This window comes from Rhodococcus sp. AD45-ID (genome assembly GCF_003023755.1).
Lineage (GTDB): Bacteria > Actinomycetota > Actinomycetes > Mycobacteriales > Mycobacteriaceae > Rhodococcus_F > Rhodococcus_F globerula.
This window is the reverse complement of record NZ_PYHL01000002.1, coordinates 417,135-470,851: the sequence shown is the minus strand read 5'-3', so window position 1 is coordinate 470,851 and position 53,717 is coordinate 417,135. Positions and strand designations below refer to the sequence as shown.

66 protein-coding genes and 3 tRNA genes (2 of these 69 cut by a window edge) are annotated in these 53,717 nt (G+C 61.8%); 20 read left to right on the top strand and 49 right to left on the bottom strand.

Features of this window, described 5'->3' with window-relative positions; translation table 11 throughout:
* The 26 genes from C7T36_RS18400 to C7T36_RS18275 form a co-directional block, all read right to left on the bottom strand.
* Window positions 1-1,219 carry the 5' portion of a hypothetical protein gene (locus C7T36_RS18400; RefSeq protein WP_045067078.1) on the bottom strand. The gene continues 8 nt to the left of window position 1, outside the view, so 1,219 of the gene's 1,227 nt are visible here — the first part of the coding sequence; its start codon is at window positions 1,217-1,219; its stop codon lies beyond the left edge, outside the window.
* Window positions 1,220-1,269: 50 nt separating this feature from the next.
* Entirely contained in the window at window positions 1,270-2,865 is a 1,596-nt protein-coding gene (locus tag C7T36_RS18395; protein WP_052683493.1) for a terminase large subunit domain-containing protein, read from the bottom strand.
* A 2-nt stretch (window positions 2,866-2,867) separates the two neighbouring features.
* A complete protein-coding gene (locus tag C7T36_RS18390) occupies window positions 2,868-3,338 on the bottom strand; it encodes a hypothetical protein (protein WP_045067077.1) in 471 nt (156 codons plus the stop codon).
* A 2-nt stretch (window positions 3,339-3,340) separates the two neighbouring features.
* Window positions 3,341-4,546 carry a DNA methyltransferase gene (locus C7T36_RS18385; RefSeq protein ID WP_045067076.1) on the bottom strand — a complete coding sequence of 402 codons (1,206 nt, stop codon included), beginning with the start codon at window positions 4,544-4,546 and terminating at the stop codon, window positions 3,341-3,343.
* 86 nt (window positions 4,547-4,632) lie between these two features.
* Entirely contained in the window at window positions 4,633-4,893 is a 261-nt protein-coding gene (locus C7T36_RS18380) for a glutaredoxin family protein (protein ID WP_045067075.1), read from the bottom strand.
* A complete protein-coding gene (locus tag C7T36_RS30385) occupies window positions 4,890-5,339 on the bottom strand; it encodes a hypothetical protein (protein WP_204368985.1) in 450 nt (149 codons plus the stop codon). The genes C7T36_RS18380 and C7T36_RS30385 overlap by 4 nt, the downstream gene beginning before the upstream one ends.
* Window positions 5,336-5,689 carry a RyR domain-containing protein gene (locus C7T36_RS18370; RefSeq protein ID WP_045067072.1) on the bottom strand — a complete coding sequence of 118 codons (354 nt, stop codon included), beginning with the start codon at window positions 5,687-5,689 and terminating at the stop codon, window positions 5,336-5,338. The genes C7T36_RS30385 and C7T36_RS18370 overlap by 4 nt, the downstream gene beginning before the upstream one ends.
* Complete coding sequence (locus C7T36_RS18365) at window positions 5,689-6,153, bottom strand: hypothetical protein (protein WP_045067070.1); 465 nt, start codon at window positions 6,151-6,153, stop codon at window positions 5,689-5,691. Before C7T36_RS18365 ends, C7T36_RS18370 begins: the two co-directional genes overlap by 1 nt.
* A 67-nt stretch (window positions 6,154-6,220) precedes the next feature.
* Window positions 6,221-7,042 (bottom strand): hypothetical protein, encoded by an 822-nt coding sequence (locus C7T36_RS18360; protein ID WP_052683492.1) that lies wholly within the window; start codon window positions 7,040-7,042, stop codon window positions 6,221-6,223.
* A complete protein-coding gene (locus C7T36_RS18355; RefSeq protein WP_045067067.1) occupies window positions 7,029-7,544 on the bottom strand; it encodes a hypothetical protein in 516 nt (171 codons plus the stop codon). The genes C7T36_RS18360 and C7T36_RS18355 overlap by 14 nt, the downstream gene beginning before the upstream one ends.
* Entirely contained in the window at window positions 7,541-8,503 is a 963-nt protein-coding gene (locus tag C7T36_RS18350; protein WP_052683491.1) for a hypothetical protein, read from the bottom strand. Before C7T36_RS18350 ends, C7T36_RS18355 begins: the two co-directional genes overlap by 4 nt.
* A 126-nt stretch (window positions 8,504-8,629) precedes the next feature.
* A complete protein-coding gene (locus C7T36_RS18345) occupies window positions 8,630-9,049 on the bottom strand; it encodes a hypothetical protein (protein WP_045067065.1) in 420 nt (139 codons plus the stop codon).
* Window positions 9,050-9,118: 69 nt separating this feature from the next.
* Complete coding sequence (locus C7T36_RS18340) at window positions 9,119-9,904, bottom strand: hypothetical protein (RefSeq protein ID WP_181317490.1); 786 nt, start codon at window positions 9,902-9,904, stop codon at window positions 9,119-9,121.
* Window positions 9,905-9,912: 8 nt separating this feature from the next.
* The gene (locus C7T36_RS18335) at window positions 9,913-10,782 is read right to left on the bottom strand and encodes a PD-(D/E)XK nuclease-like domain-containing protein (RefSeq protein ID WP_045067063.1); all 870 of its coding nucleotides are present in this window, start codon (window positions 10,780-10,782) and stop codon (window positions 9,913-9,915) included.
* Entirely contained in the window at window positions 10,779-11,468 is a 690-nt protein-coding gene (locus C7T36_RS18330) for a 3'-5' exonuclease (RefSeq protein WP_045067061.1), read from the bottom strand. Before C7T36_RS18330 ends, C7T36_RS18335 begins: the two co-directional genes overlap by 4 nt.
* A 97-nt stretch (window positions 11,469-11,565) precedes the next feature.
* Complete coding sequence (locus C7T36_RS18325; RefSeq protein WP_146153451.1) at window positions 11,566-11,898, bottom strand: hypothetical protein; 333 nt, start codon at window positions 11,896-11,898, stop codon at window positions 11,566-11,568.
* Window positions 11,895-12,176 (bottom strand): hypothetical protein, encoded by a 282-nt coding sequence (locus tag C7T36_RS18320; RefSeq protein ID WP_045067056.1) that lies wholly within the window; start codon window positions 12,174-12,176, stop codon window positions 11,895-11,897. The genes C7T36_RS18325 and C7T36_RS18320 overlap by 4 nt, the downstream gene beginning before the upstream one ends.
* Window positions 12,176-12,364 carry a hypothetical protein gene (locus tag C7T36_RS18315; RefSeq protein WP_045067054.1) on the bottom strand — a complete coding sequence of 63 codons (189 nt, stop codon included), beginning with the start codon at window positions 12,362-12,364 and terminating at the stop codon, window positions 12,176-12,178. Before C7T36_RS18315 ends, C7T36_RS18320 begins: the two co-directional genes overlap by 1 nt.
* Window positions 12,361-12,630: a hypothetical protein gene (locus C7T36_RS18310; protein ID WP_045067051.1), complete on the bottom strand. Its 270-nt coding sequence runs from the start codon at window positions 12,628-12,630 to the stop codon at window positions 12,361-12,363. Before C7T36_RS18310 ends, C7T36_RS18315 begins: the two co-directional genes overlap by 4 nt.
* Window positions 12,620-12,814, bottom strand: coding sequence for a hypothetical protein (locus C7T36_RS18305; RefSeq protein ID WP_045067050.1), 195 nt, complete (start codon window positions 12,812-12,814; stop codon window positions 12,620-12,622). The genes C7T36_RS18310 and C7T36_RS18305 overlap by 11 nt, the downstream gene beginning before the upstream one ends.
* Before the next feature lie 102 nt (window positions 12,815-12,916).
* Complete coding sequence (locus C7T36_RS18300; RefSeq protein WP_045067048.1) at window positions 12,917-13,111, bottom strand: hypothetical protein; 195 nt, start codon at window positions 13,109-13,111, stop codon at window positions 12,917-12,919.
* Complete coding sequence (locus C7T36_RS18295; protein ID WP_045067046.1) at window positions 13,108-13,515, bottom strand: hypothetical protein; 408 nt, start codon at window positions 13,513-13,515, stop codon at window positions 13,108-13,110. The genes C7T36_RS18300 and C7T36_RS18295 overlap by 4 nt, the downstream gene beginning before the upstream one ends.
* Window positions 13,512-13,910 carry a hypothetical protein gene (locus C7T36_RS18290; RefSeq protein ID WP_146153450.1) on the bottom strand — a complete coding sequence of 133 codons (399 nt, stop codon included), beginning with the start codon at window positions 13,908-13,910 and terminating at the stop codon, window positions 13,512-13,514. Before C7T36_RS18290 ends, C7T36_RS18295 begins: the two co-directional genes overlap by 4 nt.
* A gap of 58 nt (window positions 13,911-13,968) precedes the next feature.
* Window positions 13,969-14,148: a hypothetical protein gene (locus C7T36_RS18285; RefSeq protein ID WP_045067042.1), complete on the bottom strand. Its 180-nt coding sequence runs from the start codon at window positions 14,146-14,148 to the stop codon at window positions 13,969-13,971.
* Entirely contained in the window at window positions 14,145-14,375 is a 231-nt protein-coding gene (locus C7T36_RS18280) for a helix-turn-helix domain-containing protein (protein ID WP_045067040.1), read from the bottom strand. Before C7T36_RS18280 ends, C7T36_RS18285 begins: the two co-directional genes overlap by 4 nt.
* Window positions 14,372-14,659 (bottom strand): hypothetical protein, encoded by a 288-nt coding sequence (locus C7T36_RS18275; RefSeq protein WP_045067039.1) that lies wholly within the window; start codon window positions 14,657-14,659, stop codon window positions 14,372-14,374. The genes C7T36_RS18280 and C7T36_RS18275 overlap by 4 nt, the downstream gene beginning before the upstream one ends.
* Window positions 14,660-14,798: 139 nt before the next feature.
* Between C7T36_RS18275 and C7T36_RS18270 the strand changes: the two genes are divergently transcribed.
* Genes C7T36_RS18270 through C7T36_RS18260 form a run of 3 tightly spaced genes read left to right on the top strand, consistent with a single transcriptional unit; the run spans window position 14,799 to window position 16,921 of the window.
* Complete coding sequence (locus C7T36_RS18270; protein ID WP_146153449.1) at window positions 14,799-15,371, top strand: hypothetical protein; 573 nt, start codon at window positions 14,799-14,801, stop codon at window positions 15,369-15,371.
* 12 nt (window positions 15,372-15,383) lie between these two features.
* Complete coding sequence (locus C7T36_RS18265; RefSeq protein ID WP_052683490.1) at window positions 15,384-15,779, top strand: ImmA/IrrE family metallo-endopeptidase; 396 nt, start codon at window positions 15,384-15,386, stop codon at window positions 15,777-15,779.
* A complete protein-coding gene (locus C7T36_RS18260) occupies window positions 15,779-16,921 on the top strand; it encodes a site-specific integrase (RefSeq protein ID WP_045067035.1) in 1,143 nt (380 codons plus the stop codon). Before C7T36_RS18265 ends, C7T36_RS18260 begins: the two co-directional genes overlap by 1 nt.
* Window positions 16,922-16,970: 49 nt before the next feature.
* Here the strand turns inward: C7T36_RS18260 and C7T36_RS18255 are convergent.
* The 4 genes from C7T36_RS18255 to C7T36_RS30585 all read right to left on the bottom strand — a co-directional run bounded on the left by C7T36_RS18255 (window position 16,971) and on the right by C7T36_RS30585 (window position 18,777).
* Window positions 16,971-17,042, bottom strand: a tRNA-Val gene (locus C7T36_RS18255).
* A gap of 32 nt (window positions 17,043-17,074) precedes the next feature.
* A complete protein-coding gene (locus C7T36_RS18250) occupies window positions 17,075-17,539 on the bottom strand; it encodes a peroxiredoxin (RefSeq protein ID WP_033233192.1) in 465 nt (154 codons plus the stop codon).
* A 104-nt stretch (window positions 17,540-17,643) separates the two neighbouring features.
* A complete protein-coding gene (locus C7T36_RS18245) occupies window positions 17,644-18,069 on the bottom strand; it encodes a DUF3052 domain-containing protein (protein WP_033233108.1) in 426 nt (141 codons plus the stop codon).
* Between the two features lie 177 nt (window positions 18,070-18,246).
* Window positions 18,247-18,777, bottom strand: coding sequence for a hypothetical protein (locus C7T36_RS30585; RefSeq protein WP_033233106.1), 531 nt, complete (start codon window positions 18,775-18,777; stop codon window positions 18,247-18,249).
* A gap of 271 nt (window positions 18,778-19,048) precedes the next feature.
* Between C7T36_RS30585 and aceE the strand changes: the two genes are divergently transcribed.
* The 6 genes from aceE to C7T36_RS18205 all read left to right on the top strand — a co-directional run bounded on the left by aceE (window position 19,049) and on the right by C7T36_RS18205 (window position 27,526).
* Window positions 19,049-21,904, top strand: coding sequence for a pyruvate dehydrogenase (acetyl-transferring), homodimeric type (gene aceE, locus C7T36_RS18230; RefSeq protein WP_045067033.1), 2,856 nt, complete (start codon window positions 19,049-19,051; stop codon window positions 21,902-21,904).
* Between the two features lie 83 nt (window positions 21,905-21,987).
* Window positions 21,988-23,316 carry a CdaR family transcriptional regulator gene (locus C7T36_RS18225; RefSeq protein WP_084702724.1) on the top strand — a complete coding sequence of 443 codons (1,329 nt, stop codon included), beginning with the start codon at window positions 21,988-21,990 and terminating at the stop codon, window positions 23,314-23,316.
* 142 nt (window positions 23,317-23,458) lie between these two features.
* The gene (locus tag C7T36_RS18220; RefSeq protein ID WP_033233098.1) at window positions 23,459-24,367 is read left to right on the top strand and encodes an ACP S-malonyltransferase; all 909 of its coding nucleotides are present in this window, start codon (window positions 23,459-23,461) and stop codon (window positions 24,365-24,367) included.
* A gap of 83 nt (window positions 24,368-24,450) precedes the next feature.
* Complete coding sequence (gene acpM, locus C7T36_RS18215; RefSeq protein ID WP_033233096.1) at window positions 24,451-24,726, top strand: meromycolate extension acyl carrier protein AcpM; 276 nt, start codon at window positions 24,451-24,453, stop codon at window positions 24,724-24,726.
* 7 nt (window positions 24,727-24,733) lie between these two features.
* Window positions 24,734-25,984: a KasA/KasB family beta-ketoacyl-ACP synthase gene (locus C7T36_RS18210; protein ID WP_033233094.1), complete on the top strand. Its 1,251-nt coding sequence runs from the start codon at window positions 24,734-24,736 to the stop codon at window positions 25,982-25,984.
* A 108-nt stretch (window positions 25,985-26,092) separates the two neighbouring features.
* Entirely contained in the window at window positions 26,093-27,526 is a 1,434-nt protein-coding gene (locus C7T36_RS18205) for an acyl-CoA carboxylase subunit beta (protein ID WP_033233092.1), read from the top strand.
* Between the two features lie 69 nt (window positions 27,527-27,595).
* Here C7T36_RS18205 and C7T36_RS18200 read toward each other — a convergent pair whose 3' ends face one another.
* From C7T36_RS18200 to C7T36_RS18160, 9 genes are all read right to left on the bottom strand, one after another.
* On the bottom strand, window positions 27,596-28,102 hold the full coding sequence (locus C7T36_RS18200) for a DUF3145 domain-containing protein (protein WP_033233089.1): 507 nt from the start codon (window positions 28,100-28,102) through the stop codon (window positions 27,596-27,598).
* A gap of 123 nt (window positions 28,103-28,225) precedes the next feature.
* A complete protein-coding gene (locus tag C7T36_RS18195; RefSeq protein ID WP_045067032.1) occupies window positions 28,226-29,053 on the bottom strand; it encodes a serine hydrolase in 828 nt (275 codons plus the stop codon).
* Between the two features lie 36 nt (window positions 29,054-29,089).
* The gene (locus tag C7T36_RS18190; RefSeq protein WP_033233085.1) at window positions 29,090-30,217 is read right to left on the bottom strand and encodes an NDMA-dependent alcohol dehydrogenase; all 1,128 of its coding nucleotides are present in this window, start codon (window positions 30,215-30,217) and stop codon (window positions 29,090-29,092) included.
* Window positions 30,218-30,392: 175 nt separating this feature from the next.
* A complete protein-coding gene (locus C7T36_RS18185) occupies window positions 30,393-31,304 on the bottom strand; it encodes a carbohydrate kinase (RefSeq protein WP_045067031.1) in 912 nt (303 codons plus the stop codon).
* A 92-nt stretch (window positions 31,305-31,396) separates the two neighbouring features.
* The gene (locus C7T36_RS18180; RefSeq protein WP_045067030.1) at window positions 31,397-32,491 is read right to left on the bottom strand and encodes an ABC transporter ATP-binding protein; all 1,095 of its coding nucleotides are present in this window, start codon (window positions 32,489-32,491) and stop codon (window positions 31,397-31,399) included.
* 45 nt (window positions 32,492-32,536) lie between these two features.
* On the bottom strand, window positions 32,537-33,403 hold the full coding sequence (locus tag C7T36_RS18175; RefSeq protein WP_045067029.1) for a carbohydrate ABC transporter permease: 867 nt from the start codon (window positions 33,401-33,403) through the stop codon (window positions 32,537-32,539).
* Complete coding sequence (locus C7T36_RS18170) at window positions 33,403-34,353, bottom strand: carbohydrate ABC transporter permease (protein WP_033233075.1); 951 nt, start codon at window positions 34,351-34,353, stop codon at window positions 33,403-33,405. Before C7T36_RS18170 ends, C7T36_RS18175 begins: the two co-directional genes overlap by 1 nt.
* A complete protein-coding gene (locus C7T36_RS18165) occupies window positions 34,350-35,702 on the bottom strand; it encodes a sugar ABC transporter substrate-binding protein (RefSeq protein WP_045067028.1) in 1,353 nt (450 codons plus the stop codon). The genes C7T36_RS18170 and C7T36_RS18165 overlap by 4 nt, the downstream gene beginning before the upstream one ends.
* Before the next feature lie 63 nt (window positions 35,703-35,765).
* Window positions 35,766-36,764 carry a sugar-binding transcriptional regulator gene (locus tag C7T36_RS18160; protein WP_033233071.1) on the bottom strand — a complete coding sequence of 333 codons (999 nt, stop codon included), beginning with the start codon at window positions 36,762-36,764 and terminating at the stop codon, window positions 35,766-35,768.
* Window positions 36,765-36,905: 141 nt separating this feature from the next.
* Here C7T36_RS18160 and C7T36_RS18155 point away from each other — a divergent pair, with 141 nt between their 5' ends.
* Entirely contained in the window at window positions 36,906-37,916 is a 1,011-nt protein-coding gene (locus C7T36_RS18155) for an NAD(P)-dependent alcohol dehydrogenase (RefSeq protein ID WP_045067896.1), read from the top strand.
* 7 nt (window positions 37,917-37,923) lie between these two features.
* Window positions 37,924-39,396, top strand: coding sequence for a mannitol dehydrogenase family protein (locus C7T36_RS18150; protein ID WP_045067027.1), 1,473 nt, complete (start codon window positions 37,924-37,926; stop codon window positions 39,394-39,396).
* On the opposite strand, the gene C7T36_RS18145 is transcribed toward C7T36_RS18150, so the two are convergent.
* Both C7T36_RS18145 and C7T36_RS18140 read right to left on the bottom strand, forming a co-directional pair.
* Window positions 39,397-39,915 (bottom strand): DinB family protein, encoded by a 519-nt coding sequence (locus C7T36_RS18145; RefSeq protein ID WP_045067026.1) that lies wholly within the window; start codon window positions 39,913-39,915, stop codon window positions 39,397-39,399. It abuts the gene before it with no gap.
* A gap of 62 nt (window positions 39,916-39,977) precedes the next feature.
* Window positions 39,978-40,051 (bottom strand) — tRNA-Ile (locus tag C7T36_RS18140).
* A gap of 178 nt (window positions 40,052-40,229) precedes the next feature.
* Here C7T36_RS18140 and C7T36_RS30580 point away from each other — a divergent pair.
* The 3 genes from C7T36_RS30580 to C7T36_RS29860 all read left to right on the top strand — a co-directional run bounded on the left by C7T36_RS30580 (window position 40,230) and on the right by C7T36_RS29860 (window position 41,430).
* Window positions 40,230-40,427 carry a hypothetical protein gene (locus tag C7T36_RS30580; RefSeq protein WP_230590060.1) on the top strand — a complete coding sequence of 66 codons (198 nt, stop codon included), beginning with the start codon at window positions 40,230-40,232 and terminating at the stop codon, window positions 40,425-40,427.
* Between the two features lie 103 nt (window positions 40,428-40,530).
* Window positions 40,531-40,743, top strand: a complete 213-nt coding sequence (locus C7T36_RS18130; RefSeq protein WP_045067024.1) for a hypothetical protein — start codon at window positions 40,531-40,533, stop codon at window positions 40,741-40,743.
* 444 nt (window positions 40,744-41,187) lie between these two features.
* Window positions 41,188-41,430 (top strand): hypothetical protein, encoded by a 243-nt coding sequence (locus tag C7T36_RS29860; RefSeq protein ID WP_146153448.1) that lies wholly within the window; start codon window positions 41,188-41,190, stop codon window positions 41,428-41,430.
* A gap of 511 nt (window positions 41,431-41,941) precedes the next feature.
* Here C7T36_RS29860 and C7T36_RS18120 read toward each other — a convergent pair.
* A tRNA-Asn gene (locus tag C7T36_RS18120) sits at window positions 41,942-42,014 on the bottom strand.
* A 136-nt stretch (window positions 42,015-42,150) separates the two neighbouring features.
* Here C7T36_RS18120 and C7T36_RS18115 point away from each other — a divergent pair.
* Window positions 42,151-42,402: a hypothetical protein gene (locus C7T36_RS18115; protein ID WP_033233058.1), complete on the top strand. Its 252-nt coding sequence runs from the start codon at window positions 42,151-42,153 to the stop codon at window positions 42,400-42,402.
* Here the strand turns inward: C7T36_RS18115 and dnaG are convergent, their stop codons facing one another.
* A complete protein-coding gene (gene dnaG, locus C7T36_RS18110; RefSeq protein WP_033233056.1) occupies window positions 42,403-44,322 on the bottom strand; it encodes a DNA primase in 1,920 nt (639 codons plus the stop codon).
* Window positions 44,323-44,371: 49 nt separating this feature from the next.
* Window positions 44,372-45,160 carry a helix-turn-helix domain-containing protein gene (locus tag C7T36_RS18105; protein ID WP_045067020.1) on the bottom strand — a complete coding sequence of 263 codons (789 nt, stop codon included), beginning with the start codon at window positions 45,158-45,160 and terminating at the stop codon, window positions 44,372-44,374.
* A gap of 73 nt (window positions 45,161-45,233) precedes the next feature.
* Between C7T36_RS18105 and C7T36_RS18100 the strand changes: the two genes are divergently transcribed.
* Entirely contained in the window at window positions 45,234-45,749 is a 516-nt protein-coding gene (locus tag C7T36_RS18100) for a glyoxalase/bleomycin resistance/extradiol dioxygenase family protein (protein ID WP_033233054.1), read from the top strand.
* Between the two features lie 4 nt (window positions 45,750-45,753).
* Here the strand turns inward: C7T36_RS18100 and C7T36_RS18095 are convergent, their stop codons facing one another.
* Together C7T36_RS18095 and C7T36_RS18090 are read right to left on the bottom strand one after the other, a co-directional pair.
* A complete protein-coding gene (locus tag C7T36_RS18095; protein ID WP_045067019.1) occupies window positions 45,754-47,052 on the bottom strand; it encodes a deoxyguanosinetriphosphate triphosphohydrolase in 1,299 nt (432 codons plus the stop codon).
* 11 nt (window positions 47,053-47,063) lie between these two features.
* Complete coding sequence (locus C7T36_RS18090) at window positions 47,064-47,642, bottom strand: YdcF family protein (RefSeq protein ID WP_230590072.1); 579 nt, start codon at window positions 47,640-47,642, stop codon at window positions 47,064-47,066.
* Window positions 47,643-47,825: 183 nt separating this feature from the next.
* On the opposite strand from C7T36_RS18090, the gene C7T36_RS18085 reads away from it, so the two are divergent.
* Both C7T36_RS18085 and C7T36_RS18080 read left to right on the top strand, forming a co-directional pair.
* Window positions 47,826-49,907: a TPM domain-containing protein gene (locus C7T36_RS18085; protein ID WP_045067017.1), complete on the top strand. Its 2,082-nt coding sequence runs from the start codon at window positions 47,826-47,828 to the stop codon at window positions 49,905-49,907.
* A gap of 99 nt (window positions 49,908-50,006) precedes the next feature.
* Complete coding sequence (locus C7T36_RS18080) at window positions 50,007-50,744, top strand: polyprenol monophosphomannose synthase (protein ID WP_033233048.1); 738 nt, start codon at window positions 50,007-50,009, stop codon at window positions 50,742-50,744.
* Here the strand turns inward: C7T36_RS18080 and C7T36_RS18075 are convergent.
* A complete protein-coding gene (locus C7T36_RS18075; RefSeq protein WP_045067015.1) occupies window positions 50,736-51,512 on the bottom strand; it encodes a helix-turn-helix domain-containing protein in 777 nt (258 codons plus the stop codon). The two genes, C7T36_RS18080 and C7T36_RS18075, sit on opposite strands and share 9 nt — an antisense overlap.
* Before the next feature lie 131 nt (window positions 51,513-51,643).
* Between C7T36_RS18075 and C7T36_RS18070 the strand changes: the two genes are divergently transcribed.
* Together C7T36_RS18070 and C7T36_RS18065 are read left to right on the top strand one after the other, a co-directional pair.
* Window positions 51,644-52,009 carry a nuclear transport factor 2 family protein gene (locus tag C7T36_RS18070; protein WP_045067013.1) on the top strand — a complete coding sequence of 122 codons (366 nt, stop codon included), beginning with the start codon at window positions 51,644-51,646 and terminating at the stop codon, window positions 52,007-52,009.
* Window positions 52,010-52,074: 65 nt separating this feature from the next.
* A complete protein-coding gene (locus tag C7T36_RS18065) occupies window positions 52,075-52,506 on the top strand; it encodes a MepB family protein (protein WP_239654709.1) in 432 nt (143 codons plus the stop codon).
* Here C7T36_RS18065 and C7T36_RS18060 read toward each other — a convergent pair.
* Window positions 52,481-53,062: a dihydrofolate reductase family protein gene (locus tag C7T36_RS18060; RefSeq protein WP_045067009.1), complete on the bottom strand. Its 582-nt coding sequence runs from the start codon at window positions 53,060-53,062 to the stop codon at window positions 52,481-52,483. The genes C7T36_RS18065 and C7T36_RS18060 overlap by 26 nt on opposite strands.
* 90 nt (window positions 53,063-53,152) lie before the next feature.
* Window positions 53,153-53,717, bottom strand: the final stretch of a protein-coding gene (locus C7T36_RS18055; RefSeq protein ID WP_033233186.1) for a glycine--tRNA ligase. It continues 827 nt past the right edge of the window; only the last 565 of its 1,392 coding nucleotides appear in the window; its start codon lies off the right edge, out of view — the gene reads right to left on this strand; it ends in the stop codon at window positions 53,153-53,155.

Here is a 53,717-nt window from a genome sequence, read left to right as displayed (position 1 = left end):
CCTTCTCCTCGGCCGCAACGAACGGGGCGAATCTGGCATTCATGTGGCCGTCGTCAAACCCTGATAGTTGCGTTGCCCCATCGGCGATACGCACATATCGGTTGTGGTCGCGGTTGATCCACACCGCTTCGGTCAACATGCAAGGACCGTGTGTGCCTCGATACTCAATCCCTCCAGGCACCGCTTCCCATGTCGGCCACGGCCCGGTTTCGGTGGGGGCAGGGACAACCGGCGAGGAGGTGTATGGGATGCGTAGCGCCCAGAATCCGTCGCCACGATCAATCCATTCACCGACCGAAATGCTTGCACCCTGCGGATTCTCAACCTCCACGAACCTGCCCGATATGGCTGCGGGAGGCCCGGTGAACACGATCTCGATGAAGTCCCCACCCGTCTCCGCTTTCGTCTCCTCCTCGGCGGGTACGGCAGGGGCGGGATCAACTTCGTCAGTCGGCTCCGTGCAATAGCACTGAGCCTTGCCCGGCCGGACGATCTCGATGCCGCAGTCTGCCTTGCATCGCTGCCATTCCGATCCCATGCCGTCATCGACCGAGCCGTGATCTACGCGCTCGGCGGGTTCGGTTGCCGGGAACAGGGCGCGGAGACGGTTGACGAATCCGGTGTACGCAACTCGCTTGTCATTCACCAGGCCCCGCACGTCTTCCACCTGTTCAGCGGTGAGCGGCATACCACCCTCAGGAACCAGGTCTCCCTCAGATGCGAGATGCGCGAGGACGGCCGCCGCCAGCGGGCGAAACATCACGTCACCGCCACACGCTCGAGGTTCGCCCTCGAATTCATACTCATGGATCGCCTTCGCGAGTTCGGTAACGAGGTCGTCGCCTTCGAGGCGGTTGATCGACGCATAGACGCGCGCATCGTTGTCAGCTTCAAGCTGAGCGAGTATCGCCCTGATGCCGGCGCGGGTGAATTCGCGGTCGTCGTCGGTGCGGTCCTGCCATTCGATTAGTACGGGCGGGTTTTCGTCGGTGTCGTGGGACTTGTTGTATGCGGCGTCTTGCGACGCCGTCCACGCGATGTGCGCGAGGCGTTCAACGAGGGCTGCGGATTCGAGGCGGTCGGCTTCGGTGTTGCACCAGACTGATTCGGCTACATAGCTTCCACATGCTTCGGAGAACTTGTCAGCGAGGAGTACTCGGGCGGCGGATCGGTAGTCGGCGGGGGTGACGTCATTTTTCGTCGGATGTTTTGGGGGCATGACCGGAACCTTACACGGATACAGTCATCACTGTGTCACCGTAATAGAAATCAGCGTGTGCGGCGTGCCGCCAAACTACTTGCGCCCGTTGTAGATGTACGCGAACGCTTCGCCGCAGAAGACACCGACGAACCCGAATTAATCGGCGGCAACATATCGGTCGCGAGGTGTACGCCAGCGTCTAGCGCGCCGGGCGACCATGTCGATCCCGGTTCCCATAGCTGCCATTCCGATTTGAAGTCGGACAGGCTCGGGTCACGCCCGAACCAGGCACGCTCCGTCATGATGGCCTGCGCAATCGGCTCAGCCCGAAGCAGTTTCGACTTACGGGAGTGCACTGGCACGATTCGCGGGCACAGGTTCCGCTTGTCGATGAGGCCTTCGCGTTGCAACGCATCCCATGCCTGCTTCAACAAGGTCGTCGCCTGGTCGCCGCCATAGTTCACTTCGATGACGAACCGGTCAGCGTCCATCTCGTCGGCGAGCAGACAGGCTTCGCGGGACCACTTGTCGGATGTCATGCGCGCTGTGCGGTTGTGCGTCCAGTAGAACTTGCCGTTGGTCCCGAGGATTCCGCCCATGATGCCGGCGGTGTCTCGGCCGCCGCCGGACGGGTCGATGCCGACACCAGCGATGCGTGGCGTGACGAGGGTGAGGTCAGCGGTCGCGTCGCGGATATGCGCCTCGGTGAGCAGTGCGCCTTCGGAGTCGAACGGTGAGCCTTGGTAGACGGCGTTCCAGTCTCGGCTGGTGGAGCCTTTCTTCTTACGGCGCCAGTGATCTGCGAGTCCGTCGATGTCGTCGATCTCGATGACGGGGTGGCTGAGTGGTTCGCCCGGGGCGCGACCGAGCGGATCAGCGTAGAGACCTTTCGCGGGGTCTGGTGCGACAGCGAGGGCGGGTAGGTGCAGCACAGTCCATTCCCCACCTTCCTCGACGCGGCCGTCTCGTTCGAGGAGTCGGCCGCACAGGTCAAGGGGGTGCCAGCGGGTCATGACGATCACTTCGCGGGCGCCGGGCGCTTTACGGGTGGTGTACGCGGAGCTGTACCACTCCCAGACTCGTTCACGGATGAGTGGACTGTCGGCCGCTGCGCGGTCAGCGAAGGGGTCGTCGATGATGCCGAGGTTCATTGGGTGGCCGGTGAGGCCGCCTCGGGTGCCGACGGATCGCATGCCGCCGCCGGAGGTGAGTGTCCAGTTAGCGCGGGTGTTTTCGTCGTCGCGCATGCGGAGGCCGTAGGTGAGGCCGTGGGTTTCGACGAGGTCGCGGCATGCGGCGCCGTGGGTGTTGGCGAGGCTGGCTGCGTAGGAGGCGAGGATGACGCGGTCTCGGGGGCGGTGGGTGAGCCACCAGAACGGGAACCAGCGGCTGACGCGCATGCTTTTGCCGACCTGTGGTGGTGTCCAGATCATGAGCTTCGCGTTGGGTGTGGCGAGGAGCTTCGTGAGTTCGCGGTCGATGAGCTCGAGGTGCGGGCGCTGCACCGTTACGGCGGCCTCGTGGCGCATGGCGAGAATACCGGGGCTGGTGGTGTCGTTGATGGGGATGCCTTTGCGCGCACACGCTTCAGCGAGTTTGTCGCGTAGGTACTGCTTGTCGGCGGCGGGCAGTGCGCGCCAGGCACCTCCATCGAACGTGCTCATGGTTACTCCTTGTCGGGTTCTTCGTCGGGTTCTTCGTCGGTTTCGAGCATTGGATGAGTCTGGCGGTCAGCGAGTTTGGTGAGGAGCGTTTCCACTTGGACGTCGAGTTCGGTTCGCGTGGAGATGGCGATGTCTGCGCGTGCTGGTGCACCGAGGCCAAGGAGTTTGATTTGCCTGTCGAGTATTCGGAGGCATGTTTCGGATGCGTGGCCGTCGCCGCGGATCGCTTTGACGTATTGGGGGCGCCATAGTGCGTCCAGGCGCTCGAGGGTGATGGTGAGTGCTTGGTCGGCGAGTTCGGCTCTGCGGGCGGAGTGTTCGTTGAGTGCTTGAGTTACGGCGTTGTGTGCGGCGCCGCGGCTGGAGTATCCGAGCTGGTCTGCGATCTGTTGGTTGGTTGCCCCGCCGATGAGGAGCTGCAGGGCACGTTCGTGCTTCTGCGCGGTCTGGGCGTTGACTCGTCGTGAGCGCATAGTCAGGCCACCTGCTCAGCGGTTTCACCGGACAATGCTTCCCAGCGGGTGACGATGACGTCTGCATATCTGGGGTCGAGTTCGATGAGAGCGGCGCGGCGGCCGGTCATGAACGCTGCGGCGAGTGTTGACCCGCTACCGGCGAATAGATCGAGGACGACGCCGCCTGCGGGGCAGGAGTTACTGATGAGGGGTGCGATGAGGTCGACGGGTTTCATGGTGGGGTGGTCGGCGTTGGCGTTGGGTTTGTCAACGTGGAGGACGGTGCTGGCGCTGTTGTTGCCTTGCCAGTGTTTGCTGCCTCGGCCGAGTCGTCCGACGCCTGGTGCTGATGCGGTGAAGCCGTAGAGGATCGGTTCGTGTTGCCAGTGGTAGTCGCTGCGTCCGAGGATGATTTGGTTTTTCACCCAGACGAGTTGCTGTCTGACGGTGATGCCCGCGGCGTTGAGCGCGGCCTCGAAGGTGGTGTGCTCAGTGGCGGCATGTGCGACGTAGACGGGCGCGCCGGGCCGGGCGACGGTTGCCGCTGTGGTGAATGCGTCGGTGAGGAGTTGACCGAGGCCAGCGGTGGTGTCGTTGGAGATGGTGAGTGCGTCTTTGGTTTTGCCGACGTAATCGACGCCGTAGGGCGGGTCAGTCCAGATGCAGTCGACGGTGTCGCCGGCCAGCATTGCTTGTACGGCTTCGGTGTTGGTGCTGGAGCCGACGTATAGGCGGTGCGGGCCGAGGTGCCACGTTTGCCCGACAGCCGTGCGGACGGGTTTGTCAGGCAGTGGTGGCGCGTCGTCAGGGTCGGTATTCGGCTCTGGTGGGTTGATGGTTTGTTCGAGTAGCGCGAGGTCGTCGGCGTTGTACCCGGAGCCGTCGAGGATGTCGAGGTCGTTGAGGACGGTGAGCAGGAGTTCGGGGTCGACCCCGGGCCCGAGGTCGGCGAGGCGGTTGTCGGCGATGAGGATTTTGCGGGCGGTTTGTTCGTCGCAGTCGATGACTTCGACTCGGATGGTTGTGTGTCCGTTGGCGCGTGCGGCTTTCCAGAGGTGGTGACCGGCGAGGATTGTGCCGTCGGTGAGGGCGACTATGGCGCGGTATTGGCCGAATGTGTTGAGGGATGTGGTGAGTGCTTCGACGTCGCCGCGGTTGGGGTTTTGGGGGTGTGGTCGTAGGTCGTTGATGTTGAGGTCACGTGTGCCGTGGATTGTGACTGGCATGGTGGTCCTTTCCCTGTTGTGTTGCTATGTGTTTCGGGCGGCCGCGGCAGGGAAGGTCCCGCGGACGTCCGGGTGGGCGGTGTGGATCAGTGTGAAACTCGCGGGTTGCCAGCGGGCTGCAGGCTGTCTGCGAGGCGTTTGCATTTGTCGGGGCTGTAGCCCTGCCAGTGTGTGTCGCCGCATTCGACGACGGGTGTGCCGAGGTATCCGAGTTCCTGTACCCGCGCTTTCGCTGCGGGGTCGGTGGTGACATCGCGGACCTCGTACTCGACACCGTGCTTGTCGAGTTTCGTCTTCGTTGCGTCACACGGTGGACATCCCGGCTTCGTGAACACAGTGACGATCATGAGGTCGCCTGCCCTGCGCCGTTGCAGTCGAGGCAGGTGACAGGGCGGACGAGGCCCGCCTGTACGGCGAGATCCATGCCAGCTGGCAACGCGGCCCAGTACGTCCAGGGTTCCGCGTCGTCGGTGTTCGCGACCTGTCCGCAGCCGTCGCATCGCGAGCAATCCCTCGGAGCAATGACGCTCTCGACACCAGCCGTGGGCGGCCAGTTCCAGTGTCCTGGTGTGGGTTCCTCGGCGTACGGGACGGAGGTGTTGAAGAACTGGCCGGTGGGGTTGAGGACGCAGAGGCCGACGGCGTACTCGATCCGCGGCTCCTCGTCGGAGGTTTGCGCGCGGTCGACGGTGCATACCTGAGTGATGATCGCTGCACGTGGCTCAGGCAAGTACTCGCCACCCGGCGTGCCGTACGACTGGTAGTGGACGATGCGTCCAACTGTCGGCTTCACGCTGCACCGCCGAGGGCGTCGACGATGGCGCTGAACAGTGCGTCTTTCGCCTTCTGCTCCGCAGGCAATTCGCTGTACGCCACGAGGCACGGATGCGTCTTAGCGTCAGCATCTTTCACCTCACCGAACACCCAACCATCAGCGCGTTTGAACGCGCACCACGATTCGTGCAGCTGCTCCGGTGTAGCACCGTCGAGAGCCTTCTGAATGCCCTCGATCGCAGACGCCCGCTGATCATCCGGCGCGTCATCCCACGGCGGAGACGGGTTCGGATCCCCCGTGATCCACTGCAGCTCCCGGTTCGCCTCGTGGCAAACGCGGGCGATATCAACATGACTGAACTGTGTCATCACTTCTCCTGTGTGTCTGTGGTTTCGTCGCCGGGCCGGATGCCGGCCTTGCCGAGCAATGCTTCGATTTCCGAGTCGATCGCAGTACGCGTGACGACCGTGACTTCGGATTTTGTGGACGCCTGCAGCCCTTGCAATTTCGCGAGACTGTCCAGCACACCGCGGGCGGATGCGACGAGCTGAGACTTCCCCACCAACTGGCCCTTCGATTCCGCCGCGCTGATCGCTTCCCACGACTTCGCCCACAACGCCTCGTAACGCGCTGCAATGACTTCCCGGTAGTCGTCCGCGGTTTCACCTTCAACGCGCTCGAGGACACGTCTCACGGCGCGGCAGGCGGTGCTCTTGTCCTGGTAGCCCCAGGTATCCGCCACTTCAGCCCAGGTCTTGCCGTCGCGGCGATCTTTCATGGCTCCGAGGGCGCGTTCGCGGTCGCTGATGCCGTCAGGTTTGATGCTCGCCATGTGCCCTCTCCGTGGGTTTGTGTGCCGCCTTTGGGTGTGCCATTACCGAGGGCACTGTTGAGTGTATCTACTGCATTTGTGGCCATGCGATTTTGGTGAGTGCGAGTTTGTGGCGTTCGAGGATTAGGTAGGGCATTGGGTGGTTGAGGTGTTGTGCGGCGATGGTGGCGAAGCAGAGTGCGTCGGCTTGGTCGTCGCCTCGGATTGTTGTTTCTGGCCAGTGTTTGGCGATGGCCATTGCGACGTCGGCTTTGCCTGCGTTGCCTTTGTCGGTTGCCCATTTGGCGCGTGTGGTGGGTGGGCATACGGCGGTGGGGATTTTGAGTGCGGTGAGGGCTTGGTAGAGCATCCACCAGTAGCCGGCGCGGTCGTGGTTTCCGCTGCCTTGTGCGGCGTAGGCGGGGCCTTCGATGATGGCGAGTTCGGTGTTGCGTGGGATGAGGTTCATGGTGCGGTTGCGGAGGTCGGTCAGGCGAGTGGCGCGTTGTTGCCAGGTGTCGTCTCGTTTGCCGCGGCTGGCGATTGTCTGGAGTTGGGGTGTGTTGTTGATGATGATGGCGATGCCGGTTCCGGTGAGGCTGGGGTCTATGCCTACGACTGGGCGGCGGTTGCTGGGGCTGTGTGTGGCGCTGTGCCGCTCTTCTGTCGATTCGCGAGGGTCGGTGTGAGTGTGGGGCATTTCGGGGCTCCTGGGGCGGTCTGCGATGAGTCGTTGGATTCGTTGGGCTCGGGTGATGCGTCCGAGGTGTGCGGGGAAGTTGGTGAGTTCGTGTGTGCCGGTGTTGTCGGTGGTGGTGCACGGCTGGCCGGATGGGGCTTGGCAGTAGCGGCAGGAGACGATGAGTGCGAGTTCGCGGTCTTCGAGTTGTTGTAGGTCAGGGCTGCGCATCGCTGGCCTTGGATGGTGTTGGCCGATGGAATGCCCTGCTGACGTCGAGGGGTTTGGGTGGCATCGATTTGATTGCTTGTCGTTCGGCGAGGATGTCGCGGAACTCGGTGTCTTGTTCGGTGGTGAGCTGGAATGGTGGGGTGCGGCCGAGGACGATTCGGCGCACATATTTGTGGGCGTCGGGTGGTTGGATTCCGATTTCCATGAGTGCGTGGGCTGCGTCTTCCATCGATTCGCGTCGTTCGTCGGGTAGGTCTGCGAGGCTTTCGAAGTAGCCGGCGCGGGCATGTTTGACGATTGATGCCGGGAGTGGTCGGTATCCGGCGTCTTCGGTTCGGTAGGCGCGGGTTACGCCGGCGAGGAGGTCTTCGCGTGTGAGGTGTGAGGTTGAGAAGATTTCGGCCCAGGCGATGACCATGGCTTGGCTGGGGTTTGGGAACCATGGGTCGTTGGATGCGCATTTGGCGAGTACGAGTGCTGAGGTTTCGATCCATTCGGTCATTCGAGTTCCTTCTGGGTGGTCTGGTTCGCGAGGGCGAGGAAGCCTTGGACTTTCGCGTCTTGCTTCGAGGGCGGTGTGCTGACGGGAAGCGTTGGGTTCCGGTTGCGGATGACCTCAGAGACGAGACTTGGAAGAGTGCGTGGGCCGAGGTTCGGTTTCGACAGCCACAGCGCGAGAGCTGCTTTCACGTCGTCGATCGGAGTTCCGGTTTTGATGAGCGTTCCGGCTTCGATTGAGAGTGCGGTCTTCGTCGCTTGGGGGTGTTCTCCTGGGATCACTTCGCGGACGAGTTTCCATCCGTCGACGTTGGTGACTGCTCCGGGAATATCGATGGGATCTCGTTCGGTGCGTGCATTCGAATTTGCCCGCGCGTGCTTGTTCTCTAGAACTTGAGTTAATGCATTAGGTTCCTTTACCCCTTCCCCTACCCCTTCCCCGTGGGGTTCGCGAAGGGTTCGCGAAGGGTTCAAGGGTTCGGGAAGGGTTTCGGAACCCTTCGGGAAGGGTTCGCAAAGGGTTTCGGAAGGGTTCGGTTCGATCTGTTCCGCGACCGCATCCGCGTCCCGTCGGCGGAGTTTCCGTAGCTCGGTCGCGAGCACGATCCGGATCGACGGAGAGTCCACGAGTTCCGCGCATTTGAGTGCGTTCTTGAATACGTTCGGCTGCTTCACAACTCCGTCGCCGCGGATGAACGAGCGGATCAGAAGCTCATCTGAGTCGGTGTCGAAGACAATGAAATCGCGGGTGGCCAACTCGCTGAGGCACGCCCAAACATGGTCGACATCCGTTTCGTCGCAGTACTTCGCCCACCGTGCTGGCATCAGTGGCAGCATCCCCGCGTTGTTCACGTCCTTCTGCCCGAACAGAACCAGGTACATCCGCTGCGAGGCTGCCGACAACTTGCGGAAGTCCTTGTTGTTCCAGAGGGAGAATTGGATCACGCCGTGGCTACGCGCCATGGGTATCGGCCGTCCCTTCGTTGGTGTTGTGGGTGGCCCGGCCCCAGGGGAATCTGGGGCCGAACCACCTTCGATGATGTCATCTATTCCGGTACACAGGATTCACTGTATGTACCGAAATTCGGGTTACTCGGAGAAGAGCTTGGGGCCGCCGATAGCGTGAACGTTGTCGGCCGGTTCGTCGCCGGCGTCGTCGGGTTCGGTGTCGGTTTCTGTGGCTGTGTCGGCGGGGGCGCCGGTGCCGTAGTCGCCGTACTCGCCGTCGTCGCCCGACTCGTAGTCGAGTGTCGGTTCGGTGGTTTCGGCGCGCTTGGCCATGCTGCCGATCTCGGCTTCGACGATCTTCCACTTGACGTGTTTGCGGATGCCTTCGTCTACTTCCTCGTCGATGACTGCTTTGCACTGCACGGTCACGCTCATGACGCGCCGTTCGCCGGGGACGGGGATGTGCTCGAACTGCTCGGGCGGCGAGGACATGAAGCTGTACTTCGCCATGCCTTCGACGGTTCCCTTGTCGCCGTTGGGGTTATCTTTCACAATTGCCATGTCAGGCTTCTTTCTCTTTGTTGGGTACTGCGGCGGTCTTCACAGCCTCGGCGAGGCCGCGATAGGTCACTACTGCTGGTTCTGGTTTTGCGCGCCTTCGAGGTAGTCGGTGATCTCGACTGCCTCGGCGTCCGTGAGGTCGTGGAGAACTTTGATGGCGCGCTTGAACTCGCCGGAGAGGTAGCCGAGTTGCTCGGCTTCGTCGGTCTTGCCTTCGCGGACGAGAGCCGCGACGAGGCGTTCTCGGATCGTCGGGGGTTTGGTCTGCGCGGTGTCCTTTTTTGCGCCCGGATTTGAGGAGGCTTCAAGTTCGGCTGCACGTGACTTCCACAGCCCCTGCAGACTGCCGCGGTGGCCGGCCAGGTCGAATGTTGTGAGCTGTGCGCCGATCGCGTCGAGTTCGGCACGGTCGGCCGCCTTCGCGATGGCTGCCGCGATCTCATCGGCCTGCTCCGGGGTGATGATCGGCGGCCCATCGGGCAGGGGCTCCACGACGTACGGTGCGCGCCTCCCCCGGGTGACGGTGAGCATCAGCGTTTCTCGCTTGCTGATGTGCGACATGTGCGAGATGCGGATGCCGCCAACCTTGTCGCGGCCGAACGTGATTCCAGGATCGCGAAATAGCGTCATGCGCTTGCCTATGTACGCCGACGATTCCTTGCCCCAGACTTTGACCATCACGCGGCGCATCGACTTGCTTGGACGAAAAGGTCGGCCGCGGAACTCGGCGAGATGGATGTTCACGGGCTGATCCTCGGCGCCCTCGGTCACCTTCTCGACCTGAACGGTACGCGGGCCGGCGAGCAAGTCGTCGGCGTTGAGCTGGTCCGATTTGGGTGCGATCGAATCTGTCATGTCCATAGCTAAATCACCATTTCTGAATCGGTGTCGTCATGTCGGTTGTAGACCCATGGCGGCAGGTCTACCGTTTTCACTTCCTCGCCGTATCCCGGCCAGACGCCGGTTTGCAGGCAGGTCGCGTAGCTCTCGATCGCGATGCGATTGAGTTGCCGGCCGAGGTCGATCGCTTCGGGGGCGAGCTCGATGACGTTGACCAGGTAGGGAGCCGTCTTCTCCTGGACGATGAAGACGAACTCTGGCTTGGCGTCGATGCCGAGCTCGACAATGCCGTCGAGGTACCACGGTGCTTGGCAGTGATAGCCGAAGTCTCCTGCGACGCGGGCGAAATTGATCGGGTCGGCGGACACGGCTGTCTTGTAGTCCGGGACCACCATCCGTGAGCGCCTGGGATTCGGCAGCCAGTCGGGCCGTGCTCGTCGCTTGATGCCCGTCGCTTGATCTTGCCAGTAGAGGGACTGCTCGGGCTTGCCGTCGCTCAGGAGTGACACCGCCGTCTCGTTCGCTCTGATCATCGCCGCCATGTCCTGCACCTGCTGGTACTCAGCGGGTTTGAGCGCGACGGCGCCCTCGGCCCTCGCGTTCGCGACGAACTCCTTGGCCACGGTGGTACTTACAGCACCGTTCGATGCGAGCATCTCGGCTGGAATCTTGCGGAGCTCGGAGCCGTAGCCGAGGACGAGTGAGTGCGCCGCGTGCCCGAAGTCGAACACTTTTTTCGGCGCCGGCGGGTTGTCCTGCTCGTGGCGGAACTTCGCCGGGCAGGATGGCGCAAGTAGTTTGCGAGCTCCGCTGGACGAGAGCGAATTTCGGTCGGCGTGATAAACCTCGTCGGTGATGCCGTCATACACACCGGGTTCCGTTGGCGCGGTCATGCCGCACCTCGGATGGGCCATTCGGTGTTGACGTCGGAGAAGTCCTTGCCGGTGCGCTCGAAGTAGGCGGCCAACCCTTCCTGCTGCTCGCGATAGAAAACGACCTGCTTCTCCATCAACTCATCGACGGTGAGTTTCGCAAGCCCAGGATTGCGACTACCGAGCATCCATGCCAGTCGCGCGGCGGCCAGAGCGTCAGCGTCAGCAGAGTGCGCGTTGTCGAGCCGGATGCCGTAAACCTCACATGTGACGGAGAGTGTGCGCTTCCCCTTGCGGTACTTGTCCACAGCTTTATCCACAACGTAGGGATCAAATATTGGTCCACACACCAGCTTCGGATACCCGAGCCGCTGACCCTCGCGATCGATCATCGTGAAATCGAAGCTCCCGTTAAACGCGCACACGATGCGGCCCTCCGCCCACACCCGCTCGAGCTCGTCGCGGATCTCCTTGTACCCGTCCGCGTACGGTGCGCCCTCGCTGCGTGCCTTGTCGGTGGTGATGCCGTGAACGTTCGTTGCGCCTTCGGGGATGTCGATCTCGGGGTCGACGAGCCAGTTCTGCGCCGAGATGGTCTTGCCGTCGATACGGGCGATGCAAGCGGTGACAATGCGATCCTTCGTGGGGATCGGGCCAGTCGACTCGATATCGAATGCGGCGAGCGGTGATTCAGTCCAGCTAGTCACAGGAACACTCCTACGAGTACGGCGCCGACGATGATGGCGCAGGACAGGATGATGAAGCGCGCGAGACTGAGTTGCGCGCCTTGGGGATATCGCGGGGTCATGCTCTTCTCGCTCTCGATCGGTTGGCCGCATTGCGGCGGTAGGTGTCGACGGTTTGCTTGTGGCGGGCTTTGCGGCGGAACTCGTCCGCCATCGGGCACGCCGCGAAATGCGATACGTAGGTGGAGAGGCCGGCGGCTCGCATCCCGGCTGCCTGCCCGGGCCGCACAACCACCGCTTCGGGAAGCCCATCCGGATGCGGGGTGATCGAAAGATTTCCGTTCGGGTTCGGTTCGAACTCGACAGGCATCCGCTCCGAATTCGATGTGCGGCAGAAGAAGATCGCCGCACCACACGCCATGCACTTCGTTACCTTCGGAGTGAAGCTCATGCCCTTACTCCCCTATCGCGCATCACGTTCGCCGCTTTCACCTCGGTGATCCGCTCGACACGGTCGAGGCGCGCGGTGATCCGTTCCTCGGGATTCACCCACGCTGCGAGTGCCATCAGCGCCTGCGCCATCTGTCCCGGCCGGTGCGTGCACTCCGCAGTCAGACGGTTATGCAGTGTGCGGGTGTCGGATTCGCGGATGTCCTCGCAAATCTTGTGCGCGAACGTGGCGATGTCGTCGGTGTCGGACCACAACACGATCTTCTTCTGTGTCGCCATCACGACACCTCGGGGTTGATCAGGCCGAGCATCAACAACAATTCCCGGGCATCGCTGGCATCATGAGCGTTCGCGGCGACAGTGCGAGTAGCCTTCGCGGACAACGCCGCGTCGGTCGGAGGCACGAACCCGAGCTGGGCGTCGGAGTTGTAGTCGAACTCCCGCTCACTGTTCCCTTTGATCTTCACAACGTCACCCCAATCTGTGCGTCCTTTACGGCGTCGTACGCACGATCCGCAGCGTCGTCATCTGGTTCCGCGTCAACTGGGTAGGCGACGAGGTATGTCATCGACGCATCGCGGCCGTCAGCGGAAGTGATCTCGAAATACGATGTCGCCCAACCGCGACCATTCGCGCCGTTGTATCGGTCGTAGTCGACTTCGGTCCACACGCCGAACCCGTTCAACTCTTCGAGGTTCTCGATGATCGTGCCGGCCAGTTCTTCAGCGTCCACGGCCGATCACCTCCACCGGCATCTCGAGGTCGGTCACCGCGCACGGTGTCGAGCCGAGCCACAGTTTTCCGGGCATCTTCTTGTCGACGATGAACTGTCGGCCAAGTCGGCCGAGTTCGCGGACCTTCGTACCGGGAGCCAGATGCCAGATCACCCGATCGTCATACACAACAACAAGTTCCATGTCAGTTCCCTCCGTTCGGGATGCTGTAGTAGACGGCGACCGCGGACACGACCACGATGCCGAGCAGGGAGATGTATCCGAGTGCCGCGACTAGGCGGCTGATCATGCTGACTTCTTCCGCAACGGTGACGACTCCACCGATTCGACAGCCGAGCGAACGGCCTCTTCGAATGCCTCGAGCGAGAACGTCGGGCCGGCCACATGATTGCCATCCACCTCGACGTCAACACCGATGCGGCCATTGACCGGATCACCAGAGAACGTCACGCGGAAAATCCCGTCGGACAGCACACTCATGGCGCTGTCACCTCCGCCTGAGTCTTCGGAGCCGCGTCATACACAGTCCCGAAATCGCAGAGGTTTTCCACCATCTCGCGCAGTTCTGTGATGGTGTTGGACCCGTCGAACAGCTGATCTGCTGCTATTTCGGTCAACCCGAGTTCACGACGTGCGAAGTCGGCGACATGTCGCAACTCGCCGGACTGCGAGCGGACGACGCTACCTGCAAACCAGCGCCCCTCGGCAGTGTCGATCTGGACCTGATCCCGTTCTCCCGAGATCCACTGAGCGCCGGACAGTTCCGCTGCCCAGCCTGCGAAGCAACGCGCCGTACCGCAGCGCCACTGATTCTGATCCAACAAGTTCGGCCACGTCTCGATGTGGTCCATCACCGAGCGGAGAAGAGTCTCGTTGACACTCATGCCTTCACCGCCGACACAAGAGCAGTAGGAACCTCGACGCCTTCACTGATGCACCACTGCTTCAGAGTGTTGACGAGGTAGTCCTTGATCTCTTCACCGCTGGCAGCCTGCTTGTAAAATTCATGCATCCGATCCCACTGCGCTTGAGCATCAAGCAGCACCTTCTGCAAATCGTCGTCAGACATCTCGCGGCGGATCGAACCTCCGACAACGACGTGACCGGAGTCTTTTGCAGCACGCACAAATTCGCCGTACGCAACCAGCATCCCCGGGTTGTCGTCGAACTCATTGACGTACACCGTCGAGATGCTGCGGCCTTCGAGGCTGTACTTCGGCAGATCAGATAGAGCTGTCGGTCGACTCCGACCTGTGACACGTGCAGTATTGTCAGTCATGTTCATTCCTTCTGGTAGGTGAATAGAGGCCGTCGCGGTTGCACCCGTGACGGCTTCGCTACTTCTGGTTGTTGATGCGGCGCAAACCCGGGCCGACAATGCGAGCCAGACGGGACATGCCATTCGCCGGCGGGACGTCGTACTCGACACCAGCAACGGCATCCAACTCGCGGCGAACCTCAACCCGCTCCGCCAGCGACATCGAATCGCGGTTGTCAGCCAACTCCTGCTCAGTCACTTGACGGCCTTCAGCTTCGAATTCCGAGGTGAGGATTTGGTGGAGGTCTCCCCGCGGAGCCATGCGTCGACGTCGTCGCGGTGAATGTTCCAGCGACCCTTCGGGGCCTTCGACTGGCTTGCCTTCAACTCGCCCGACTGCAACGCGATGTAGACGGCATCACCTGAGCGGCGCGAGTACGCGGCAACCTCCTTTACCGTCATCCACGGTGTTTCCAGAGCGGTCATGCCGAGATCCGATCAGCCTGCGGCAGCGAAGATCCCGGACGGCTCACTGTCCGGCGGACAACCTTCTCGATCGTGACGTCGAACGCGTCCTCAAACTTGATCGTGTTGTGCACGAGCACGGCACCGATGAACCGAGGTCCAGCTTCGGCGTCACCCTTCGCCTGCCGGGAGACGGTGGACTTGTCGATACCGAGTTTGTTAGCGAGACCGGTCACGCCGCCGTTGGATTCCAGTGCTGCCTGAATCCAATCGTGGCGGACCCGGACCGTTTCGATCTGGCTCATTTCGCCTCCTGGTGGGGTACTCCACCGATGTGGTGGAGAAGAACAACCACGAAGTTACACAGATGGAAGTTGTTGCGCAACACCACGTTGGAGTGTTCCAACACTTGACGTGTTGCACCCGCGCAACTATGCTGGTCGCATGGCAGAAACGAGATGGTGGAAGTACGTAAAAAACGTGATGGGCGATGACACCGCACGCGAAGCCGCAACACGCGCAGGCTTCGATAAGAGCGCCTTCACGCGGTGGAAGAACGGCGCGAACGCCGACCCGGAGTTCGTTCTCAAGTTCGCTCGCGCCTACAACGAGAACGTTCTGCACGCACTCGTTGAAGCTGAATTCCTCACCGAAGAGGAAGCTGGATTACGCGAAGTTCAGATCAACCGATCCGACTTCCTGCGCACGCTCACCATTGCCGAACTGACCGACGAACTTCACCGGAAGGTGCAAGCCGAGAAGGATGACATCCGACTCTCCCGCGGCATGTCACCCTCCGAAGTAAATGAACAACTCGCGAAGGCAGAACAACTAGGGCTACTCAAGGCAGCAGCGACAGAATTCGGTGAACGAGCACGCACCGTCCCTGACAATGTCAGGCAGTTGATTCAGAAGAATCAACCTCTGACGATTGACGATCTCGACGGGCTTCCGTACGTCGCGCACACTGCCGATCCTGACGAGGGCGAAGCAACCGACCACGACTTCATCCCGTAAGCCGCCTGGCTGATGGAGCAGCTCTACGATGCTGCAGCAGCCGCGGGGATTCTGGTCATGGAAGCTGACCTTCCCCGCGGCGAGGAAGGCCGCTACTACGAGTCACACCGGTGCATCGTGTTGAACGCCGGAATGACTGCCTCAAGAACGATCAGCGCATTCGCGCACGAACTTGGACACGCCTCACTACGGCATGGTCCTGCGCTCGATGCACGCATTCATTCCCGGCAAGAACGACAAGCCGACGAATACGCTGCTCGCCTGCTGATCGACTGCGCCGAGTTCGAGGAGGCGGAGCGCCTCTATTCGTCACACACCGACACGCTCGCCTATCACCTCGGCGTCACACCGAAACTCATCCGCGTCTGGAGAGAACTCGCCCTACGCGGAAACGAAAGGATCAACTGATGGCGACAATCGACCCGTACAAAACAAAGAAGGGCACGAGATACCGCGTCAGATACCGAAAACCGGATGGCAACCAAACTGACAAACGAGGGTTCCCGACAATCAAGGCTGCGGAAGCGTTTGCTAATCGCGTTGAAGTTGACAAACTTGACGGGCTATACGTCTCACCGACTGACTCGAAGAGGACGGTAGACGAACTCGGGCAACCATGGCTTGATCGCCAATTGGGGCACTTGAAACCATCTGCGTACCGACCGCTTGAAGTTGCATGGCGCCTCCGGATTCAGCCCCGGTGGGGACACATCCAACTTGGCAGTATCAAGCACTCGGCTGTGCAGCAATGGCTCACTGATCTAGGCCAAGGCGTAGAGGGTACAAAACCTGTCGGCGCCACAGTTGTTATTCGAACGCACCAAGTCTTCGCTGCAATGCTTGAGGATGCTGTCCAAGACCGATTGATCAAGTCGAATCCAGCTCGCAAGATGAAGTTGCCGCGTAAACCGAAACGGCGGCCGCTGTATTTGGATCACGCACAGGTCGACCTTCTTGCATCGAAGGCCGGCGAGCACGAAACGTTGATTCTTTTCCTCTCCTATACCGGACTTCGATGGGGTGAAGCGACAGGGATGAGGGTCTCCGATCTGAACATGCTGCGGCGTCGAGCCACCGTCGACGAGAACGCAGTTGAAGTCGGGAGTGAGATTGTCGTGGGAACTGCCAAGGGCCACAAACGTCGAACGGTTCCACTGCCAGAATTCCTTATTCCGTACCTCGCGCGCCAATGCGAGCGGAAGGGTCGTAGTGATCTCCTGTTCCCCGGCGAGGATGGCGGCTACCTCGGACGCCCGCACACGACTAGCGGATGGTTCGACAAGGCAGTCACTGCCGCCGGAGTCCCGCGCGTGACTCCGCACGATCTACGGCACACCGCGGCCTCACTGTCTGTGAGCGCTGGCGCAAATGTGAAAGCGATCCAAAAGATGCTGGGCCATGCGTCGGCAGCGATGACCCTAGATGTGTATGCCGATCTGTTTGATGACGATCTGGAGGTCGTTGCGACGGCACTCAGTGAGGCCCGAACGAAGGCTGGTGTGGGCAGAATGTGGGCAGAAGGCGAACAGACCGCCGCCGACAGGGCATAGAAAAAGCCCTGACCTGCACCGGAATGCAAATCAGGGCTTCATCTTTCGGTGGGCGCGGAGGGTTTCGAACCCCCGACCGCTGGTGTGTAAAACCAGAGCTCTACCACTGAGCTACACGCCCGAACTCCCGGCGAGAACCTCACCGGGAGTGCTCTAAGACTCTAGCGCGGCAATCGCATTTGCCCAAAGCGCGTGGTCACGGGCCTCTCCGGGGCCATTCATCTCGGCAAAACGAATGATTCCGTCCTTGTCGATGACAAAGGTTCCACGATTTGCGAAGCCCAGCTTGTCGTTGAACACGCCGTACTTCTGCGCAACCTCACCGTGCGGCCAGAAATCGGAAAGCAACGGGAAGGTGTAGCCCTGCTCGGCGGACCAGATCTTGTGCGTCGGCGAAGCGCCGACGGAGATGGCCAGGATTGCCGTGTCGTCGTTCTCGAACGTCGGAAGCTCGTCGCGAACCTTGCAGAGTTCGCCCTGGCATGTTCCGGTGAAAGCCAACGGGTAGAAGACGAGCAGAACGTTCTTCTTACCGCGGAAGTCTGCGAGCGAGACTTCCTGGTTGTTCTGATCCTTCAACGTGAATTCCGGTGCCTGAGCACCAACTTCGAGAGGCATGGATTTCATCCTTCACTGACGATAGGAAAAGTTTCGGAAATACGACAGTGCATCGGACGTCGCACTTGCGTCATCCGATGCACTGTTGCTTGATGCCGGCTTGATCAGCGCTTACCTGCCGGGCGAGCCTTCGGCTGAACGAGTCGGCTTGCCGACCAGTCACCGAGGTTCGCAGCAGACGTCTGAGTCAGTCCTGCTGTAGGGGCAGATTCAGCGATCTCGCTGGGCTCGACGTGTCCGTCGCGCCCTGTCTTAGGTGTGAGAACCCAGACAAAACCTTCGTCTGCGAGAGGACCGATGGCATCCATCAGAGCGTCGACAAGGTCTCCGTCTTCGTCGCGCCACCACAGCAGCACGACATCAATGACTTCGTCCGAATCCTCGTCGAGCATTTCCCCGCCGATGGTTTCCTCAACCGCGGCACGAATGCCGTCGTCGGTATCCTCATCCCAGCCCAGTTCCTGCACCACCATATCGGCAGTAATCCCGAGTTTCTGAGCGTAGTTCTGGGCATCCGCCGCGGCGACCACGGTGGGGTCCTCCTTTTGTTGATGGTGCACGGAGTCCCCGCGCACCGACCGTTTAACGTTCGATTAGGGAAAGCGAACATGGTCGAAGGCGTTAGCGCAAGCCGACCACGCCGAAAACTTTTCCGGATTTGTGTCCGCAGACACGCCCGGAACCCTACGCCTTCGAAAATCTGCAGGTCACAGCGCTCCGCATTCGGTGCGGATCGAATCCCGAATTGAATTGGTTGTATCGGTGATCGAATTGATTTCGTCCGGCGAATGGTCGCGCTTGACGACGCCGGCGATCGACCGGAGGTTGTCGGCCAGGTCTCCGAACAGTCCGGACAGCGAGGCGGGGACGTCCGCGGTCGCGGTGTCGAGCCACCCTGCGAATTCGTCTGCCGAGGACGCAGCTGCCTGCGCTTTGCTCGTCACGTCGGACTCGTCGTTGTTGTTGGCGTCGATGTAGGCGTTGAAGACGGCCACGTCGTCCTTCGATCGGCGTATCAGCTCTTCACAGGTCTGGAACGCGGTCTCGACCGCGTCGGCTGCAGCTTTCGACGACGACGCTGCAATCGACGCCGTCACCTCGGCCTGATAGGCAGCAGCCTGCACCCTGTTCGGAGTCGGTGATCCCTCGACGGCACCCGAACACCCCACGATCACCACAGAACCCACCGTCAACGCGCCGATCGCGACAACTAATCCACGACGTCGATACCGGTCCACGCTTTTTCCCGATCCCCTGACCGGTCCCGCCTTCATCACCGACGAATCCCCCCTCACATCGCGTTGCCACCGGCAACTCTTGCAGCCGAACGTCGAACTCGAGAACGCTACCCGACGGTAACCGGGGCCACAGTGTGCCAGGCCGACCGGGATGGTGAAAGATGAGGTACGCGCCATATTCATCATGGAAGTGGATCGGACCTAACAAGGTCCCGGTCACCTACGTAAGGACGCCCAACCACGCGTCCCTAACCCCTCTGAGGAGCACACGTTGTCTGACCTGATCCAGGGTCCCTCGTCCGAGCCGAACGCCGAGTCCGGGGGCACGGGAGTGCCAGGTTCACCATCCCCCAGCGCACCCCCTGGAGCGGACGGCCGTGTTCGCGTCATTCGCGAAGGCGTCGCGTCGTACCTGCCGGACATCGACCCGGACGAAACCACTGAATGGCTCGAGTCGTTCGACGGACTTCTGGATCGATCAGGCCCGACCCGCGCCCGCTACCTGATGCTGCGCATGCTCGAACGCGCCGGCGAGAAGCACGTCGCACTGCCCGCTCTGACGTCCACCGATTACGTCAACACGATCCCGACCGAGAACGAACCCTGGTTCCCGGGCGACGAAGAGGTCGAACGCCGTTACCGCGCTTGGATCCGCTGGAACGCAGCCATCATGGTGCACCGCGCGCAGCGCCCCGGCGTCGGCGTCGGTGGCCACATCTCCACCTACGCGTCCTCCGCCGCCTTGTACGAGGTGGGCTTCAACCACTTCTTCCGCGGCAAGGATCATCCGGGCGGCGGCGACCACATCTTCATCCAGGGCCACGCCTCCCCCGGCATCTACGCGCGAGCGTTCCTCGAAGGCCGCATCCCGGCTGAGCAGATGGACGGCTTCCGTCAGGAGCAGAGCCACGCCGACAAGGGCGGCGGACTCCCGTCGTACCCGCACCCCCGCCTGCTCCCCGACTTCTGGGAGTTCCCGACGGTATCGATGGGCCTCGGCCCGATGAACGCCATCTACCAGGCGCGGTACAACCACTACCTCAACGATCGCGGCATCAAGGACACCACCGATCAGCATGTGTGGGCATTCCTCGGCGACGGCGAGATGGACGAGCCGGAGTCGCGCGGTCTTGCACACGTCGCGGCGACCGAAGGCCTCGACAATCTGACGTTTGTCGTCAACTGCAACCTGCAGCGCCTCGACGGCCCGGTTCGCGGCAACGGCAAGATCATCCAGGAGCTGGAGTCGTTCTTCCGCGGCGCAGGCTGGAACGTCATCAAGGTCGTATGGGGCCGCGAGTGGGATTCGCTGCTGCACGCCGACAAAGACGGCGCGCTCGTCAACCTGATGAACGTGACCCCGGACGGCGATTTCCAGACGTACAAGGCCAACGACGGCGCGTTCGTGCGTGATCACTTCTTCGGTCGCGACCCGCGCACCAAGGAACTGGTCAAGGACCTCACCGATCCGGAAATCTGGAACCTCAAGCGTGGTGGCCACGACTACCGCAAGGTTCACGCCGCATACGCCGCCGCGATGGCTCACAAGGGCCAGCCGACGGTCATCCTCGCGCACACCATCAAGGGCTACACGCTCGGCAAGCACTTCGAGGGCCGCAACGCGACGCACCAGATGAAGAAGCTGACGCTGGACGACCTGAAGGCCTTCCGCGACATGCAGCACATCCCGATCTCGGATGCCGAGCTCGAGAAGGATCCGTACCTGCCTCCGTACTACCACCCAGGCAACGACGCTCCCGAGATCCAGTACATGCTCGATCGCCGAAAGGCACTCGGCGGTTTCCTGCCGTCCCGCAACACGGACGCTGCGCCGCTGAAGCTTCCCGAGGACAAGACGTACGACGTCATCCGCAAGGGTTCGGGCAAGCAGGAAGTGGCCACGACCATGGCCATCGTCCGCATCCTCAAGGAACTGCTGCGCGACAAGGAGATCGGCAAGCGCATCGTGCCGATCATCCCGGACGAGGCCCGCACCTTCGGTATGGACTCGTGGTTCCCGTCGCTGAAGATCTACAACCGCAACGGACAGCTCTACACGTCCGTCGACGCCGAACTCATGCTCGCCTACAAGGAGAGCCCGGTCGGCCAGATCCTGCACGAGGGCATCAACGAAGCCGGCTCGACGGCGTCGTTCACCGCGGTCGGCACGTCGTACGCCACGCACGGCGAACCGATGATTCCGCTGTACATCTTCTACTCGATGTTCGGTTTCCAGCGCACCGGCGACGGCCTGTGGGCAGCAGCCGACCAGATGGCCCGCGGATTTGTTCTCGGCGCAACCGCCGGTCGCACCACGCTGACCGGCGAGGGCTTGCAGCACGCCGACGGACATTCGCTGCTCCTGGCATCCACCAACCCGGCCGCGGTCACCTACGACGCGGCGTTCTCGTACGAGTTGGCGCACATCGTCAAGGACGGCCTGCGTCGTATGTACGGCGGTACCGAGGGTGTTGCCGGCTTCGGCGGCGAGAACATCTTCTACTACCTCACCATCTACAACGAGCCGTACGTGCAGCCTGCCGAGCCTGCCGACCTGGACGTCGAGGGACTGCTCAAGGGCATCTACCTCTACAAGGCATCCGATGCGCAGGGCCCGAAGGCTCAGATCCTCGTTTCCGGTGTTGCCATGCCGGAAGGCCTGCGGGCTCAGCAGATGCTCGCAGACGACTGGGGTGTCTCGGCTGACATCTGGTCCGTCACGTCGTGGGGCGAACTGCGCCGCGAAGGTGTCGAGTGCGAGCGTCAGGCTCTGCTCAACCCGGGCGTCGACGCTCCGGTTCCCTTCGTCACCAACGCGTTGTCGTCGGCGCAGGGTCCCGTCGTGGCGGCATCGGACTGGATGCGCGCTGTCCCGGATCAGATCCGCCAGTGGGTTCCGGGCGACTACATCACGCTGGGCACCGACGGTTTCGGATTCTCCGATACCCGCACTGCCGCTCGTCGTTACTTCAACGTCGATGCCGAGTCGATCGCCGTGGCCGTGCTCAACGGTCTGGCCAAGGAAGGTTCGATCGACCGAAGCAAGGCCGTCGAGGCAGCTGGTCGGTACCGCATCGACGACGTGAATGCTGCTCCCGAGCAGACCGGGGACACCGGTAGCGCATAGTTTCCACCGCTACTGAGAACCACTTCCGCCCATTGCTGCGGGTGTCATCACGACATCCGCAGCGATGGGCGTAGGTTTTTGTCATGCCTGATCCTGATTCTGATGTGCCTGCATCCGGGGTACCTCCGGTAGGAGTACGACGCATCCGGTCGTCGACTTCCGGGTTGCAGGCGTCGCTGTCGCGGCGGCGTCAGGTTCGCGATCCACTGCCCGAGGCTTTGCTGCGGCGGGTCAAACAGTTCTCCGGACGGCTGGCGACCGAAGCCGTGACGGTCATGGAGGAGCAACTCCCGTTCTTCGACACCCTGGACGCGTCCCACCGCGCAGACGTTCAACTGTTGGTACAGACGTCAGTGGTGAATTTCCTCGAATGGCTCAGGCAGTTGGATTCGGAGATCAGCTTCGGATACGAGTCCTTTCCGGTCATTCCTCAGGAGTTGGCGCGGCGACTGACGCTGCGGCAGACGGTCGACATGGTTCGCGTTGCCATGGAGTTCTTCGAGAAGTGGTTGCCGGCGTTGGCTCGCAACGATCAGCAGCTCATCGCGTTGACCGAGGCCGTTCTTCGGTACGGACGTGAACTCGGATTTGCTGCTGCATCGGTGTACGCCAGCGCCGCTGAATCGCGTGGCGCATTGGACAGCCGACTGGAAGCACTGGTGGTCGACGCCGTTGTGCGCGGCGATACCGGCTCCGACATGCTCTCGCGCGCTGCCACGTTGAATTGGGATGCAACTGCTCCGGCAACGGTCATCGTCGGATCACCGCCGCCCGATGAACGGGTCTCGGTCGCAGGAACCGTCCACGCCACTGCTGCGGCCCACGGCCGAGCGGTACTCGCAGTCGTTCAGGGCAGCCGCCTGGTGATGGTTGTCAGCGGCGACGTGACCAGCAAGTCCGCGCAGAGCGAGTTCATGCAGGATCTTCTGCGAAGCTTCGCCGGCGGCCCGGTGGTGATCGGCCCGACGACCCCAAGTCTGAGCGCCGCGCATTTCAGTGCGTCTGAGGCTTTTGCCGGAATTAAAGCGGTTGTGGGATGGCGGGGAGCGCCGCGCCCGGTGTTTGCGACGGAGCTACTGCCGGAACGCGCACTACTCGGCGATCAAGCTGCCGTCGACGCTCTCCAGGATCATCTCGTTACTCCGTTGGCGGAAAGTGGCTCCGTCTTGACCGACACTTTGGACACTTATCTCGACTGTGGAGGTGCGGTTGAGACTTGTGCACGTCAGCTGTTTGTTCATCCAAATACGGTGCGATACCGCCTGAAACGAATTACCGAAGTGACCGGTCGGGATCCAACCAATCCACGCGACGCGTACGTCCTGCGTATAGCCGCCACGGTGGGCCGATTAAGCGAAATCGATAACAAATCGGACACAACGTTCACTCCCGTCACACCGTTCACAGTGTGACAAATTGCCTTGTAACCCTTTCGCGTCCAATTCCGATGAGCAAACGCGACGTGGGAATTTGTGGGAAACCTACAAAACACACCACCAGAGTTCATCGCCACCGACATCTCGAACTTCACCGCTGCCAGTGTTCTCTTAATAAGTGATTTCCTTGCTTGCCCCCGGACAGGGCTCTCAGACACCCGGCATGCTCAGCCCATGGCTGGCATTGCCCGGAGCGCAAGACCGCCTGGAAATGTGGTCGAAAGCCGCAGGTCTCGACCTCGTCCGTCTCGGAACCACCGCGACCGCGGAAGAAATCACGGACACGTCCGTGACTCAGCCCCTGGTCGTCGCAGCAGCACTACTTGCCTACGAGGAAATCGAATCGCAGGGCCTCCTCGGAACTGGCGTCATTGCCGCCGGTCACTCGGTGGGCGAACTCGCCGCGGCGGCAATCGCGGGCGTCATCACTGCTGACGAAGCTGTCGCACTCGCAGCACTGCGCGGCGCGGAGATGGCCAAGGCATGCGCACTCGAGCCCACCGGCATGTCCGCGGTCCTCGGCGGTGACGAAGCCGAGGTACTGGCCCGCATCGAGGAACTCGGACTCGAAGCCGCTAACCGAAATGCTGCGGGTCAGATTGTTGCAGCCGGTTTACTCAGCGCCCTCGAAGAGCTTGCGGCCAGCGCACCCGAGAAGGCTCGCGTGCGGGCACTTCCCGTCGCCGGTGCCTTCCACACCCGATTCATGGCTCCGGCCCAGGACGCCGTTGCAGCTGCTGCCGCCAAGATCACCCCGTCTGATCCCACGCGCACGCTGCTGTCCAACTCGGACGGCGCACCGGTCTCCTCTGGTGCCGACGCCCTCACAAAACTTGCCGCGCAGGTAACTCGACCCGTTCGTTGGGACCTCTGCTCCGCTTCGTTGCGGACCGCAGAAGTCACCGCGATCGTCGAACTCCCGCCGGCCGGAACCCTCGTTGGTATTGCCAAGCGCGAAATGCGTGGCACTCCGACGGTGGCCCTCAAGAACCCGGAGGATATCTCCGCTCTGTCCGGACTGACCTAGCCCGGGCGCTTCACCCTGAGTTCAGCTGCCCAGAAGCTGGACTTGGTTCACCACCTCAATCGATCAAGAAGGGAGCCACACCAGTGGCCCACACTCAGGAAGAAATCATCGCGGAACTCGGCCAGATCGTCGAGGAGGTCACCGGAATCGAGCCTTCCGAGGTCACCGCTGACAAGTCGTTCGTCGACGACCTCGATATCGACTCCCTGTCCATGGTCGAGATCGCAGTTCAGACGGAAGACAAGTACGGCGTCAAGGTTCCGGACGAGGATCTGGCCGGCCTGCGCACCGTCGGCGACATCGTCGCGTACATCCAGAAGCTCGAAGCCGAAGGCGCCGAAGCCAAGAACGCAGAGTGAGCCGACCGTGACTTCCGCTTCTACCCGCAGGGGGAAATTTCCCGACATCGTTGTCACGAGCCTCGCGACGACGACGTCGGTGGCTGGTGATGTGGATGGCACGTGGAAGGCTTTGCTCGCCGGCGAAAGCGGCATCGGAGTCCTCGACGACCCGTTCATCGACGAATTCGACCTTCCGATTCGCATCGGCGGGCACCTCAAAGTTTCACCGGACGAGGGTCTGTCGAGAGTTGAAATCCGACGGATGAGCTGGGTCGAACGACTCGCGCTGACCCTCGGCCGGACTGTGTGGAGCAATGCCGGCAGTCCCGAGGTCGATCAGGACCGCCTCGCGGTTGTCATCGGCACCGGACTCGGCGGCGGCGACACGCTGATCGACGCAGTCGACAAGCTTCGCGGAGGTGGATACCGCAAGGTGTCCCCGTTCTCGGTGCAGATGGTCATGCCGAACGGGCCGGCGGCAACGGTGGGACTCGAGCTCGGCGCCCGTGGTGGCGTCATTACTCCCGTCTCCGCATGTTCGTCGGGTTCCGAAGCGATCGCCCACGCGCACCGCATGCTTGTCATGGGTGACGTGGACATGGTGGTGGCCGGCGGAGTCGAGAGCTTCATCGACGCCGTTCCCATCGCAAGTTTTGCCATGATGCGTGCGATGAGCACCAATAACGACAATCCGACCGCGGCTTCGCGTCCGTTCGACAAGGACCGCGACGGATTTGTGTTCGGTGAAGCCGGCGCGCTGATGATCCTCGAAACCGAGGAGCATGCAAAGGCGCGTGGCGCCACGATTCACGCACGTTTGTTGGGCGCGGGAATCACGTCCGACGGTTACCACATCGTGGCACCGCATCCCGAGGGTCTGGGCGCGGCTCGAGCCATGACGCGGGCAATCGAGATGGCCGGTCTCTCGAAGGCCGACATCAAGCACATCAATGCTCACGCCACCGCGACGCCGATCGGCGACATCGCGGAGGCAACGGCAATCAACTCCGCCGTGGGCAACCACGCGGCGGTGTACGGACCGAAATCCGCACTCGGACACTCGATCGGCGCTGTCGGTGCCCTCGAGTCCGTTCTGACGGTTCTGGCTGTGCGCGACGGGATCATTCCGCCGACGCTCAATCTCGACAACCAGGATCCAGAGATCGATCTCGACGTCGTCAAGGGCGAAGCCCGAACCGGCAGTTTCGATTTCGCACTGAACAACTCGTTCGGTTTCGGTGGGCACAATGTTGCGCTCGCTTTCGGCCGGGCATAGCCAGTCGTTGACCTTGTCCGCGGGTGATGTTGGAACGGAAATGACAACATCACCCGCGGGCACACCGATCGGCAGTTCTGCCGAAGGCACGTATTGAAGGAGGACGCGATGACCATCCTGGCCCCCGTGACTAAGTCCGAATCGTCGACAGATCCGCGTGATCCCCTTGCGCGCCTGGAGAATCTGTTCGATCCGGGAACCACGGTTCCGCTTCACCCGCGCGACAAGTCAGGTGTGCTCGCCGCATCCGGAAAAATCGACGGCGTCCGCACCATCGCCTACTGTTCCGACGCCACCGTCATGGGTGGCGCCATGGGCCTCGACGGATGTAAGCATCTGGTCGACGCCATCAACACCGCCATCGACGAGCAGACTCCCATCGTGGGGCTCTGGCATTCCGGTGGCGCTCGCCTCGCTGAAGGCGTCGAAGCTCTGCACGCTGTCGGACTTGTCTTCGAGGCAATGGTCCGCGCATCAGGCCTTATCCCACAGATTTCGGTTGTCCTCGGATTTGCCGCAGGCGGCGCGGCGTACGGACCGGCTTTGACCGACGTCGTCATCATGGCGCCCGAAGGTCGAGTGTTCGTCACCGGACCCGACGTCGTCCGCAGTGTGACCGGCGAACAGGTCGACATGGTCTCGCTCGGCGGACCGGACACCCACAGCAAGAAGTCAGGCGTCGCACACATCGCCGCGCATGACGAGTCCGACGCCCTGCACCGGGCCCGTCGACTCGTCTCCATGCTCTGCGACCAAGGCACGTTCGATCAGCGCGCCGCCGAACTCGGCGATTCCGATTTGCGGGCGATGATGCCGGCGTCGGCGAAGCGCGCGTACGACGTGCGTCCGATCGTTCACGAACTGCTCGACAACGTCGAAGGTGAATCGAGTTTCGAAGAGCTGCAAGGTAACTACGCGCGCAGCATCGTCACAGGATTCGGCCGGATGGCCGGTCGCACTGTTGGTGTCATTGCCAACAATCCCCTGCGACTCGGCGGCTGCCTCAACTCCGAGAGCGCCGAGAAGGCCGCGCGATTCGTTCGCCTCTGCAATGCCTTCGGTGTGCCACTCGTCGTAGTCGTCGACGTCCCCGGATATCTCCCCGGCGTGTCGATGGAATGGGAAGGCGTCGTCCGCCGCGGGGCAAAGCTGTTGCATGCCTTTGCCGAAGCCAGCGTCCCCCGCGTCACCGTTGTCACCCGAAAGATCTACGGCGGCGCCTACATTGCCATGAATTCACGGGCCCTCGGTGCCACGGCTGTATTTGCGTGGCCGAATTCCGAGGTCGCCGTCATGGGCGCAAAGGCCGCGGTGGGCATCCTGCACAAGCGCGCCCTCGCCGCCGCTCCCGACGACGAACGCGAAGCCCTCCACGACCGGTTGGCCGCTGAACACGAAGCCATCGCAGGCGGCGTCGACCGGGCCGTCGAGATGGGTGTGGTGGATCGGGAAATCGATCCCGCGAAGACTCGCAGTATCGTCACGGCCGCCCTTGCCGCCGCTCCGAATGTGCGTGGGCAGCACAAGAATATTCCGCTGTAGGAACGCGTCGAACGCAAGGTGAGCCCCGCCGATAACGGCGAGGCTCACCTTTTCATTCACGCTTGCGGATCAGCTGACGCGGCGGTGCAACCACATCACTTCAGCGCCCTCGCCGGAGCATCGATACGGTTCCAACTCTTCGTCCCAGGGCGCCCCCATTGCCCGGTCGATTTCTCCGACGATGTCGCCGCCCGCGTCGATGATGGATCGAAGCCGCAGTTCGCCGACAACAACGTCTCCGTTGGCACTGGTGGAACCGCGCCACAGACCGAGACTGGGAACGTGGCTGTAGCGCTCACCGTCCACGCCGGCACTGGGGTTCTCGGTGACCTCGAATCGAAGCTTCGGCCACGCCCGTAGTGAATCCACCAGTCGGGCACCGGTTCCGACGGGCCCCGACCAATCCGTTGTTGCACGCAGCAGTCCATTGTCTGCCAACTGCGATGTCCACCGCAGTTTGGCAGGACAGCCCAACGCGGCGGACAAAGCCCAATCCACGTGCGGGCACAGCGCTGCGGGTGACGAGTGGATGAAGACCACACCAGTCGTCAGTTCCGCGAGGTGATTCGGTTGCACTCGAGCCTCCTGCTTCGACGAGGGACGTCTTCCCCAACGACCTCTGTCGAATGTGTGAAGCAGGCTCGATTGAATAGTGTGCCTGTGTTACCCGTGTTGCGCTAGTGGAACAAGAGAAAATTGTTACCGAATGTCCGTTATAACGTGATCGGACAATTCAGTCCATAGCGGCTTTGCCCAATCACCGAAGGCGCGATCGGTCAGGACAACGCAGGCAGCGTCGATATCGGGATCCACCCACAGGAAGGTTCCGGACTGACCGAAATGGCCGAAAGTCGACGCGGAATTCTCGCGTCCGGTCCAATGCGGATTCTTTTGTCCGCGTATTTCGAAGCCCAATCCCCAATCATTAGGCCGCTTGGAGCCGTATCCCGGCAAAATGCCGTTGAGCCCGGGGAATTGCACCGAGGTCGCCGTTTTGTACGTCTGCGGTGAAATCAGCGTCGGGGCTAGTAGTTCAGCAGCGAAGCCGGCCAGGTCGGCCGCCGATGCCTGCGCTCCGTGGCCCGCCGGGCCGACCAGCGCCGCGCTCGTCATCTTCAGCGGTTCGAACACCGCCTCAGCCAGGTAGTCGGCAAACGGAATCGAGGTTTCGTGTTCGACCAATTCGGCAAGCACCTCGAATCCCGCACTCGAATAGATCCGCTTCGACGCGACGGGAGCTTGGACGGTCCGCTCACCGAAGGCCAGGCCGGACGCGTGAGCCAGCAGATGCCGCACCGTGGATCCTTCGGGGCCTGCTGGTTGATCCAGCTCGACGGCGCCTTCCTCCACGGCAACCAGAATTGCGTAGGCGCACAGGAGTTTTGTTACCGAAGCCAATGGGAACACGCGGTTCTGGTCGCCGTTCGACGCAGAAATGCGGCCGCCCCCGCCGGAATGTTCTCCCGTGAGGACGACCGCTGCCGCATTGTCGACGGGCCACTGATCGATGACGTCAAGACTGTGCACCCGATCAGACTACTGGCCCACGAATTCAGCTGTAGATCACCAGTCCGCTTCGGTGTAACGGATCACGCCGCGGATATTCTTGCCGTCCAGCATGTCCTGGTAGCCGTCGTTGACACCTTCGAGGGTGTAGGTGCGGGTGACCATGTCGTCGAGGTTGAGCTTGCCCGCCTTGTACATCGCGAGCAGGTTCGGAACGTCCTGGCGGGCGTTGCCGCCGCCGAAGATGTTGCCCTGGAGGTCCTTCTGCAGCATCGACATCAGGAACAGATTGAGCTTGACGTCCATGTCCGTCAGATGCCCCATCGCAGTGACAACACAACGTCCGGCCTTGGCCGTAAGGATCATCGCCTCTTCGACGTATTCGCCCTTCATCTCACCGACGGTGATGATGGTCTTCTGCGCCATCCGTCCGTGTGTCGCCTCGATGATGGGTTGAATTGCCGCAGCGGCACTCTCGAACGCGTGGGTGGCACCGAACTTCAGAGCCTGCTCACGCTTCCACGGCACCGGGTCGATGGCAAAGACGTACCGCGCACCGGATGCAACGGCACCCTGCAGCGCGCTGATTCCCACGCCGCCGACGCCCATGATGACAACGTCCTCGCCTGGCTTGACGTCGGCAATGTGCGTCGCCGATCCCCAACCGGTGGGAACGCCGCAACCGACAAGCGCGGCAACCTCGAACGGAATGTCCTTGTCGATCTTCACCACCGAGGACTGGTTCACCACCATGTACGGGGCAAACGTTCCCAGCAAGCACATCGGGATCACGTTCTCGCCGCGAGCCTGAATTCGGTACGTGCCGTCACTGATTGCCTGACCGCTGAGGAGTCCCATGCCGAGGTCGCAGAGATTCTGATGTCCGGCCGAACACGCGGGACAGGTTCCACATGCCGGGATGAAGGACAGCACGACGTGGTCGCCCACCTCGAGACCTGAGACCTCGGGGCCGAGTTTGGTGATGACGCCCGAGCCTTCGTGGCCGCCCATCACGGGGAACGACGGCATCGGCGTGGCGCCGGTGACGATGTGGTGATCGGAGTGGCACATTCCGGCCGCTTCCATGCGGATCTGGACTTCGCCGGCTACCGGATCGCCGATCTCGATCTCCTCGACGGACCATTTCTCGCCCAGGCCCCACAGGATTGCACCCTTGGTCTTCACGTCAGTTCACCCTTTCATTCGCACACCCGCATCTATCACTGTGACCATAGCCACAAATAGCGGAAATTGGAACGTGTTCTAACGAAAGTTTTCGTGCCGCAGGTCAGACGTCCAATTGAGCAGGGAAAACACGTGCCGGGCATTTCGGAAACGGCCCGCTCAGTGGGACAACCTCTCAGTGGGACAACTCTGCCGACCACGGCGGGTCCGCGCCGGGTCGTGACACCGTGACGGCAGCCGCACGCGCCGCAAACTCCAGCGCCGCCTGCCATTGAGGTTCCGTGAAGCTGCGAACAGCTGCCGGATCGAGTGCGTCGTGGCGCTCTAAGTAAGCCAACAGAGCGCCGTGCACCGTGTCCCCCGCTCCGATGGTGTCGGCGACGCGAACCGTCGGCGCCGGTACCGAAACCTCGAATCCCGGTGTCAATACCGTCAATCCATCGCCGCCTCGCGTCAACAAGATTGCTCCGACACCGTCGGCCAGCCACTCACGACCGTCGACCGAACCCAGCCACGCCGCGTCGTCGTCGCTCACTTTGAGAATGTCGATGGACGGCAACCAGGTGCGGAACCGTCGACGGTACGCGTCGGGGTCGCTGATGACGGCCGGGCGGATATTGGGGTCCACCATGGTCAGTCGTCCGCGTCGATGCGCCTCGAACAGCAACGCTTCGTACGCCGACGCTCCGGGTTCCAAGACCAGCGAGAGGGTTCCGAACGAGAAGGCGCGGGCGTCGGGAAGTTCCGGCGCACTGAAAAGCCGATCCGCTGTCCCCTCCAGATAGAAGCTGTACCGGGCGCTACCGTCGTCGGACAGATTGACGACGGCAAGTGTGGTCGGCTCCGGACCCCGTTCCACGGCACTGGTGTCCACGCCCGACGCGGTCAGCGACTCGATCATGCGATCACCGAACGCGTCGGACGACAATCGGGAGACAAACCCGACGGCCGACCCGAGTCTGCCCAACGCGAGTGCGACGTTGAACGGTCCGCCGCCGAGCTTGGGCGAGAAGTTCTCCCCCACCGGCACCAGATCGACCAGTCCCTCACCACACACCACGACGGATCGATTTCGGGTATCACTCATCGGTAGACCTTAACTTTGAGGCGATCATGGTAATGCCCTGCTCGGCGCGATCGAGTTCGAGCGCCGAGCAGGGCACGATTTCGGATGGGGACTCAGTTACCCACGCGCTCACCCGTCGTGGGGTCGAAGAGGTGCACCGGTCCGTCTACCCGCTCGAACCCGAGCGTCTGGCCGTACTGCAGTTGAGATCGCCCACCTGTACGTGCGACGAGTGAAATCGGGTCGGCATCCGTTCCCGGCACATGGGCGTAGATATACGACTCGTTGCCCAGTTCTTCGACCAGATCGATCTGAGCGGCGATGCCGGTTCCCGCGGGAACCACCTGGAATTGTTCCGGCCTGATTCCGACGGTGACTGAATCCAGTCCGGCGGCAGCAATTGCCGTCATCTGCTCTCGCTCCAAGGGAACGTCGACGGATCCGAATCGAACGCCGCCGGACGTGACCGGCGCCGTCACCAAGTTCATTCCCGGCGATCCGATGAAACCAGCGACAAACGCGTTTGCGGGACGATCGTAGAGTTCGGTCGGTGACGCAAACTGTTGCAACTTGCCACCTTTGAGCACTGCGACTCGATCACCCATCGTCATCGCTTCCACCTGATCGTGAGTGACGTACACGGTGGTGGTTCCGAGTCGACGCTGCAATGCCGCGATTTGCGTACGTGTCTGGACCCGCAGCTTTGCGTCGAGGTTGGACAGCGGCTCGTCCATGCAGAACACCTGAGGTTCACGAACGATGGCACGTCCCATGGCAACTCGCTGACGCTGACCACCGGACAGCTTGGCGGGCTTGCGGTCCAGGTAATCCGTCAGATCGAGGAGCTTTGCAGCTTCGGCAACCTTCTTCTTTCGTTCCTCCAAAGGAACTCCACGCATCTTCAGCGCGAAACCCATGTTCTCGCCGACGGTCTTGTTGGGATACAGGGCGTAGTTCTGGAAGACCATCGCAATGTCGCGATCCTTCGACGGGACATCGGTCATGTCCTTGCCGTTGATCGTGATTGCACCGGAGTCGATGTCCTCGAGCCCGGCCAACATGCGCAGCGCAGTTGACTTTCCTGATCCTGACGGTCCGACGAGGACGATGAACTCACCGTCCTTGATATCGAGGTCGAGCGAATCGACAGCGAGGGTTCCGGCACCTTCGTAGATGCAAGACGCTTTCCGGTAAGAGATTTCAGCCATGACGAACTCCTGAAAGTGTGGGGCGAACTAGTGGATTGCGCCGGGTCATTTGATGGCGCCGAAGGACAGGCCGCGCACCAGCTTGTTCTGGGCGAACCAACCGGCCAGGATGACGGGCAACGCCGCCATGGTTGCTGCTGCAGAGAGGCGAGCCCAGTACAGGCCCTCGCCCGTGATGAAGCCGACCAGGAAGACCGGAATCGTCTGCGCTTGAACAGCTGTCAGGTTGACTGCGAAGAAGAACTCGTTCCACGAGAAGATCACGCAGATCAGCGCAGTGGCAGCGATTCCGGGCGAGATCAGGGGCAAGATCACCTCGCGAACCGAGGTCCACAAACTGGCGCCGTCCATACTGGCTGCTTCGAGGAGCTCGCCGGGTACTTCGAGGAAGAACGAGCGCATCATCCACACCGCAATCGGCAGATTCATCGACGTGTACAGGATGACCAGAGCCCAGATGTTGTCGAGCAATCCGATGTCGTTGACGATCACGTACAGCGGCACGATCGCTGCCACGACGGGAAGCATCTTGGTACTGATGAAGAAGAACAGCACATCTTGCGTCTTCTTCACCGGGCGAAGCGAGAGCGCAAACGCCGCTGGAACACCCAGTAGCAGAACAAGAATGGTGGACATTCCCGTGGCAAATGCCGAGTTCGCCAGCGTCGTACCCAGACCCGAATCGAGAACGGCACGGAACTGCTCGAGTGTCGGGGTGAAGAACAACTTCGGCGGATCCGTGTAGGCATCGGCCTCGGTCTTGAACGCCGTCAGAACCATCCAGAAGACCGGAAAGAAGAAGCCCAGAGCGGCAATCCACGCCACTACCGACCAGGGACTGAACTTGCTGCTTTTCTTTTTCTTCACTACGGGCTTGTCGGTCGTCGCGCTTGTCGTATCTACGGTAGTCATCACGCAGCCTCCTCATTACCGGTGAAGCTCTTGAAGATCAATCGGAGCGCGAGTGTCGACACGATGATGGTCGCGATCACTGTCACGACGCCCATCGCCGCAGCTTGACCGACGTCGAAGCCGAGGAACGCACGCTGGTAGATGTAGAACGGCAGGTTCGAGCTGGCGACTCCTGGCCCTCCCGCCGTCATCATGTACACCGCGTCGAAGGTGTTCACGAGGTAGATCGCACCGAGCACGGCGCCGAGTTCGATAAATCGGCGCAGATGCGGCAACGTCAATTCGCGGAACATCGCAAACGGCTTGGCGCCGTCGACTCGCGCGGCCTCGAGAATGTCGCGGGGCATGGACTGCAGCCCGGCCAGGATCAACAACATCATGAACGGGGTCCACTGCCAGATCAGATTGATCATGACTGCCGCGAGCGGGAACTTGCTCACCCAGTCGACCTGGCCGACACCGAACGGCTGGAGAACGAAGTTCACGATGCCGAACACCGGGTCGAACATCGTTGTCTTCCACAGCAATGCGCCGGCGACCGGGGTGATGAGGAACGGCGTGATCAGCAGCGTTCGCACAATCCCGCGGCCGAGGAACGCCCGGTCGAGAAGCAGTGCCAGCGCCAGTCCGAGTATCACGGACACGATGACCGTTCCCACGATCATGATGACCGTGTTGACAGCCACCTCACGGAACTGACTGTCCTTGAACACCTCGATGTAGTTGTCCAACCCATTGAAATGCCGTGATCCCGGCCGCACGAGGTTCCACGACTGCGTGGAGTAGTACAGCGTGAACAGGAACGGAATCTGGGTGACGACGATCGCGAAGATCAACGCCGGCAACAACGGACCTCGACGACGCCATCCCTCGGCGCGGGAGATCTTCTTGTCGATTCGGACCGGCGGCGCGTCGTCCACCGCAGTTCTGGGCTCAGCAACCGTAGTCATCGGTTCTCCTGATAGGTCTTGCCGACCACCTCGGCATACTGCTGCGATTGTTCGAGTGCTTCTTTCACACTCTTCTGACCCGCGATGGCAGCGCTGATCTGCTGGCTGACGCGAGTGCCCAGATCCTGGAACTCAGGAATGGTGAGGAACTGGACTCCGGTGTACGGAACTGGTTGCACTGTAGGGTTTTTCGGATCTGCGTTGTTGATCGATTCGAGGGTGATTTCACCGAACGCCTTGGAGGCTTCCTGATACTCCGGAATCTCGTACGTCGAAAGACGACTTCCCGGCGGCACCCTCGACCAGCCGAGCTCCGTGCCGACTCGCTGGATGTAATCCTTGTTTGTCATCCACGAGATGAACTTCCACGCATCGTCCTTGTTCTGGGCCGACTCCGGGATCCCGAGCGCCCACGTGTAGAGCCATCCTGGATCGGATTTCTCGACCTTCGGAGCCTTGGCGTAGCCGATGTTTCCGAACACCTTCGACGACGCGGGATCTTCGAGAACCGACACCGCCGACGTCGCGTCGTACCACATTGCGGTATTGCCCTGCGCGAATTGTGTTGCACACTCACCGAATCCACTGGTCGCGGGACCTGGTTGACCATGTTCCGTGACCGTGTCCACGTAGAACTGAACGGCGTCTTCCACCTGCGGACTGGTCAGCTGCGCATTCCAGTCTTCGTCGTACCAGCGACCTCCGAAGGTGTTGATCACGGTATTCAGTGGTGCGAGGACCTCTCCCCAGCCAGGCTTTCCGCGAAGGCAGATGCCCGACATCTTGGCGTCTGGGTTGTCGAACTGCTCTGCCCAACCGGCAACTTCCTGCCACGTCGGATCTTCGGGAACCGTGATGCCGGCCTGGTCGAACAAGTCTTTGCGATACATCAGGAACGACGACTCACCGTAGAACGGAACGGCGTACATGCTGTCCTCGTAGGACAGGGACGTCTTGATCGACGGAATGAAGTCGTTTTCGTCGTAACCCGTTGTGGCATTGGCATACTCGGACAAATTCACGAGCCAACCATTGGCAGCCCATTGCGGCGTCTCGTAGTTGCTGATCATGACTACATCGAATTCACCGCCGCCCGTAGCCGTCGATGCCGTGATCTTGGCGCGCGCCTGATTCTCGGAGAGGCTGACGAACTTGAGGTCGATCCCCGGGTTCTCGGCTTCGAAAGCGGGTGCCAATTTGATGGCGTCCTGCATCTGTGAGTTCGACACCATCGCAATGGTGACGGTTCGTTCGCCGGAACCACCGAGTGCGCCCGCACCCGCACATCCCGACACCAGGAGGCAGAGAGCCGCAGCAGCAGCGCCCCACACTCGTCTTCCTGTTTTCACGGATTACCTTCCTTCACACTCACGTGTCAGTTGCACGCTCAGCCGGCAGAACTCGTGAGAGAGCTAGCTTTCGAGCAGCCACTGGGCGCACTCGACATCGGTGACGAGTACGTGTGCCAAACCTCCGCGCAATGCGCCCAGAACGGCCTGGCGTTTGTGTGTTCCCCCCGAAATCAGAATGGTCTGATCACAGGATTTCACTGCGTCGAGCGATACGGATACCGTGCGCTCGGGTAGTGGCCCCTCCACTGGAGTTCCGTCGATCGTGTAGAAACGGCCCCCGATTTCGCCGACCGCGCCGCGACTTTCCAACTCGTCCAGCATGGTCGAGTCGACAAAGCTACCGGCAAACAACGTGGTGGCCGTGGATACGGCGCCAACACCGAAAACCATGATGTCGGAATCGGTTCCAGCTTGCAGCGCCTTTGATATGACCGAATCGTTTTGCATCGACTCCACAGTCGCCGGATCGGCGTACAACGGAGCATTGAGGCGAATCGGATTGGCCTGCAACTGTTGTGCACATCGGCCGATAGTGAAGTCAACGCCGGTTTGATAGTCGGTCACCGTCATGGAGCCGTCAAGTTGTACCACAGCCGAGCACTTTGCCGCCCGGTCCGGCAAAGAACCCGCTACTGCAACGGTTTCCGGCCCCCACGTGAATCCGAGAACGCTCGACGGCTGCAGACGCCGAACCAGCACGTCAGCAGCGCGACGGCCCAACGCATCGTAGTCGGGATCGTCTGAATCCGAATTCGCTTCGGGGACAACCAAAACTTCCGCCAGGCCGAAACGCTTCTCGAGCTCGGACTCCAATTCCGTGTTCACCGAACCTTCCAACTCCGGCGGAACCAAGATCTCGACCCTGACCAAGCCTTGCGACCGCGCCCGAGCCAGCAAGCGGCCCGCCGTCGGCCTCGAGACACCGAGTTTTGCCGCGATCTCCGCCTGAGTAGCCCCTTCGAGGTGATACATCGTTGCCGCGCGCAGCGCGAGTCGGACATCCTCGGACGCCGGCGTCTTCGACGTCTTGAGTCCCGTTGGCTGAGCCGACTGGTTCACGCGTTCTCCTCGTTGATTCTTTTGGTTGATTCTTTTGATCGTGAGCAAATGCTCACTAGATGTTCTTATGCTCATTAAGCTAACATCTACGTTGTGACCCACACAACAGTTTCCGGTGAATCCATCGATCTACCTGCGACAATTCGGGCAAATGTCCTTATTTCAGTCGGAAAGATGCAGATGGAGGAAAGACCGCGACCGTCGCCCAGGCCTGGCGAAGTGCTCGTCCGCGTCCATGCGGTTGGCGTATGCGGATCGGACGCCCACTATTTTCGCGAAGGCCGCATCGGCCCCTACGTCGTCGAGGCTCCCCTCGTTCTCGGGCACGAGGCGTCAGGTCGGATCGCAGCCGTCGGGGACGGCGTTGATCCCAGTCGCATCGGACAACGGGTCTCCATCGAGCCACAGAAGCCCGATCCGACCAGTTCGGAATCGAAATCCGGCCGATACAACCTCTGCCCTCACATGGAGTTCTTCGCGACGCCTCCCATAGACGGTGCGTTGACGGACTACGTGACCATTGGCGCAGACTTCGCACATCCCATCGCCGATTCCGTGTCCTATGAAGCCGCAGCGCTGTTCGAGCCACTCTCTGTGGGCATCGCTTCCGTCCAGAAGGCGGGTATCACCGGTGGGTCCCGAGTACTCATCGCGGGCGCCGGACCGGTGGGAATCGTGACGACACAGGTAGCCAAGGCTTTTGGCGCCACCGAGGTCATCGTCTCGGACATCGACGCCGCCCGACGCGAGGTGGCACTGAAATTCGGCGCCACCACCGTGGTGGATCCCCGCGAGAGCGATGTACGTTCACTCGGCGTCGACGCGTTCATCGACGCCTCGGGAGCCACAGCCGCCGTGATCGACGGCATCCATGCTGTTCGGCCGGCCGGGACAATAGTGTTGGTCGGAATGGGCGCAGACGAAATCCCGCTGCCCGTCCCCATCATTCAGGGTCGCGAGCTCGTCCTCACCGGCGTGTTCCGATACGCCAACACGTGGCCGATCGCCGCGGCACTGGTCGCGTCCGGTCGCGTCGACCTGGATTCGATGGTCACAGCCCGCTTTTCACTCGAACGCTCGCGCGAGGCGCTGGAAGCCGATCGCGTCCCCGGCAGCATCAAGGCCGTTGTCATCGTCGCCGAAGGAGACTAGAACTTTCATGGAACTCAACACGAAGACCTTGCGCGACTTCGATGCTTCACTCGAAGTGCCGAACTACGACCGGAGCAAAGTCACCACCGGCATAGTGCATTTTGGTGTCGGCGGCTTTCACCGCGCGCATCAGGCCATGTACATCGACACCCTCCTACGCCAAGGAGAAGGCTTCGACTGGGGAATCTGCGGCGTCGGAGTGATGCCGTCGGACAAGCGGATGAAGGATGCGCTCGGCGCTCAGGACGGTATGTACACGCTGGCGCTCAAGCATGCTGACGGAACGCTCGAAGGCCGAGTCATCGGGTCAATTGTCGAGTACCTGTTTGCTCCGGACGATCCACGCGCCGTCATCGAGAAGATGGCGTCGGAGTCGACAAAGATCGTGTCCCTCACCATCACCGAGGGCGGTTACAACATCTCGCACACCACCGGTGAGTTCGACGCATCCAATCCCGATGTCGTACATGATCTTCGGCCAGGAGCTCTCCCCCGCACGACGTTCGGACTGGTCTGCGATGCTCTCGCCCTTCGCCGAGAACGCGGCCTCGCACCCTTCACGATCATGAGTTGCGACAACATCGAAGGGAACGGCGCCGTCGCACGAACAGCTTTCGGAGCCTTTGCCGCCCTGAAAGATCCGGAACTTGCAGAGTGGATCGAGCAGAACGGTGCGTTCCCCAACTCCATGGTCGACCGGATCACGCCCGTCACTACTGCCGAGGTGACTGCCGAGATCGCCCAGGCATTCGGCGTCGACGATCAATGGCCTGTCGCAGCGGAACCGTTTACTGCGTGGTTCCTCGAGGACGAGTTCACGGTGGGCAGGCCACCTTTGGAAAATGCCGGCGTGAATGTGGTGCCGGACGTGCGCCCGTACGAACTCATGAAGCTGCGTCTCCTCAATGCCAGCCATCAGGGCATCGCTTACTTCGGCTACCTCGCCGGATACCGTCTCGTTCACGAGGCATGCCAGGACGAACTCCTGTCCGGGTTCCTGCTCGACTACATGAACCTCGAAGCGACCCCCACCCTCGATCCGGTCCCCGGCGTCGACCTCGATCAGTACAAGAAGACGCTCATCGAGCGCTTCTCGAACCCACAGGTTCGTGACACGATTGCGCGTCTGTGTGCCGAATCGTCCGATCGAATTCCCAAGTGGCTCTTGCCGGTCATCCGCAAGCAACTCGACACCGGAGGGCCCATCAATCTGTCCACGGCCATCGTGGCCAGTTGGGCGCGCTACGCCGAGGGCGTCGACGAGAAGGGCGACCCGATCACCGTGGTCGATCAATTGGCCGACACGTTGGTGCCCCTTGCCCAGAAGCAGGCGGTCGACCCACTCGCCTTCATCGGCAACCGTGCCGTTTTCGGCGACCTGGTCGACAACCGACGATTTGTCGCGAGCTTCCGAACAACACTCGACTCGTTGCACTCAGTCGGAGCCCGAAAAACCCTCGAGGAGGTGCGCGGGCTCTGACTACCCCGACACGTCGTGCAAGTGATGGATCGGATCATGAATGAAGTACATGGCCAATGATTCGACGGTGAACGCCGATCCGTCACCGCGGAGCCCACGCCTACCCAGCTGACCCTCCGCGACTGATTCGAATGCACTCGCAACGGCGTCAGCAGCGTCGGCCAATTCCGAAGCGACTGTCGCCGAATCCTGCTCGTTGTAGCGCTCGGCAATTGCTGTCGCGTCCTGATCCCAGTTCTCGAAGTACGGATCGTCGAATGTGAGCATCTGCTCCAACCGGGCTCTGAAAATCCTGAACACGTCACGCACATGGGCGGAATACTCCAACGCGGACCAGGTTTCGCTGTTCGGCCGTACCGTCACGTCCTCGCGCTGCAGCACCTCACCCCAAGCGGCGGCATTCCTGCGAACCAGATCGGGAACATCAGCGAAGGTGATGGTGGTCGAGTCGAACCCGCACTCTGTGCACGGGCGTTCGAGTACCCATGTCCAATTCTTTGTGTCCGGCGTGATCGGCATGGATCGAGAATAGTCCGCTCACGGCGGGTATTGATTCCATCGCCGATCGTGGAAGAGAGTTGTGGGGCGGGCGGGGCTCGAACCCGCGACCAATGGATTATGAGTCCACGGCTCTAACCGACTGAGCTACCGCCCCATCCGAGTTGCCTGACATCTCGGCGCGTCCGAATGTTACCGGCACCGCTGACGCGAATCACAACCGGGCAGGGTGTGACTGGTGTAACTCATATCGGAGCAGGTACCTCGACTTGGTTCGCACGGGTGCCGGAACCCGATAACGTTGGAGAGCACACCCCACTGAACAGGATCATCACATGAAGCTTGCACTCTCTGAATTCAAGAACTCCAAGGCCACGATCCGGATCATCATGTCCGACGGCGCAAAGCTCAACGGCACCGTCAAGGACTTCTCCGAGGACACGTTGGTGCTCAACTCCCCCAACGGGGTCTACTACATCAACCCGGCCCACATCGTTCGCTTGTTCGAGCCTTCGGACCGCGCAGCGAAGTAGTCGCTCGCACCATGAACACCGAAGCCCGGCGCAGAATCCTGCGCCGGGCTTTCGCTTCAGACAACCACCGACTTCGAACGACCACCGACAGGAAGGGCAACAAATGAAGGTCACCGCCAAGGTCACGAAATCCGGCGATTGGTGGGCCGTCGAGGTGCCCGAGGTCGACGGCGCATTCACCCAAGCACGCCGACTCGATCAGATTCCCGACATGGTCGCTGACGCGGTGCACCTTCTCACGGATGTTCCTGCCGGGGATGTCGAGGTCACGCTCGACGTCAACCAAACCCACAGCCCCGGCGCGCAATTCGAATAGATCTCAGTCGGCCGACTCGCCCTGCAGCCTCGGGGGCTCGTCCGGGCGATCATCTTGTAGACAGGGCGGAATGTGTCCGCTAGCGGCATAGTTGGCATGGTGTTGGATATGCGGCGATGTCGTTTGGGGCCGGTATTGGCTGGCTCCGTTGCTGTTCTCGCGGTTGGGGTAGTTGTTGCTTTCCAGATTGTGGACGACCGACGGTCCCCGGCAGCTGCCCCGCAGGGGCAGGTTATCGGGCAACCCACATGTCTGGCGCCTGACGTGCTCGAGGCGGTCATTCCTATACCGGTCCAGTCACCGGAGTACCTAGTAGACCCATTGCCTCCGGCAGGAACGATTCCCGAGAGCTTCCAACCGACATCGGTGGTGGTGTGCGAATTCCTGAAGTTCGCGGACGACAACAGTGGGGCGATCCTGAGGCAGACGAGGAGAAGCGGTGATTTGACGCGAGTCGTCGCTGAATTGGCGCAGCCCTCGCTCGATCGTCCGTGGTTCGGCGAATGCCCCACTGCGTCGACCATTCCCACTCCTGTGGTTTGGCTGGTCGATGCCAGCGGACACGGTGTGAGAGTTGCTTTTCCGACAGGAGGTGCGTGTGGGCACCCACTACCGGAGGCATACGAGGAAGTCATGAACCTGGCCGTGCAGGACGACCAAGCGCACTATCTTCCCAGTGCATTGTGAGGTTCTTACCTACCTGACAACGATCAAATCTCGGACGAATACCTCCCCTAGATATCTGAGTACCCGTCCGGATCCAGCTGATCAGCGCCAGCCTTCGCATCATCGCGGTCACGCGCCCCAAAAAAACCTAACCCAGTGGTCTGCCATAGACGATCAGGGACGCGGCGGCGTAGATCTACCGACTGCGCCAGCGATCAGCCTGCGGCATGGCACCGGCGCATGGCGGCGTTCGCACAGTCTTGCCACACTTGCGGCAGTAGTGCGTTCGATGCCCGCCGTTCTCGGCCGTCACACAGCCGCAGACTTCCCATCCGACGAGACAGGTGCCACCGGTGAGGGCGTGCCCGCTGGGGCAACTGGTCGGCGCAGACTCGACAGACATATCAGAATCTTCGCACACACATTCGAATGACAGCTGTCGGTCACGCGGCGCCTGGCAGGCCGTCGACATAACCGTGCAACAAAAAAATCCCTGATCCGCATTGCTGCGGATCAGGGATTCTTCTGAACGCTCCCCCGGCTGGACTCGAACCAGCAACCGTCCGATTAACAGTCGGAAGCTCTGCCAATTGAGCTACAGGGGATTGTCTTGCTCGCTTCGCCCGTTCCGGCGTTGCCTGAGAAACTGTAGCGAATCCACCGCCGAAGTACCAAATCGCCTGCCCAGCGAGTCATCAGGCAGGATGGAGTCAGGACGATCGGTGCTGGAGGGAAGCAGGAATGATGCGTTTGTTGATCGGTGTTGCCGCTGGGTACGTCCTGGGGACGAAAGCAGGGCGGGCCCGGTACGAACAGATCAGTCGGGCCGCGAAGGCGGTGGCGACCAGTCCTGCCACGAAGAAGGTGCTCGACGCGTCGCGTCAGAAGCTGGCTGATTCGCTCAGCACGCAGCCGAAATTGGAGCCCATGAAGCCGATCAACGAGGAAACCACGATCCTGATCCCTCATGACCAGTTGAAGAAGAACCGCTAGTCAGACGCTGTTGTCGCCGACGGCTTGCTCACGCAGCTGTCGGCGGTACTGCTCGAGGGCGACGAGGTCGCCGAACAGCGAGTTGTACTCGTCCGGTGCTGCGGCGGGTGAGATGCGCTGCAGTTTCGATTTGAGGTCTGCGACCTGTTCGCCGACCCAAGCCTCCTGCAGTCGCGCGAGCACGCCGCTGATGTAGCGGGGAACTGTGTCCTCGTCACATGGCATCGGTTCGACGGCAAGTTCGGAGATCACTGAGGCAACTGTCACATCTTCGACGCCCTTGGTGACAACCTCGATCCATTCGGCGCCGCCGAAACCCTTGCTGGTGCCTCCGGCGTCGGACATCGACTGCCTGATTGCCACGTAGGCGGGATGAGTGAACGTCTCGACGGGCAGTGAGTCGAACACCGTTCCGGCGATCCCTGGGTACTGCAGGGCCGCTTTGAGCACCGCTCGCTGCGTGGACAGCCCCGGATCGTTGGGCCGGGGCCGTGAGATGCCGATCGGGAGCGCAAGGGCGTCGTCGCTGGGCTCCGGAATGACCTGACGCCGCTTCGGCGCGGGTGAGGAACCTCGGGTGGACGCACGTTTGCGAGCTTCGTCACGGACACGTCGACGCACGGACGGCAGGTCGTCCCACCCGACCCATCCGCACAGCAGGTTGGCGTAACTGTCACGCAGAGTCGATTCCTTGATCTGCGCGACGACGGGAACGGTACGACGCAAAGCCTCGACGCGACCTTCCGCTGTGTCGAGATCATGCTCGGTGAGTATCGACTTGACCACGAACTCGAACATCGGGGTTCGCCTCGCCACGAGGTCGCGGACTGCGGCGTCGCCCGACGCCAGCCTGAGATCGCACGGGTCCATTCCGTCGGGAGCGACGGCAACAAACGTCTGCCCGGCCATCTTCTGATCACCTTCGAAAGCCTTCATCGCGGCAGCTTGCCCCGCGGCATCGCCGTCGAAGGTGTAGATGATTTCGCCGCGAAAGTAGCTGTCGTCCATCAGGAGTCGGCGCAGCATCGCGAGGTGTTCCTCGCCGAATGCGGTGCCACACGACGCGACAGCGGTCTTGACGCCGGCCAGATGCATCGCCATGACATCGGTGTACCCCTCGACCACCACAGCCTGATGCCCCTTGGCGATGTCGCGTTTCGCGAGATCGAGGCCGAACAAGACCTGAGACTTCTTGTACAGGATGGTTTCCGGGGTGTTGACGTACTTGCCTGGCATGGTGTCGTCGTCGAAAAGTTTGCGGGCACCGAAGCCGATTACGTCGCCGGCAACGCTCCGGATGGGCCACAGGAGTCGACGATGGAAACGGTCGATCGGGCCGCGTCGCCCCTCCTTGGCCAGGCCGGCGGCTTCGAGCTCCTTGAACTCGAATCCCTTGGCCATCAAGTGCTTTGTGAGTGTGTCCCAGCCTTCGGGGGCGTAGCCGCAGCCGAACTGCAAGGCCGCAGCGCCGTCGAAATTTCGCTCGGTGAGGTAGTCGCGCGCAGCTTGGGCGTCTGGCTCCCGCAGGCGCGCCGCATAGAACTCCTGCGCTGCCGCGTTGGCCGCGATCAAACGCGCACGGGTGCCGCGATCGCGCTGAACCGAGGGACCGCCGCCCTCGTAGGAGATCGAGTAGTTCAGCCGGTCGGCCAACTGCTCGACAGCCTCGACAAAACTGATGTGGTCCATCTTCTGCAAGAAGGAGTAGACGTCGCCGCCCTCACCGCAACCGAAGCAGTGATAAAGCCCATGGTTGGGACGAACGTGGAACGACGGCGACTTCTCGTCGTGGAACGGGCACAGCCCCTTGATGGAGTCGCCACCCGCACGCTTGAGCGAGACGTATTCACCGACGATGTCTTCGATGCGTGTGCGTTCGCGAATGGCCGCGATGTCTCTGTCAGAAATTCGGCCCGCCACGTATGTCAGTCTAGGCGGTCCACGAACTGCGCCTGACACGGCAAGTTCGTCACGGGTGGTCTGGAGTCTGGCGGTAGGAGTTCGGTGTGAAACCGAGGACGTTGCGGAAGTCGGCGGACAGGTGGGCGTGGTCTGCGTAACCGAGATCGGCCGCCACTTGCGCGATCTTCACCGACGGATCTTCGCGTAGCCGTTGTGCGGCTTCCTGAAGTCGGTAGCGTCGAATGATTGCCAAGGGCGGCAACCCGACGTATCGCTGGGCAAGGCGTTGAACACCACGGACAGAGGTGCCGAGAAGTTCGGCGATATCACCGACACGGATCACTGTCCGATCCGAAGCGATCAGGTCTTCCATTGCATTTGCCTGTCGACCACTCTCGTCGTCGGGCGCAATGTGCTGGGCCGCCCACTCGGAGAAAGCCGCAATCGCACGCTGCCTACCCACCTCGTGGTCAGCCTCACCCATCGCCGACATCACTGCCTCGTGCAAGTCCGGCGCGGCGATCTGCACTTCGGTGTTCTGGATGGTCTGCGGATCAGCTCGCAACGACGCGAGGCCCGCCGGCCGCAACAGTGCACCCACCGCCCAGCCACTGCCGGACAGGTCACGGTGCGATGCCCCTGTCGACGGGCCGACCAGGGACACCCCGCCGGGTTCGACCACGAGATTGGAAGCGGGGAACGGCAGCACTTCCTGTCGGACAGTTCGGCCGGGCGCCAGCTGCCATCGCGGAATCCAGAACCAGCGGATACGCCCTTCCAACGAGGCGTCGGCCGGTTCGCGGTGGAACGTCGGGAGTTTGGTCGGGTACAGAATCCCGCGACTGTCATTGGGCATGACCAACTGCCGTCCTCCTCGTTCGTCGCAAATCTTCAAGCCACAGCCCATCTGACGGCGCTACCTTCGTTTCATGAACGCAGACAGCATTTCCCAGCAGGGCGTGACCGGCGAGCACACAACAGACGGCATCCCGCACGGCTCGACGAGCTTGACCCCGTTTCTGGCGATCAAGGGAGCCGCCGACGCGATTGAATTTTACCGGTCGGTGTACGGCGCACGCGTCGTCGACATCACCGAGTTCAGCGGCGTCGTCGTCCACGCCGACCTCGATTTCGGAAACGGTCGGCTCCAACTCGGCGAACCCAACCCCGATTACGGCCTCGTCGAGGCACCTTCCGGCGACGCCGACTCCTACTCGATGGGCCTGTACTGCTCAGATGTCGACGCAGTCGTCGAGCGCGCAGTACAAGCCGGCGCGACCGTTCGTGAATCGGTAAGCACGTTCGTCTCGGGCGACCGGTTTGCCTCGATCCGCGACCCCTTCGGCGTGCGTTGGTCCATCATGACGCGCGTCGAGGACCTCAGCGAAGCCGAGAGTGCGCGCAGGGTCGCAGAATGGGCGCTGACGCAAACGCCGTCGAGTTGAGCAGTCAGCCCCAACTCGCCTGGGCGCCGAGGCTCGCCTTGTCGACCCGCTCGAGGCGACTCTCGGTGTACGACGCGATCTGATCCACGACAACTCGGGTGCGCGCCGCATCGTTTTCCGCTCGCTCCCAGGCAGGCAGCAAGATGGGGTCCAATCCGGCGGGCGCGGTTGCCAGCAGCCATTCCGCGACGCGATGAACTCGGTCACGTTGACGGTCTTGGCGGGCCTTGTGCCCGTTGTCGGACATCACGTAGTACAGCGCAACGGTTTTGAGCAGCGCTACTTCGGATGCCACCGCTTCGGGGATGTCGAGGTCTGCTTGGTACCGCGACAGCGGCCGGTCTCCGTTGGTCAGCCGGGTGCGAGCGATGGCTGCCGTCGCAAAGCGTCCGACCAATTCGCTGGTCAGGTTTTTCAATGCCACGGAACTGTTCAGGGTCCCGTCGTAGCTGCCGACGCTCTGCACGACGGGCAGTTCCGACAACCGCTGCGCAGCGTCGATCAGATCGTCGATCACCAGGCCGCGAAACTCCGAGGCACCCAACTCGGCGAGTGCCCGTTGCTCGCTCGGATCGGCCAGTGACCGAAGGTCGATACGGCCGGCGATCACGCCGTCCTCGACGTCGTGCACCGAATAGGCGACGTCGTCGGCCCAGTCCATGACCTGAGCTTCCAATGCTTGCCGACGCCCGGGCGCTCCGTCGCGGACCCAGGCCAACACATCGGCGTCATCGTCGTAGGCGCCGAACTTGGCTCCGGGTTCCGGCCTGGTCCACGGATATTTGATCGCGGCGTCGAGGGAAGCCCGGGTGAGGTTGAGTCCGGCACTGCGTCCGCCTGAACCCAAGATCTTGGGTTCGAGGCTCGTGAGGATGCGCAGGTTCTGGGCGTTGCCTTCGAACCCGCCGCAGTCTTTCGCGACCTCGTCGAGTGCCTTCTCACCGTTGTGCCCGTACGGAGGGTGCCCGATGTCGTGGGCCAAACCGGCGAGGTCTACGAGATCGGGATCACAGCCGAGGCCGTCGGCGATACCGCGACCGATCTGCGCAACTTCCATCGAGTGCGTGAGCCGGGTACGCGGGGTGTCACCATCGCGAGGACCGACTACCTGGGTTTTGTCGGCCAGGCGTCGTAGCGCCGCGGAGTGCTGCACGCGAGCGCGATCCCGCGAGAAGTCGGATCGATGTTGGGCGGCGGCAATCTGAGTTCCGGGCAATCCCGCTCGCTTCGGCGCCTCGACAATGCGGCGCTCCAGATCGTGCTCGGAATAGGTTCCGCCGCCGTACGTGGTGTGTGCCGTCATGTCGGTTGTTCCTATTGCCCTGCCGTGTAGGGAAAATCAGCGGAGAAGTGCGTCAGTTGGTACCAGAGCAGAGCGCCCGTTTCGCGCGCGATGCCATGCAGTTGGGATTCACGGGTGAACACGGCCGGCCCTTGTCTGGTCGGCGCCGTCCAGGCTTCGAGGCCGGTGTCGCGGGCCATGGTTCGAGTGCGCAGTGAATGCCACGGGTCACTGACCAGAACTGCGGAATTGATTCCCTGCGAAGCCATTTCGTCACTGACGGCATCAATGCTCAGCAGGGTGTCCGAGCCGGTTTCGACGGCGGTAATCGCACTCGACGGAATCCCGCGGTCGGTGAGATACATCTTTCCGGACGCGGCTTCGGTGTACTCGTCACCTTCCTGCTTGCCGCCGACGGTGATGATCTGCGGCGCTACCCCACGCTTGTACAGCTTGTACGCCTGCTCGAGCCTGGCTTCGAACACCGACGACGGAGTTCCCGAATACTGAGCGGCTCCGAGAACAACAATCGCGTCGGCTGGTGTCGTGTCGTCGATCCGCGCAACCTGCCAGACCCGGACGGCGGTTCCGCCGATCAAGACGAAGGTCATCAGTAGAGCCCCGGCGATGAGGCGTCGGGTCCATCGAGCCAGACCTTCGCCGAAGCCGCCGCCAGCCCCGGAGGGCGCAGAGTTGCGGGAGCGGTTGCCGAAAGCTGGTTTCACTCCCGCAATTGTGCCAGCCCTGATCGCTCCCCCGCGCTGCCGACGCGCCATAACGGTTAGATTTGCGTCATGGCCTTCGCAGCACACATCGAGCAGTCGTCTCCAGCAGACCACGACCGGGCATTCGTCCGGCCGATCCGGCGTTGGGGCAGCGCGAGCGCCGTTGCGGCGATCTTCGCGATCCTGGCATTGATCTTCAGTCCTGCCACTGCGTCGGCTGATCCGCCGTTGGTCCTTCCCAACCAGATCACCGATACCTCTGGTGTGCTCAACGACGGCCAGAAGGAGGACATCCAAGCTGCGCTCGACCAACTCAGCGAAGACCATCAGATCGATCTGTGGGTTGCGTTTGTCCCCGACTTCAACGAGATGGGTGGCCAGGCGTGGGCCGATCAGACAGCAACGAAATCCACTCTCAGCGGCACCGACGTCCTGCTTGCCGTCGCGACCACGGAAGGCGCCTACTACCTCGACGTGCCGCCCGGACTGACAAACATCACACAATCCGACATCGACTCCATCAAGTCCGACGCGACGGAACCTGCTCTCGCCGACGGCGATTGGGCAGGAGCCGCCATTGCCACCGCCGGCGCGCTCGGTGACGCAAACGCCAAGAGCGGCGGCATGTCCGTAAGCACACTCCTCATCGGCGGCGGCGCGGTCATCGTCGGAACCGGTGGAGTGGTTCTGTACTCACGCAAGCGGAAGAGCGATCGAGACAAGGCCAGCCTCGAGGCCGCGAAGAACATCGCACCCGACGACATCGCCGCCTTGAACGCACTTCCCTTGCCGACGCTGGACGAGCGAGCTCAGGCCATTCTCGTCGAGACCGACAACGCCATCGCGTCGAGTCAGGAAGAACTCGAACTGGCGCGGAGCGAATTCGGTGATGCGGCCGTCGCGCCGTTTGCCCAGGCTTTCGACAAGGCCAAGGCGACACTCGCCGGAGCCTTCGGCATCAGGCAGAAACTCGACGACGCTATCCCGGAGTCACCCGAGCAGCGGCGCCAGATGCTCATCGACATCATTTCCTCGTGTGGCCGTGCCGATCAGGAACTCGATGCGCGGGTCGACGAGTTCGACACGATGCGTGATCTTCTCATCAACGCGCCCGCTCGCCTCGATGCCCTGACTCAGACTGTTGTCGCCGTCAGCGTGCGTCTGCCGGAGTCCGAGAAGATCCTGAACGAGCTGAAGAACCAGTTCCCGGCTCCGACCCTGGCGCCGGTCGCCGGCAACGTCACCATGGCCGGTGAGCGGTTGACTCTGGCCGAGCAGTCCATCGAGCAGGGCCGCGACGCCGTTGCCTTGCCCGCCGGTAAGCAGGGCGCTGCCGTCACAGCGATTCGGACCGCGGAGGCCGCGCTGGACCAGGCTCGCAAACTTCTCGACGCCGTGGATCACGCGGCAGACGACATCCGCAACGCTATCGCTACCCTCCCCGCCGCGATGGACGACGTTCAGCAGGGCATCACCGCTTCCGACGCCTACATGGCCCAGGGCGGCGATAGATTGGCCGCCGCCAAGGCCGGTGCACAAGCCGCGTTGGCTCACGCCCAGACATCGAAGGACAGTGATCCACTCGGCGCCTTCAACCAGATTGTGGCCGCCGACGCACAACTCGACGCATTGCTCGCAGAGGCTCAGGAGCAGAAGCAACAGCTCGAACGGGCGCAGCAACGCCTCGCGCAGGACATCCTGGCGGCCCAGGCACAGGTCACTGCTGCCGGCGATTTCCTCAATACGCGACGCGGCGTCATCGGCGCCGAGGCCCGCACCCGCTACGCCGAGGCGCAGCGCCATCTGCAGGCAGCTCAGCAGTTGCAGGGCACCGATCCGTCGACGGCTCTGCAGCACGCGCAGGCTGCAACAACGCTGGCCACCCATGCTCTGCGGGCGGCCCAGAGCGACGTCAGCACATGGGAGGCAAACCAGCGTCCCCGCGGCGGAAGCGGCGGCGGCGGCAACGCGGCAGGCGCCATTCTCGGCGGCATCCTGATCAACAGCGTTCTCCGTGGCGGCGGCGGTGGACCGCGTTCGTACGGCGGTCCGAGCAGTAGCGGCCGGGGCGGCGGATTCGGCGGCGGCGGGTTCGGCGGCGGCGGTGGAGGACGCGGCAGTCGCGGCGGTGGCGGCGGCGGCCGGTTCTGAGTCAACTACCCGAGGTAGTAAAATTCTGACTTTGTTCGCGACCGACCTCGTCGTACGCTTCATCCGGCAAGTCGGGATCACAGATCATACGAAGGTGTTATGAACAACGTCGCTCCGCAGATTACCGTCGTGGTACCCACGTACAACGAGCGTGAAAACCTGCCCAAGCTCGTCGATCGTCTCGCCGCATTGAAGATCCCGAACCTGGCAGTACTCGTGGTGGACGACAACTCCCCCGACGGAACCGGCGAGGTAGCTGACAAGCTCGGCATCGACGGCCCCATCCCGGTGGGTGTTCTGCATCGCACCGCCAAGGACGGACTCGGCCGCGCGTACGTCGCCGGTATGACGCGGGCCCTCGCCGAGAACGCCGACATCGTCATTCAGATGGACGCCGACCTGTCCCATCCGTCCGAAGTGATCCCCGCCATGATCGAGATCCTCACCACAACCGACGCTGCGGTGGTGCTCGGTTCGCGCTACGTCGAGGGCGGCGCCGTGGCCGGCGACTGGCCGTGGCACCGCAAGGCACTGTCGGCATGGGCCAACTTCTACGTCAACGCAATCCTTCGGCTGCACGTCAAGGACGCCACCGCCGGGTTCAAGGCGTGGCACGCAAAGACGTTGCGCGCCATCGACGTCGAATCGGTGCAGAGCAACGGCTACGCCTTCCAGGTCGAGATGAACTACCGAGTTGTGCAGCGCGGCATGAAGATCGCCGAAACCCCCATCCGTTTCGAAGAGCGCACCGACGGTGTCTCGAAGATGAGCCTGGCTGTTCAGCTCGAATCGGCACTGGTTCCCTGGAAGCTGAAGTTCGGCAAGAAGTCACTCTGATTTCGCTCTGAAGAACTCCGCGGTCTCGCGGTTGGATGGATAAAAACATTCGATCGCGATCTCTGCCAAAGTGACATCGCGCGGCGTACCGAACACGGTGGTGGTACTGAACATCGCCAGTTCGGTGTCGCCCGCGCGAATCCGCAAGGGCACCAACAGAGAACTCTCGTCCTCATGCCACTCGCCGCCGCTGGGATAAGTCAGCAATTCTTCCAACAGCGCACCCAACTGCGCGTCGGCGGTTACCTCGACCTCACGGCGCAGCCGAGCGATCACGTGATTTCGCCACTGCGCCAAGTTCACGATGCGCTCAGCCATGCCTTCGGGATGCAAACTCAGCCGCAGAACGTTGACCGGCGGCTCCAGAAGAAACGACGCAGCGCCCTCCGTCAGGATGCTTACCGCCCGATTGCCGACGATCAGATCCCACTGGTGATCGACCACCACAGCCGGGTACGGGTCATGGGCGTCGACGATGCGATTGATGGCGTCGCTGACAGCGGACATCGGCGTTTCCGCCAACGCATTCTCCGAATAGGCCGGTGCATGACCGCCCGCCAGCAACAGCGTATTCCGCTGCCGTAGCGGCACTTCCAAACACTCGGACAAGTGGATAATCATGTCCTTACTGGGTTTCGATCGACCGGTTTCGATGAAACTCAAGTGCCTCGTCGAAACTCCGGCAGCGGAGGAAAGCCCCAACTGAGTGAGCCGTCGTCTCTCACGCCACGACTTCAGCTGGGCTCCCACATGCGTGCTCTGAGTCATCCACTCAACGTAGCGACAAGGTGTAATCAACGCCATGACCTCCGAGGTAATCGACTGACGTCACATCCGCTTGGCACAGTGATCTCAGCCGGGAAACAAACCCCGGACCTCGACAACCAGGAGGATCTGCCATGAGTGACTTCGACGCAATCGCACACGCCTACATCGATCTGTGGAACGAAACGGATCCCTCGGCGCGCCAGGAACGAATCGAGCAACTGTTCGCGGCCGATGGCCGGTATACCGATCCACTGGCAGATGTGACCGGACACAGCCAGATCGACGCGATGATCAGCGCTGTGCAGCAGCAGTTTCCGGGCATGACCTTCACACTCGCCGGACCGGTGGACGCACACCACAGCCAAGCTCGCTTCGGCTGGAAGCTCGGCCCGGCCGGCAAAGAATCCCTGATCGACGGATTCGACGTGCTCGAACGAAATGACGACGGCCGGTTGACGCTTGTTCTCGGGTTCCTCGACAAGGTGCCCTCAGCCTGAATCCCCCACCACCGACAGCGCTGCACCTTCAGCGCTGTCGGTGACCCGTGCCATCATCATTGCCGATGAACGCTCACGGATGTACCTGGTCCACACCGATTCCCGAACCCGAGGGCGCGGAGTACAGCGCTCACTCCCTCACTGTCGACGGGCGCAGCGCCGTGTACCGTCGCGCAAAGACGACTCCTACCAAACTCGGGCAGTTCGTGACGCTGTGGCGACGATCGGACGCCGGGCCGATCCGCCCGTTCGATATTTCCGACGGCGTCGAATTGTTCGTCGTGGAGGTATACGACGGAGATCAACTGGGGCACTTCATTTTTCCCGTCGACGCTCTCATCACGAATCGAGTGGTTTCGACAGACTTCACGGGCGGTAAACGCGCCATTCGTGTCTACCCGCCGTGGGTAGCGCCGACCAGTGTGCAGGCCGTCAAATCCCAGCGCTGGCAACTCGAGTTTTTCGCCCCACTCACTGCAACTGATATGTCGCCATGATGACTCCGGTTGTGGTGGAAGCACTTTCGGCGAGAGTGAACCGCGCGAGTGCGGCGCCGTCAGGAAACAACCTGCGTCCCGTTCCGAGAACCACAGGATGGATGAGCAGAATGTAGGTGTCGATCAATTGGCGCTGCGCCAACGACGTGATCAGTTCCCCACTACCCAGAATCACCAGATCCGGCCCCTCGGTGTCCTTCAACTGGGCAACCGCGTCGGCCGCGTCACCGCGGAGCAACGTCGAGTTCTTCCACGGCAGCGGTTCAGTTAATGTGCGCGACGCAACATATTTCTGCGTGTTGTCGAGCACTTCAGTGAACGGATTGTCGGTCTGGTGCGGCCAGTACGACGCAAAACTCTCGTACGTCCGTCGTCCGAAGAGTAGCTGCGATCTCGCAGCCATTCCCTCGCCCATCTTCCGCGCCATGACCGCGTCACTGAACGGCGCAGCCCATCCCCCGTGCTCGAATCCGCCGCGACGGTCCTCGTCGGGCCCACCCGGTGCCTGCATGACACCGTCGAGAGTCACGCTGTTGGTCACACTGAGTTGTCTCATATGTCTGTTCCTACGCCTCGAAGGCCGCCGGGAACAGCAAACGGGCGACCTCCCCCGTTATCGAGGAAGGCCGCCCGAGACGGATACGGCTTAAGAACCGATCAGTCGCGTCGCAAGGTAGCTCTCGACCTGGTCGAGTGCGACGCGTTCCTGAGCCATGGAGTCACGCTCGCGAACGGTTACTGCCTGGTCTTCGAGGGTGTCGAAGTCGACCGTGATGCAGAACGGGGTGCCGATCTCGTCCTGACGACGGTAGCGGCGGCCGATGGCGCCGGCGTCGTCGAATTCGACGTTCCAGTTCTGACGCAGTTGCGCTGCAAGATCTTTTGCCTTTGGCGTGAGATCCGCATTGCGCGAGAGCGGCAGGACAGCGGCCTTGACCGGAGCGAGACGACGATCCAGGCGCAGCACCGTGCGCTTGTCGACGCCACCCTTGGCGTTGGGGGCTTCGTCCTCGGTGTACGCGTCGACGAGGAAGGCCATGAGCGAACGGGTAAGACCTGCGGCCGGCTCGATGACGTACGGCGTGTAGCGCTCGCCGGTTGTCTGGTCGAAGTAGTTCAGCTCGGTGCCCGAGTGCTTGGAGTGCGTCGAGAGGTCGAAGTCGGTGCGGTTCGCGATGCCCTCGAGCTCACCCCATTCGCTGCCTTGGAAG

What these genes read in the sequence shown, in the direction of transcription:
- C7T36_RS18180 (WP_045067030.1), bottom strand. Translation starts at nt 32,491, where the DNA reads ATGGCTGAAATCTCTTACCGGAAAGCGTCTTGCATCTACGAAGGTGCC.
- C7T36_RS18145 (WP_045067026.1), bottom strand. Translation starts at nt 39,915, where the DNA reads ATGCCGATCACGCCGGACACAAAGAATTGGACATGGGTACTCGAACGC.
- C7T36_RS18075 (WP_045067015.1), bottom strand. Translation starts at nt 51,512, where the DNA reads ATGACTCAGAGCACGCATGTGGGAGCCCAGCTGAAGTCGTGGCGTGAG.
- C7T36_RS18295 (WP_045067046.1), bottom strand. Translation starts at nt 13,515, where the DNA reads ATGAGTGTCAACGAGACTCTTCTCCGCTCGGTGATGGACCACATCGAG.
- C7T36_RS18385 (WP_045067076.1), bottom strand. Translation starts at nt 4,546, where the DNA reads ATGCCAGTCACAATCCACGGCACACGTGACCTCAACATCAACGACCTA.
- C7T36_RS18305 (WP_045067050.1), bottom strand. Translation starts at nt 12,814, where the DNA reads ATGGAACTTGTTGTTGTGTATGACGATCGGGTGATCTGGCATCTGGCT.
- C7T36_RS18115 (WP_033233058.1), top strand. Translation starts at nt 42,151, where the DNA reads ATGATGCGTTTGTTGATCGGTGTTGCCGCTGGGTACGTCCTGGGGACG.
- C7T36_RS18100 (WP_033233054.1), top strand. Translation starts at nt 45,234, where the DNA reads ATGAACGCAGACAGCATTTCCCAGCAGGGCGTGACCGGCGAGCACACA.
- C7T36_RS18350 (WP_052683491.1), bottom strand. Translation starts at nt 8,503, where the DNA reads ATGGCGCGTAGCCACGGCGTGATCCAATTCTCCCTCTGGAACAACAAG.
- C7T36_RS18380 (WP_045067075.1), bottom strand. Translation starts at nt 4,893, where the DNA reads ATGATCGTCACTGTGTTCACGAAGCCGGGATGTCCACCGTGTGACGCA.
- C7T36_RS18170 (WP_033233075.1), bottom strand. Translation starts at nt 34,353, where the DNA reads ATGACTACGGTTGCTGAGCCCAGAACTGCGGTGGACGACGCGCCGCCG.
- C7T36_RS18065 (WP_239654709.1), top strand. Translation starts at nt 52,075, where the DNA reads ATGAACGCTCACGGATGTACCTGGTCCACACCGATTCCCGAACCCGAG.
- C7T36_RS18105 (WP_045067020.1), bottom strand. Translation starts at nt 45,160, where the DNA reads ATGCCCAATGACAGTCGCGGGATTCTGTACCCGACCAAACTCCCGACG.
- C7T36_RS18090 (WP_230590072.1), bottom strand. Translation starts at nt 47,642, where the DNA reads ATGACCTTCGTCTTGATCGGCGGAACCGCCGTCCGGGTCTGGCAGGTT.
- C7T36_RS18130 (WP_045067024.1), top strand. Translation starts at nt 40,531, where the DNA reads ATGAAGGTCACCGCCAAGGTCACGAAATCCGGCGATTGGTGGGCCGTC.
- C7T36_RS18070 (WP_045067013.1), top strand. Translation starts at nt 51,644, where the DNA reads ATGAGTGACTTCGACGCAATCGCACACGCCTACATCGATCTGTGGAAC.
- C7T36_RS18290 (WP_146153450.1), bottom strand. Translation starts at nt 13,910, where the DNA reads ATGACTGACAATACTGCACGTGTCACAGGTCGGAGTCGACCGACAGCT.
- C7T36_RS18370 (WP_045067072.1), bottom strand. Translation starts at nt 5,689, where the DNA reads ATGACACAGTTCAGTCATGTTGATATCGCCCGCGTTTGCCACGAGGCG.
- C7T36_RS18335 (WP_045067063.1), bottom strand. Translation starts at nt 10,782, where the DNA reads ATGACCGCGCCAACGGAACCCGGTGTGTATGACGGCATCACCGACGAG.
- C7T36_RS18390 (WP_045067077.1), bottom strand. Translation starts at nt 3,338, where the DNA reads ATGCGCTCACGACGAGTCAACGCCCAGACCGCGCAGAAGCACGAACGT.
- C7T36_RS18325 (WP_146153451.1), bottom strand. Translation starts at nt 11,898, where the DNA reads ATGAGCTTCACTCCGAAGGTAACGAAGTGCATGGCGTGTGGTGCGGCG.
- C7T36_RS18250 (WP_033233192.1), bottom strand. Translation starts at nt 17,539, where the DNA reads ATGCCTCTCGAAGTTGGTGCTCAGGCACCGGAATTCACGTTGAAGGAT.
- C7T36_RS18225 (WP_084702724.1), top strand. Translation starts at nt 21,988, where the DNA reads ATGCCTGATCCTGATTCTGATGTGCCTGCATCCGGGGTACCTCCGGTA.
- C7T36_RS18150 (WP_045067027.1), top strand. Translation starts at nt 37,924, where the DNA reads ATGGAACTCAACACGAAGACCTTGCGCGACTTCGATGCTTCACTCGAA.
- C7T36_RS30580 (WP_230590060.1), top strand. Translation starts at nt 40,230, where the DNA reads ATGAAGCTTGCACTCTCTGAATTCAAGAACTCCAAGGCCACGATCCGG.
- C7T36_RS18300 (WP_045067048.1), bottom strand. Translation starts at nt 13,111, where the DNA reads ATGAGTGTGCTGTCCGACGGGATTTTCCGCGTGACGTTCTCTGGTGAT.
- C7T36_RS18280 (WP_045067040.1), bottom strand. Translation starts at nt 14,375, where the DNA reads ATGACCGCTCTGGAAACACCGTGGATGACGGTAAAGGAGGTTGCCGCG.
- C7T36_RS18365 (WP_045067070.1), bottom strand. Translation starts at nt 6,153, where the DNA reads ATGGCGAGCATCAAACCTGACGGCATCAGCGACCGCGAACGCGCCCTC.
- C7T36_RS18355 (WP_045067067.1), bottom strand. Translation starts at nt 7,544, where the DNA reads ATGACCGAATGGATCGAAACCTCAGCACTCGTACTCGCCAAATGCGCA.
- C7T36_RS18395 (WP_052683493.1), bottom strand. Translation starts at nt 2,865, where the DNA reads ATGAGCACGTTCGATGGAGGTGCCTGGCGCGCACTGCCCGCCGCCGAC.
- C7T36_RS18260 (WP_045067035.1), top strand. Translation starts at nt 15,779, where the DNA reads ATGGCGACAATCGACCCGTACAAAACAAAGAAGGGCACGAGATACCGC.
- C7T36_RS18175 (WP_045067029.1), bottom strand. Translation starts at nt 33,403, where the DNA reads ATGACTACCGTAGATACGACAAGCGCGACGACCGACAAGCCCGTAGTG.
- C7T36_RS18080 (WP_033233048.1), top strand. Translation starts at nt 50,007, where the DNA reads ATGAACAACGTCGCTCCGCAGATTACCGTCGTGGTACCCACGTACAAC.
- C7T36_RS18205 (WP_033233092.1), top strand. Translation starts at nt 26,093, where the DNA reads ATGACCATCCTGGCCCCCGTGACTAAGTCCGAATCGTCGACAGATCCG.
- C7T36_RS18185 (WP_045067031.1), bottom strand. Translation starts at nt 31,304, where the DNA reads ATGAGTGATACCCGAAATCGATCCGTCGTGGTGTGTGGTGAGGGACTG.
- C7T36_RS18060 (WP_045067009.1), bottom strand. Translation starts at nt 53,062, where the DNA reads ATGAGACAACTCAGTGTGACCAACAGCGTGACTCTCGACGGTGTCATG.
- C7T36_RS18265 (WP_052683490.1), top strand. Translation starts at nt 15,384, where the DNA reads ATGGAGCAGCTCTACGATGCTGCAGCAGCCGCGGGGATTCTGGTCATG.
- C7T36_RS18360 (WP_052683492.1), bottom strand. Translation starts at nt 7,042, where the DNA reads ATGCGCAGCCCTGACCTACAACAACTCGAAGACCGCGAACTCGCACTC.
- C7T36_RS18320 (WP_045067056.1), bottom strand. Translation starts at nt 12,176, where the DNA reads ATGGCGACACAGAAGAAGATCGTGTTGTGGTCCGACACCGACGACATC.
- C7T36_RS18270 (WP_146153449.1), top strand. Translation starts at nt 14,799, where the DNA reads ATGGCAGAAACGAGATGGTGGAAGTACGTAAAAAACGTGATGGGCGAT.
- C7T36_RS18345 (WP_045067065.1), bottom strand. Translation starts at nt 9,049, where the DNA reads ATGGCAATTGTGAAAGATAACCCCAACGGCGACAAGGGAACCGTCGAA.
- C7T36_RS18275 (WP_045067039.1), bottom strand. Translation starts at nt 14,659, where the DNA reads ATGAGCCAGATCGAAACGGTCCGGGTCCGCCACGATTGGATTCAGGCA.
- C7T36_RS18340 (WP_181317490.1), bottom strand. Translation starts at nt 9,904, where the DNA reads ATGACAGATTCGATCGCACCCAAATCGGACCAGCTCAACGCCGACGAC.
- C7T36_RS18085 (WP_045067017.1), top strand. Translation starts at nt 47,826, where the DNA reads ATGGCCTTCGCAGCACACATCGAGCAGTCGTCTCCAGCAGACCACGAC.
- C7T36_RS18095 (WP_045067019.1), bottom strand. Translation starts at nt 47,052, where the DNA reads ATGACGGCACACACCACGTACGGCGGCGGAACCTATTCCGAGCACGAT.